Source organism: Streptomyces sp. NPDC002309, from assembly GCF_053593375.1.
Map to the genome: position 1 here is coordinate 1 of NZ_JBSFCI010000039.1, position 57671 is coordinate 57671.

The 57671-nt window shown below is 71.0% G+C and carries 46 protein-coding genes and 1 pseudogene (1 of these 47 running past the window's edge); 15 read left to right on the forward strand and 32 right to left on the reverse strand.

All coding sequences use genetic code 11. The features are described from left to right. From ACWCPM_RS27715 to dxr, 3 genes are all read right to left on the reverse strand, one after another. Positions 1–273 (reverse strand): flavodoxin-dependent (E)-4-hydroxy-3-methylbut-2-enyl-diphosphate synthase (locus ACWCPM_RS27715; RefSeq protein WP_450978978.1); only part of this gene is annotated, 273 nt, incomplete at its 3' end. Between the two features lie 192 nt (positions 274–465). Next, entirely contained in the window at positions 466–1758 is a 1293-nt protein-coding gene (locus tag ACWCPM_RS27720; RefSeq protein ID WP_450979028.1) for a M50 family metallopeptidase, read from the reverse strand. Positions 1759–1766: 8 nt separating this feature from the next. After that, positions 1767–3047 carry a 1-deoxy-D-xylulose-5-phosphate reductoisomerase gene (gene dxr / locus ACWCPM_RS27725; RefSeq protein WP_450978979.1) on the reverse strand — a complete coding sequence of 427 codons (1281 nt, stop codon included), beginning with the start codon at positions 3045–3047 and terminating at the stop codon, positions 1767–1769. A gap of 202 nt (positions 3048–3249) precedes the next feature. Between dxr and ACWCPM_RS27730 the strand changes: the two genes are divergently transcribed. After that, complete coding sequence (locus ACWCPM_RS27730; RefSeq protein WP_450978980.1) at positions 3250–3705, forward strand: lamin tail domain-containing protein; 456 nt, start codon at positions 3250–3252, stop codon at positions 3703–3705. A 48-nt stretch (positions 3706–3753) separates the two neighbouring features. On the opposite strand, the gene ACWCPM_RS27735 is transcribed toward ACWCPM_RS27730, so the two are convergent. The 3 genes from ACWCPM_RS27735 to ACWCPM_RS27745 all read right to left on the reverse strand — a co-directional run bounded on the left by ACWCPM_RS27735 (position 3754) and on the right by ACWCPM_RS27745 (position 8526). After that, positions 3754–5688 carry an acyl-CoA dehydrogenase family protein gene (locus ACWCPM_RS27735; protein WP_450978981.1) on the reverse strand — a complete coding sequence of 645 codons (1935 nt, stop codon included), beginning with the start codon at positions 5686–5688 and terminating at the stop codon, positions 3754–3756. 248 nt (positions 5689–5936) lie between these two features. Then, positions 5937–6599 carry a response regulator transcription factor gene (locus ACWCPM_RS27740; protein WP_450978982.1) on the reverse strand — a complete coding sequence of 221 codons (663 nt, stop codon included), beginning with the start codon at positions 6597–6599 and terminating at the stop codon, positions 5937–5939. A gap of 145 nt (positions 6600–6744) precedes the next feature. Then, complete coding sequence (locus tag ACWCPM_RS27745) at positions 6745–8526, reverse strand: sensor histidine kinase (protein ID WP_450978983.1); 1782 nt, start codon at positions 8524–8526, stop codon at positions 6745–6747. A 227-nt stretch (positions 8527–8753) separates the two neighbouring features. Here ACWCPM_RS27745 and ACWCPM_RS27750 point away from each other — a divergent pair, with 227 nt between their 5' ends. Further along, on the forward strand, positions 8754–9293 hold the full coding sequence (locus ACWCPM_RS27750) for a hypothetical protein (protein WP_450979029.1): 540 nt from the start codon (positions 8754–8756) through the stop codon (positions 9291–9293). A gap of 16 nt (positions 9294–9309) precedes the next feature. On the opposite strand, the gene ACWCPM_RS27755 is transcribed toward ACWCPM_RS27750, so the two are convergent. The 4 genes and pseudogenes from ACWCPM_RS27755 to ACWCPM_RS27770 form a co-directional block, all read right to left on the reverse strand. Further along, a complete protein-coding gene (locus ACWCPM_RS27755; protein ID WP_450978984.1) occupies positions 9310–11526 on the reverse strand; it encodes a xanthine dehydrogenase family protein molybdopterin-binding subunit in 2217 nt (738 codons plus the stop codon). After that, a complete protein-coding gene (locus ACWCPM_RS27760; RefSeq protein WP_450978985.1) occupies positions 11523–12512 on the reverse strand; it encodes an FAD binding domain-containing protein in 990 nt (329 codons plus the stop codon). Before ACWCPM_RS27760 ends, ACWCPM_RS27755 begins: the two co-directional genes overlap by 4 nt. Next, positions 12499–13029, reverse strand: coding sequence for a (2Fe-2S)-binding protein (locus ACWCPM_RS27765; protein WP_450978986.1), 531 nt, complete (start codon positions 13027–13029; stop codon positions 12499–12501). The genes ACWCPM_RS27760 and ACWCPM_RS27765 overlap by 14 nt, the downstream gene beginning before the upstream one ends. Positions 13030–13167: 138 nt before the next feature. After that, positions 13168–14219: pseudogene (locus ACWCPM_RS27770) on the reverse strand (PucR family transcriptional regulator). Positions 14220–14730: 511 nt separating this feature from the next. Here ACWCPM_RS27770 and ACWCPM_RS27775 point away from each other — a divergent pair. After that, positions 14731–15087, forward strand: coding sequence for a DUF805 domain-containing protein (locus ACWCPM_RS27775; protein ID WP_450978987.1), 357 nt, complete (start codon positions 14731–14733; stop codon positions 15085–15087). A 331-nt stretch (positions 15088–15418) separates the two neighbouring features. Here the strand turns inward: ACWCPM_RS27775 and ACWCPM_RS27780 are convergent, their stop codons facing one another. From ACWCPM_RS27780 to ACWCPM_RS27790, 3 genes are all read right to left on the reverse strand, one after another. Further along, positions 15419–16864: an aldehyde dehydrogenase family protein gene (locus ACWCPM_RS27780; protein WP_450978988.1), complete on the reverse strand. Its 1446-nt coding sequence runs from the start codon at positions 16862–16864 to the stop codon at positions 15419–15421. Between the two features lie 317 nt (positions 16865–17181). Then, positions 17182–18750 (reverse strand): PucR family transcriptional regulator, encoded by a 1569-nt coding sequence (locus ACWCPM_RS27785; RefSeq protein WP_450978989.1) that lies wholly within the window; start codon positions 18748–18750, stop codon positions 17182–17184. A 129-nt stretch (positions 18751–18879) separates the two neighbouring features. Then, complete coding sequence (locus tag ACWCPM_RS27790; RefSeq protein WP_450978990.1) at positions 18880–21282, reverse strand: ATP/GTP-binding protein; 2403 nt, start codon at positions 21280–21282, stop codon at positions 18880–18882. Positions 21283–21565: 283 nt separating this feature from the next. Between ACWCPM_RS27790 and gabT the strand changes: the two genes are divergently transcribed. Together gabT and ACWCPM_RS27800 are read left to right on the forward strand one after the other, a co-directional pair. Continuing rightward, positions 21566–22900: a 4-aminobutyrate--2-oxoglutarate transaminase gene (gene gabT, locus ACWCPM_RS27795; RefSeq protein ID WP_450978991.1), complete on the forward strand. Its 1335-nt coding sequence runs from the start codon at positions 21566–21568 to the stop codon at positions 22898–22900. A 403-nt stretch (positions 22901–23303) separates the two neighbouring features. Beyond that, positions 23304–23987, forward strand: a complete 684-nt coding sequence (locus ACWCPM_RS27800; protein ID WP_450979030.1) for a phosphatase PAP2 family protein — start codon at positions 23304–23306, stop codon at positions 23985–23987. Here ACWCPM_RS27800 and ACWCPM_RS27805 read toward each other — a convergent pair. The 8 genes from ACWCPM_RS27805 to ACWCPM_RS27840 all read right to left on the reverse strand — a co-directional run bounded on the left by ACWCPM_RS27805 (position 23926) and on the right by ACWCPM_RS27840 (position 33594). Next, positions 23926–25722: a chitinase gene (locus tag ACWCPM_RS27805; protein WP_450978992.1), complete on the reverse strand. Its 1797-nt coding sequence runs from the start codon at positions 25720–25722 to the stop codon at positions 23926–23928. The genes ACWCPM_RS27800 and ACWCPM_RS27805 overlap by 62 nt on opposite strands. 86 nt (positions 25723–25808) lie before the next feature. After that, positions 25809–26267, reverse strand: coding sequence for a hypothetical protein (locus tag ACWCPM_RS27810; protein ID WP_450978993.1), 459 nt, complete (start codon positions 26265–26267; stop codon positions 25809–25811). Positions 26268–26380: 113 nt separating this feature from the next. Beyond that, the gene (locus ACWCPM_RS27815) at positions 26381–27811 is read right to left on the reverse strand and encodes an NAD(P)/FAD-dependent oxidoreductase (RefSeq protein ID WP_450978994.1); all 1431 of its coding nucleotides are present in this window, start codon (positions 27809–27811) and stop codon (positions 26381–26383) included. A 65-nt stretch (positions 27812–27876) separates the two neighbouring features. Next, on the reverse strand, positions 27877–28677 hold the full coding sequence (locus tag ACWCPM_RS27820) for an ABC transporter permease (RefSeq protein ID WP_450978995.1): 801 nt from the start codon (positions 28675–28677) through the stop codon (positions 27877–27879). Beyond that, positions 28678–29604, reverse strand: coding sequence for an ABC transporter permease (locus ACWCPM_RS27825; RefSeq protein ID WP_450978996.1), 927 nt, complete (start codon positions 29602–29604; stop codon positions 28678–28680). Beyond that, positions 29604–30752, reverse strand: a complete 1149-nt coding sequence (locus ACWCPM_RS27830) for an ABC transporter ATP-binding protein (RefSeq protein ID WP_450978997.1) — start codon at positions 30750–30752, stop codon at positions 29604–29606. The genes ACWCPM_RS27825 and ACWCPM_RS27830 overlap by 1 nt, the downstream gene beginning before the upstream one ends. An 8-nt stretch (positions 30753–30760) precedes the next feature. Further along, a complete protein-coding gene (locus tag ACWCPM_RS27835) occupies positions 30761–32005 on the reverse strand; it encodes a polyamine ABC transporter substrate-binding protein (protein WP_450978998.1) in 1245 nt (414 codons plus the stop codon). 53 nt (positions 32006–32058) lie between these two features. Then, positions 32059–33594 carry a gamma-aminobutyraldehyde dehydrogenase gene (locus tag ACWCPM_RS27840; RefSeq protein ID WP_450978999.1) on the reverse strand — a complete coding sequence of 512 codons (1536 nt, stop codon included), beginning with the start codon at positions 33592–33594 and terminating at the stop codon, positions 32059–32061. 211 nt (positions 33595–33805) lie between these two features. Between ACWCPM_RS27840 and ACWCPM_RS27845 the strand changes: the two genes are divergently transcribed. Then, positions 33806–34420, forward strand: a complete 615-nt coding sequence (locus tag ACWCPM_RS27845; protein ID WP_450979000.1) for an NADAR family protein — start codon at positions 33806–33808, stop codon at positions 34418–34420. 51 nt (positions 34421–34471) lie between these two features. Here the strand turns inward: ACWCPM_RS27845 and ACWCPM_RS27850 are convergent, their stop codons facing one another. Next, positions 34472–35389: a DUF4190 domain-containing protein gene (locus ACWCPM_RS27850; protein ID WP_450979001.1), complete on the reverse strand. Its 918-nt coding sequence runs from the start codon at positions 35387–35389 to the stop codon at positions 34472–34474. Between the two features lie 371 nt (positions 35390–35760). On the opposite strand from ACWCPM_RS27850, the gene ACWCPM_RS27855 reads away from it, so the two are divergent. The 3 genes from ACWCPM_RS27855 to ACWCPM_RS27865 all read left to right on the forward strand — a co-directional run bounded on the left by ACWCPM_RS27855 (position 35761) and on the right by ACWCPM_RS27865 (position 38400). Beyond that, positions 35761–36906, forward strand: a complete 1146-nt coding sequence (locus ACWCPM_RS27855; RefSeq protein ID WP_450979031.1) for an adenosine deaminase — start codon at positions 35761–35763, stop codon at positions 36904–36906. 23 nt (positions 36907–36929) lie between these two features. Then, complete coding sequence (locus ACWCPM_RS27860) at positions 36930–37634, forward strand: glycerophosphodiester phosphodiesterase (protein ID WP_450979002.1); 705 nt, start codon at positions 36930–36932, stop codon at positions 37632–37634. A 235-nt stretch (positions 37635–37869) separates the two neighbouring features. Further along, the gene (locus ACWCPM_RS27865; protein ID WP_450979003.1) at positions 37870–38400 is read left to right on the forward strand and encodes a hypothetical protein; all 531 of its coding nucleotides are present in this window, start codon (positions 37870–37872) and stop codon (positions 38398–38400) included. 77 nt (positions 38401–38477) lie between these two features. On the opposite strand, the gene ACWCPM_RS27870 is transcribed toward ACWCPM_RS27865, so the two are convergent. The 5 genes from ACWCPM_RS27870 to ACWCPM_RS27890 all read right to left on the reverse strand — a co-directional run bounded on the left by ACWCPM_RS27870 (position 38478) and on the right by ACWCPM_RS27890 (position 46184). Then, the gene (locus ACWCPM_RS27870; RefSeq protein WP_450979004.1) at positions 38478–39419 is read right to left on the reverse strand and encodes a patatin-like phospholipase family protein; all 942 of its coding nucleotides are present in this window, start codon (positions 39417–39419) and stop codon (positions 38478–38480) included. After that, positions 39362–40084 carry a fatty acid desaturase gene (locus ACWCPM_RS27875; RefSeq protein ID WP_450979005.1) on the reverse strand — a complete coding sequence of 241 codons (723 nt, stop codon included), beginning with the start codon at positions 40082–40084 and terminating at the stop codon, positions 39362–39364. Before ACWCPM_RS27875 ends, ACWCPM_RS27870 begins: the two co-directional genes overlap by 58 nt. Positions 40085–40120: 36 nt before the next feature. After that, positions 40121–41116: a UbiA family prenyltransferase gene (locus ACWCPM_RS27880; RefSeq protein ID WP_450979006.1), complete on the reverse strand. Its 996-nt coding sequence runs from the start codon at positions 41114–41116 to the stop codon at positions 40121–40123. A gap of 34 nt (positions 41117–41150) precedes the next feature. Beyond that, positions 41151–44195, reverse strand: a complete 3045-nt coding sequence (locus tag ACWCPM_RS27885) for a hypothetical protein (protein ID WP_450979007.1) — start codon at positions 44193–44195, stop codon at positions 41151–41153. A 549-nt stretch (positions 44196–44744) separates the two neighbouring features. After that, positions 44745–46184 carry a gamma-aminobutyraldehyde dehydrogenase gene (locus ACWCPM_RS27890; protein WP_450979008.1) on the reverse strand — a complete coding sequence of 480 codons (1440 nt, stop codon included), beginning with the start codon at positions 46182–46184 and terminating at the stop codon, positions 44745–44747. A gap of 165 nt (positions 46185–46349) precedes the next feature. Between ACWCPM_RS27890 and ACWCPM_RS27895 the strand changes: the two genes are divergently transcribed. The 6 genes from ACWCPM_RS27895 (at position 46350) to ACWCPM_RS27920 (ending at position 52265) form a co-directional block, all read left to right on the forward strand. After that, positions 46350–46898 carry an Lrp/AsnC family transcriptional regulator gene (locus ACWCPM_RS27895; RefSeq protein WP_450979009.1) on the forward strand — a complete coding sequence of 183 codons (549 nt, stop codon included), beginning with the start codon at positions 46350–46352 and terminating at the stop codon, positions 46896–46898. Next, complete coding sequence (locus ACWCPM_RS27900) at positions 46883–48265, forward strand: aspartate aminotransferase family protein (protein ID WP_450979010.1); 1383 nt, start codon at positions 46883–46885, stop codon at positions 48263–48265. Before ACWCPM_RS27895 ends, ACWCPM_RS27900 begins: the two co-directional genes overlap by 16 nt. A 227-nt stretch (positions 48266–48492) precedes the next feature. Continuing rightward, the gene (locus ACWCPM_RS27905; RefSeq protein ID WP_450979011.1) at positions 48493–49233 is read left to right on the forward strand and encodes an ABC transporter ATP-binding protein; all 741 of its coding nucleotides are present in this window, start codon (positions 48493–48495) and stop codon (positions 49231–49233) included. Then, complete coding sequence (locus ACWCPM_RS27910) at positions 49215–50645, forward strand: hypothetical protein (RefSeq protein WP_450979012.1); 1431 nt, start codon at positions 49215–49217, stop codon at positions 50643–50645. Before ACWCPM_RS27905 ends, ACWCPM_RS27910 begins: the two co-directional genes overlap by 19 nt. Positions 50646–50767: 122 nt before the next feature. After that, positions 50768–51175: a VOC family protein gene (locus ACWCPM_RS27915; RefSeq protein ID WP_450979013.1), complete on the forward strand. Its 408-nt coding sequence runs from the start codon at positions 50768–50770 to the stop codon at positions 51173–51175. Positions 51176–51569: 394 nt separating this feature from the next. Continuing rightward, positions 51570–52265 carry an LAETG motif-containing sortase-dependent surface protein gene (locus ACWCPM_RS27920; RefSeq protein WP_450979014.1) on the forward strand — a complete coding sequence of 232 codons (696 nt, stop codon included), beginning with the start codon at positions 51570–51572 and terminating at the stop codon, positions 52263–52265. Between the two features lie 148 nt (positions 52266–52413). Here ACWCPM_RS27920 and ACWCPM_RS27925 read toward each other — a convergent pair whose 3' ends face one another. The 5 genes from ACWCPM_RS27925 to rlmN all read right to left on the reverse strand — a co-directional run. Beyond that, on the reverse strand, positions 52414–53250 hold the full coding sequence (locus ACWCPM_RS27925; protein WP_450979015.1) for a maleylpyruvate isomerase N-terminal domain-containing protein: 837 nt from the start codon (positions 53248–53250) through the stop codon (positions 52414–52416). A gap of 15 nt (positions 53251–53265) precedes the next feature. After that, entirely contained in the window at positions 53266–54297 is a 1032-nt protein-coding gene (locus ACWCPM_RS27930; protein ID WP_450979016.1) for an ABC transporter ATP-binding protein, read from the reverse strand. Further along, entirely contained in the window at positions 54297–55988 is a 1692-nt protein-coding gene (locus ACWCPM_RS27935) for an ABC transporter permease (protein WP_450979017.1), read from the reverse strand. The genes ACWCPM_RS27930 and ACWCPM_RS27935 overlap by 1 nt, the downstream gene beginning before the upstream one ends. Continuing rightward, complete coding sequence (locus ACWCPM_RS27940; RefSeq protein WP_450979018.1) at positions 55964–57043, reverse strand: thiamine ABC transporter substrate-binding protein; 1080 nt, start codon at positions 57041–57043, stop codon at positions 55964–55966. Before ACWCPM_RS27940 ends, ACWCPM_RS27935 begins: the two co-directional genes overlap by 25 nt. Positions 57044–57250: 207 nt before the next feature. Beyond that, a protein-coding gene (rlmN, locus tag ACWCPM_RS27945) for a 23S rRNA (adenine(2503)-C(2))-methyltransferase RlmN (protein WP_450979019.1) crosses the window boundary here: on the reverse strand, positions 57251–57671 show its 3' end. The gene runs 686 nt beyond the window's last position; only the last 421 of its 1107 coding nucleotides appear in the window; the start codon falls outside the window, past its right edge; the stop codon is at positions 57251–57253.

Consider the following 57671-nt stretch of genomic DNA (forward strand, 5'->3'; position numbering starts at 1 on the left):
CGGGATCTGCGACTTGCGGGCGATCGTCGACAACGCGTCCGCGTCGTCCTGCGTCGGACACGCCACCCGCACGATCTGGCAGCCCGACGCCGTCAGCTCCGCGATCTGCTGCAGCGTCGCCCCGATGTCCGACGTACGCGTCGTCGTCATCGACTGGACGGAGACCGGGGCGTCCCCGCCGACCGGCACCGTGCCGACCTGGATCTGCCGGCTCTTGCGGCGTTCGGCGAGCTTGGTCGGTACGGACGGCATGCCGAGAGAAATCGCAGTCATCTGCTGTGCAACCCCAAGTCGTGGATCAAGATCCGGTCCCGTCAGCAGCGGGCTCCAGGCTTCGAGATTACGGCACGCCTTCGGGCCTCAGCACATCCCGCCCGGCTAAACCCACTCAATGGAAGGCGGCCCGGCACACACCGTGCCGGGCCGCCACCAACTCCGTGCGACCGGGAGATTCTCACCGGGTGACTAGGAGATTCTCACCGGGTTCACCACGTCGGCGATGAGCACCAGGATCGTGAAGCAGATGAAGATCCCGGCCACCACGTAGGCGACGGGCATCAGCTTCGCCACGTCGAACGGCCCCGGGTCGGGGCGGCGCAGCACCCTCGCCAGGTTCCGCCGCAGCGACTCCCACAGCGCGCCCGCGATGTGCCCGCCGTCGAGCGGCAGCAGCGGAAGCATGTTGAACAGGAACAGGGAGAGGTTGAACCCGGCCACCAGCATCAGGGCCATGGCCAGCTGCTGGGTGGGCGGGATGTCGAGGGTGAAGATCTCACCGCCGACGCGGGCCGCGCCGACCACGCCCATCGGGGAGTCCGGTTCCCGCTCGGCGCCGTCGAAGGCGGCGTTCCACAGGGCCGGGATCTTGCTGGGCAGCGCGGCGAGGGAGTCGACGGCCTCGCCGATCCGGTCTCCCATCCAGACCAGGGACTCGTCGAAGTCCTGCCGGACGACGCCGGTGGCGGCGCTGAAGCCGAGGAATCCGGCGCTGACGTACTCGCCCTGGACGATCTGGCCGTGGGAGTCCTTCTTGGCGACCTGGTTGGTGGCGATCGTGGCCGTCAGGGTGACTTCCTGGCCCTTGCGCTCGACGACGATCGGCACCTCGTTGCCGGGGCTGGCGCGGATCAGGTCGGAGAGCTCGTTCCACTCGTCGGTGCGGACGCCGCCGAAGGCGACGATCTTGTCGCCCGCCTTCAGCCCGGCCGCGGCGGCCGGGGAGGGCTTGTCGGCCGGGGTGCACTTGTCGCGGTTCTCGCTCTGCGCGATCACGCACTGGGAGACCGAGCTGACGCTGGTGGTCTGCTGCGAGATGCCGAAGCCCATCAGCACGACGAGGAAGAGCGCGACCGCCATGACGAGGTTCATGAACGGGCCCGCGAACATCACGATCACGCGCTTCCACGGCTTGCGCGTGTAGAACATGCGGGACTCGTCGCCGGGGCGCAGTTCCTCGAAGGCGGCCGAACGGGCGTCCTCGATCATGCCGCGCCAGGGCGAGGTGGAGCGGGCCTCCAGCCGGCCGTCCGGGCCGGGCGGGAACATGCCGATCATGCGGATGTACCCGCCGAACGGGATGGCCTTCACGCCGTACTCGGTCTCGCCCTTGGTGCGGGAGAAGAGCGTCGGGCCGAAGCCGACCATGTACTGCGGGACACGGATGCCGAAGAGCTTCGCCGTGGACAGATGCCCCAGCTCGTGCCACGCGATCGAGATCAGCAGGCCGACCGCGAACACGACTATGCCGAGGATCATCATCAAGGTCGTCATGCACGCGCCTCCGCGGTGACTGTCTGTGCCGTCATTCCGGTCTGTGCGGTCAGTTCACGGGCCCGGGCGCGGGCCCAGGTCTCCGCTTCGAGGACGTCCGGCACGGTGAGCGAGGTTCCCGTGCCCGGGGTGCCGTGCTCGTGCACGACCCGGGTGACGGTCTCCATGATTCCGTTGAAGGGCAGCGCCCCCCGCAGGAAGGCGTCCACGCACTCCTCGTTGGCGGCATTGAACACCGCCGGGGCGGTGCCCGCGAGCTCTCCGACATGCCGGGCGAGGTCGACGGAGGGGAAGGCGTCCGTGTCGAGCGGGAAGAACTCCCAGGTCGACGCCGTGCTCCAGTCGAAGGCGGGTGCCGCGTCGGGGACGCGCTCGGGCCAGCCCAGGCCGATGGCGATGGGCCCGCGCATGTCGGGGGGCGTCGCCTGGGCGATCGTGGATCCGTCCGTGAACTCGACCATCGAGTGGACATACGACTGCGGATGCACGACCACCTCAATGCGTTCGAAGGGAATGTCGTACAGCAGATGCGCCTCGATGACTTCGAGGCCCTTGTTGACGAGGGTCGCGGAGTTGATCGTGATCACCGGTCCCATGGCCCAGGTGGGGTGGGCCAGGGCGTCCTCGACGGTGACATGCGCCAGCTCCGCCTTGGTGCGGCCGCGGAAGGGACCACCGGAGGCGGTGACGACGAGCTTGCGCACGTCCGCGCGGGTGCCCGCGGCGAGCGACTGGAAGAGCGCCGCGTGCTCGGAGTCGACCGGGATGATCTGGCCCGGCTCGGCGAGCGCCTTGACCAGCGGGCCGCCCACGATGAGCGACTCCTTGTTGGCGAGCGCGAGGGTGCGGCCCGCCTCCAGGGCGGCGAGGGTCGGGGCGAGGCCGATGGAGCCGGTGATGCCGTTCAGCACGGTGTGGCAGTCGGACCCGGCGGTCTCGGTAGCCGCGTCCGGTCCGGCGAGGATCTCGGGGAGCGGCTCTCCCGGACCGTAGTGCGAGGCCAGCGCCTCTCGCAGCGCGGGCACGACGTCCTCGCGGGCCACGGCGACGGTCCGCACCCGGAGCCGGTACGCCTGCTCGGCGAGGAGGGCGACGCGGCCGCCGTTGGCGGACAGGCCGGTCACCCGGAACCGGTCCGGGTTGCGCAGGACGAGGTCGATGGCCTGGGTGCCGATCGACCCGGTGGAGCCGAGGATCACGACGTCCTTGGGGCCGTCGCCCGTCACCGGGTCGTAGACGAGGTGCGGGTCCGCGAGAGGGGCTGGGCTGTCGCTCATGCCCCCATTGTTGCCGCACGGGACGCCCGGCCGGAGCACGGTGCCCCTCACGCGGGTGCCGGAGGGGCGCGTGGTGTCCGTTCCCGGCGGTTCGGGCCCGGTTTCCCCGTCTGTGAAGTTGTCGTGAAGATCATGTGATAACACTTCACTTCTGGCCGGGAGATCCACCGGCCGACGGACGACATCCTGGGGGGATATCTCCATGCGCATACGCGCTGCCTTCACCCTGCCCGCGCTCGCGGGTGCCCTCGCGCTCACCGGTACCGTTCTCAGCACCCCGGCCCAGGCGGCCGGCGGTGTGGTCCTGCGGCACGTCTGGTTCGACAGCCCGGGCTCGGACACCGGCTCCAACTCCAGCCTCAACGGCGAGTGGGTGGAGATCAAGAACACCAGCCGCTCGGCGATCTCGCTGAAGGGCTGGGTGCTCAAGGACAAGGTGAACCACAAGTACGTCTTCCCGAACGTGAAGATCGGGGCCGGCAAGACCCTGAAGGTGCGCACCGGCAGCGGCAACGACACCGCGGCGAACAAGTACCAGGACCGCGGCGCGTACGTCTGGAACAACACCAGCGACACGGCGACGCTGACCAAGGCCAACGGCTCCAAGGTCGACACCTGCTCCTGGACGACCCGGGATCCTAGCGACAAGTGGTGCTGACGCGCCGCGGCGGGTGCGGGAACCGACCCGCACCCGCCGCGCGCCGCCTCACCTGATGGGCCGGTGCAGGTTCTCCTTCTGCGACGGGCCGGGCGTCGCGTCCGCGATCCAGGGGCCGTCGCCCGAGGGGTCGACGACGCCCTGCTCCAGCCACTCGTAGCCGCCGGCCAGGACGTTCTCGACCACCTTGCGGTCGAGGTCGTCGGTGTTGGTCCACAGCCGGCCGAAGAGCTCGTCGACGCGGATGCGGGACTGGCGGCAGAAGGCGTCGGCGAGCTGGTACGCCTCACGGCCGTGCTCGCCCCGGCTGCGCAGGAGTTCGGCCCGGACGCACGCCGCGCTCATCGCGAACAGCTCGGCGCCGATGTCCACGACCCGGCCCAGGAAGCCCTGTTTGGTCTCCATCCGGCCCTGCCAGCGGGACATCGCGTAGAAGGTGGACCGGGCCAGTTTGCGGGAGGTGCGCTCGACGTAGCGCAGGTGCGTCGAGAGGTCGATGCCGTGCTTGAACTCCCCGTACGACGCCGGGAGCTGGCCCGCTCCCGCGACCAGTTTCGGCAGCCACTTGGCGTAGAAGACGCCCGCCTGCGCGCCCGCCTTCGCCTTGTCCTGGAGGGACTTGTCGGGGTCGATCAGGTCACCGGCGACCGAGAGGTGGGCGTCGACCGCCTCGCGGGCGATCAGCAGGTGCATGATCTCCGTCGATCCCTCGAAGATGCGGTTGATCCTCAGGTCCCGCAGCATCTGCTCGGCGGGCACCGCGCGCTCGCCGCGCGCCCGTAGCGACTCGGCGGTCTCGAAGCCGCGGCCGCCCCGGATCTGGACCAGTTCGTCGGCCATCAGGCAGGCCATCTCCGAGCCGTAGAGCTTGGCGAGGGCGGCCTCGATGCGGATGTCGTTGCGGTCCTCGTCGGCCATCTGGGACGACAGGTCCACCACGGCCTCCAGGGCGAAGGTGGTGGCCGCGATGAACGCGATCTTCGAGCCGACCGCCTCGTGCCGCGCGACCGGCTTGCCCCACTGCTCACGGGCGGCCGACCACTCCCGGGCGATCTTCAGGCACCACTTCCCGGCGCCGACGCACATCGCGGGCAGCGACAGCCGGCCCGTGTTCAGCGTGGTGAGCGCGATCTTCAGGCCCGCGCCCTCGGGGCCGATCCGGTTGGCGGCCGGTACGCGGACCCGGTGGAAGCGGGTGACTCCGTTCTCCAGTCCGCGCAGGCCCATGAAGGTGTTGCGGTTCTCCACGGTGATGCCCTCGGAGGCGGCCTCCACGACGAACGCCGTGATACCGCCCTTGTGCCCCTCGGACTTCGGCACGCGGGCCATCACCACCAGCAGATCGGCGACGACGCCGTTGGTCGTCCAGAGCTTCACGCCGTCGAGGACGTAGTCGTCGCCGTCCGGGACCGCGGTGGTGGCGAGGCGGGCCGGGTCGGAGCCGACGTCCGGCTCGGTCAGCAGGAAGGCGGAGATGTCGGTGCGGGCGCAGCGGGGCAGGAAGACGTCCTTCTGCTCCTGGGTGCCGAAGATCTTCAGCGGCTGGGGCACGCCGATCGACTGGTGCGCGCTCAGCAGCGCGCCGACGGCCGGGTTGGCGGAGCCGACCAGGGCGAGGGCCTTGTTGTAGTACACCTGCGTCAGGCCCAGGCCGCCGTACTTCGTGTCGATCTTCATGCCGAGGGCGCCGAGCTCCTTGAGCCCGTCGATGACGTCGTCGGGAATCCGCGCGTCGCGCTCGATGGTGGCGGAGTCGATCTTCGTCTCGCAGAAGTCGCGAAGCTTGGTGAGGAACTCCTCGCCGCGCTGCGCGTCCTCGTCGGGCGGCAGCGGGTGGGGGTGGATGAGGTCGAGGCGGAAGCGCCCGAGGAACAGTTCCTTGGCGAAGCTGGGCTTGCGCCAATCCTGTTCCCGGGCCGCCTCGGCCACCTGACGGGCCTCACGTTCGGTGACGGTGGGTCGGGGGGTGGGAGCTGCGGACATGACGCTCACCTCGCCGTGAAGAGGGATCAAGGTCCGTATCGGTTACCGACGGGTGCTACCCGTTCGTATGTACCCGATCCCGGACGGGGCCACCACCCCGCGCGCAACGCTTCGTCCCGATGCCGGCGGAGTCAGGGGCCTGTCGACGTGCCCCGGCCCTGGTGGTCCTCGCCTCCGGGGACCACCGCGGGCGCCGCCGGCGCGCTTGCGCCGGTCGGGTGTACGGGTGATGGGCCGGGGTGCCCGGGTCAGCCGGCGCCCGGACGGAGACCCGCGTCGCGGGCGAGGAGGGCCGCCTGGACGCGGTTGTCGCAGTCGAGCTTGGTCAGGATGCGGCTGACGTACGTCTTCACCGTGGCCTCGCTCATATGCAGCCGGGCGCCCGCGTCGGCGTTGGACAGGCCCTCGCCGAGCAGGGCCAGCACGTCGCGCTCCCGAGCGGTCAGGCCGGCCAGCCGGCGCCGGGCCTCCTCACCACGGGCGGCGGCACCCGGGGACGCCAGGGTGTCCACCACGTGGCGGGTGGCCGCCGGTGAGAGGTAGGCGTCGCCGGCGGCCGCCGCGCGGACCGCGTGGATCAGCTCCTGCGGCGCGGAGTCCTTCAGCAGGAAGCCCGCGCCGCCGTGACCGAGCGCGCGCAGCACGTTGTCGCGCTCGCCGAAGGTGGTCAGGATCAGCACCCGTACGTCCGGCGCGACCCGGCCCAGCTCCGCCAGTGCCGTCAGCCCGTCCATCACCGGCATCTGGATGTCCAGCAGCGCCACGTCGACCGCGGTGCCCCGGGCGGTCTCCACCGCCGCGCGCCCGTCACCCGCCTCGGCGACGACGTCGATGTCGTCGGCCGAGGTGAGGATCATCCTGATGCCGGCCCGTATGAGCGGCTCGTCGTCGGCGACGAGGACCCGGATCACGCGGCCTCCTGCGCGGTGTCGGTCGGAAAGCGGATGGCGGAGCCCCGCCATCATGCCGTGCTCCGACCGGCCTTGCCGTGCTCCGGCCGCACTTGCCGTGCCTCGGACCGCGACGGCCGCGGCGGCCTCAGCGGTCCCCCGGTGTCTACTCGGACGCGAACCTCGCCTTGTCCACCAGTGCGCCGTCGCGGAAGCAGAACCGGTACACCTTCTCGACGTCCTCGGACCAGAAGTGACGGCACGTCGCCCCCACGGGCGGCGGCGGGCCCTCGCTCTCCATCCCGGCGGTCAGCACCGAGTCCCCCTCGGGCAGCTTGTCCCGCACGGCCGCCTCGGAGTCGCCGAGCCGCACGGACTCGTAGACGCTTCTCGGGATCGTGGCGCTCTCCACGTCGTCCATCAGGGCGACGACTCCCCAGACCCCCAGGGCGACGATGCCCGCGACGACGACGAAGGCGGTGACGGCGCAGCCGATGGCCACGTTCTTCTTTCTGCTCATGATGGCGGCGAACTCCCCTTGCGGATCGGACCGGTCGATGACCGCTCCACCGTCGCCCGCCGCGCCCGGCCCTCGCTGCCCCCGGAAGTCGTCCTCCGTGTCGACGGAAGTCGCCTCCCTCCGGGCCGCGGCGGGATCGGTCTCCGGGCTGCCGTAGGGCAGCACGCCCGCCACCCGGAAGCCGCCGTCGGCCGTGGGGCCCGTGTGGACCATGCCCCCGACGAGCCGGGCCCGTTCCCGCAGGCCCGCCAGGCCCTGGCCGCCGCTCACCGCGTGCGGGGCGGCCGAAGTACCGCCCGGGACGGGCCCGTTGGCCACCTCCACCAGCAGGCTGTCCGGCTCGTAGCGCAGCGCCACGGTGATCGGGGCGCCCGGCGCGTGCTTGTGGGCGTTGGTCAGGCCCTCCTGGGCTATCCGGTAGGCCGCGTGGTCGGCGGCCGGCGCCAGCGGCCGGACGTCACCGGAGCGGCGCAGTTCGACGGCGGCCCCCGCGGCGCGGGACGACTCGACCAGGCCGTCGACGGCGCCCACCACGCGCCCGGCCGGGCGCCCCACGTCCGGGTCGGCTGCGGCGTCCGGCGGTCCCCCGGCGCCCTGGGCGCCGTACGCCCCGTCCTCCTCCTCACCCGGTTCGCGCTCGTCCCGGTCCTCGTGCAGGATGCCCACGGCCTCGCGCAGCTCCCGCATCGCCGCCACGGACGCCTCCCGCAGGATCCGCACCCCCTCCCGCTGCCGGTCGTTCAGGTCGGTGGCGACCTCCAGCGCTCCGGCGTGCACGGAGATCAGGGCGAGTTGGTGGCCGAGGCTGTCGTGCATGTCCTGGGCGATGCGATGGCGTTCCAGCAGCCGGGCCTGCCGTGCCACCATCCGCTGCTCACGCACGAGTTGGGCGTTGTGGCGGCGCAGGGCGTCGAGCAGGGCGTGGCGCTGCGCCCGGTAGCGTGCCGCCAGCCCCGGCACGATCGCCAGCGTCAGGAACATCACCGCGCTCAACGCGCCCGTGGTGGACAGGGACAGCGCGGAGTCGGCGTCGATCTCGTTGCGGGCGGTGAGCGCCACATGCAGCACGAACGCGACGGCGTACGCGGCGAGGGCGCGCCCGGGCTTCATGATGCGGCTGCCCGCCGACCAGCTCGCGTAGACCAACAACGGTGTCGCCGCGACCAGTTCGCCGGCCATGGCGGCCGACACGACCAGCACCGTCGCGGGCAGGGAGCGCCGGACGAGCGACAGCGCCGCGACCACCGCGGCCACGGCGAAGGCCCGGAGCCCGAGCCCGGTCTCCGCGGCGCCGAACAGCCCCGCGAGCCCGGCGAGGACGACGGTGAGCACGCTCTCCCCGGCGATCCGCCCGCCGCTCCAGGGGGACGCGGCGGCGAGCCGGGACCGCAGGGGCCGTGCGGCGAGGGCGATGTCTGCTGCTTCCACGGGCAGACGATAGGCAGCGGCCGCGGGCGCGCGCATCATCCCTTCGTCGCGGCCGGGCGCGACTTCGGAGGACTGACGCGGCCCGCGGGAGGCGGTGAGGATGGCACGGCCGGCCGGAGGACGGGACGACGGCCTGACGGCGGACCCGGAGAGGGAGCGGAACAGTGGACGACACGGCGCGAACACGGACTCACGAGCGTTTCACCGTGCGGCAGAAGGTGACCCTCATGGTCAACCGGTACGTCGTGACGGAGACGGGACCGGACGGCTCCGAGGGCAGGGTGGTCGCCTTCGCCGAGCAGAAGCGGATGACGCTCAAGGAGCGGATGACGTTCTACGCCGACGAGTCGAAGGACCGCGTCCTGTTCACCGCCGAGGCCCGTCAGGTCCTCGACGTCGGCGCCGTCTACGACGTGCGGGACGGGGCGGGCGCGACCGTGGGTTCGTTCCGCAAGAAGTTCGCCGCCTCGTTGCTGCGCTCCACCTGGGACCTGGAGATGCCGGGCTCGCTCGACGCGACCGGACGCGAACGCAGCCGGTTCGTGGCGGTGCTGCGCCGCGTCTGGGGGGTACTGCCGCTCGACTTCGTGCCGTTCGCGTGGCCGTACCACTTCGACTTCACCTCGGGCGGCGGTGAGCCGGTGATGTCGGTCGAGAGGAAGTTCGGCCTGCGCGACCGCTACGTCCTCGACATCGCCTCCCCCGGCCTCGACGCCCGCCTGGCCATCGCGCAGGCGGTGGCCCTGGACGCGCTCCAGTCCCGGTGACGGGGGACGCCCGTCCTCAGAGCATCAGCTGGTCGATGGTGAGCGGAAGGGACCGCAGCCGACGGCCGGTGGCGTGGTGGATCGCGTTGCCGATGGCCGCCGCCAGACCGACCAGGCCGACCTCGCCGACCCCCTTGGTGCCCGCCGACGAGGCGCGGTCGGGTTCGCCGCAGAAGATGACGTCGATCTCGGGGATGTCGGCGTTGACCGGCATCAGGTAGTCGCCGAAGGTGGCGTTGGCGATGCGCCCCGTGCCGGCGTCGGTCGCGGTCTCCTCGAACATGCCCTGGCTGATGCCTCCGACGGTGCCGCCGATGATCTGGCTCCTCGCGGTCTTCTCGTTGAGGATGCGCCCTCCGTCGATGGCCGTGACGACGCGTGCCACCCGCAGCAGGCCCAGCTGGGGGTCGACGCGCACCTCGACGAACTTGGCGCCGAAGGCCCCGGCGGGGGCCATGCCGATCTCCTCGGCCACCGGTGGGGTGTAACGGCCGTCCGCGCTGAGCTCCTCCAGGCCGTGCCGGGCGAGGATGTCGACGAAGGCCTCGCCCCGGTCCGGGGCGTCGACGCGGTACAGCCGTCCTCCGCCGACCGCGACATCCGCGGCGGCGGCACCGCGCAGCGGGGACGCCTCGTCGTCGTGCACCACGTCGAGGAACTCCTGGACGAGTCCGGAGCAGGCGATCTTGACCGCGCCGGACAGCGCACCGGTCAGCCCGGACCCGCCCGCCATGGGCGCGTAGGGCATGTCGGAGTCGCCGAGGTCGAAGCGGACCTTGCCGATCTCCAGTCCGAGCAGTTCGGCCGCCAGCTGTGTCATGACCGTGTAGGTGCCGGTGCCGAGGTCGGTGGCGGCGCTGCGCACATAGGCCGAGCCGTCGCGGCGCAGCGACGCCCGTGCCTGGCAGGGGCACTGGAAGAAGGGGAAGGCCCCGGCCGCCAGCCCGTACCCGACGAGCCACCGGCCGTCCCGCATCGAGCCGATCTCCGGCCTGCGCAGCGACCAGCCGAAGCGTTCCGCGCCCAGGGTGAGGCACTCGCGCAGCGCGTTGCTCGACCAGGGCAGTCCCAGGACGGGGTTGATCTCGGCGAAGTTGCGCAGCCGGAACGCCAGCGGGTCCATGCCGATGGCGTGGGCGGCCTCGTCGATGGCGGACTCCAGGGCCCAGCTGCCCTGCGCCTCGGCAGGCGCTCGCATGGAACCGGGGCACGGGATGTTCAGCCTGGCCTGCCGGTCCCGCGTGCGGGCGTTGGGGCAGGCGTAGGCGACCGCCGAGCCGAAGGACACCGGTTCCCAGTCCTCGTCCTCCATGGTCACCGACGAGATGCTGTGGTGCTCGACCGCGGTGAGGGCGCCGGAGCGGGTGACGCCGATCTTGATCTGCTGCACGCTGTCGGGGCGGTGCCCCACGGAGCTGAACATCTGGGGCCGGGTCAGGACCAGCTTCACCGGGTGCCTGACCTCGCGGGCGGCCAGCACGGCCAGGATGGTGTGGGACCACACACGCAGGCCGGCGCCGAAGCCGCCGCCGATGAAGGGGACGAGGACCCGGATTCCGCTCTCCGGGATCCCGAAGATCTGCGCGATGGACGTGCGCACGTTGTGCGGCCACTGCGTGGAGTCGTGGATGGTGACCGAGTCGCCGTGCCAGGCGGCGACGGTGGCCATCAGACCGAGCGGGTTGTTGGTGTTGTCCGGAGTGGTGTACCGCCCCTCGATCACCACGTCGGCCTCGGCGAAACCGGCCTCGACGTCGCCGCGTTCGTGGTCCAGGCCCCACGGGTCGTCCACGATCTGCGCCCGGGGGTCCTCCGTGTCGAGCAGCGGCTGGGCGGCGGCGTCGTACTCGACACGCACGAGGGACGCCGCGTACCGGGCCTGCTCCGGGGTGTCGGCCACGACGACCGCGACATGCTGGCCGTGGTGCAGGATCCGGTCGTCCTGCATCGGAGTCGGCACGGACGGCCCGAGCAGGGTCATCGGCCCGCGCTCCAGGTGCGGCGCGGTCAGGTGGGTGATGACCGTGAGGACACCCGGGGCGGACTGCGCCTCGGAGGCGTCGATGGCGCGGATGCGTCCGGCGGCGACGGTGCTGCCGACCAGGGCCGCGTGCACCATGCCGGGATAGCTGAAGTCGTTGGGGTAGTTCGCCGCCCCGGTGACCTTCAGCGGCGCGTCGACGCGGTCGATGCCTTCGCCGATCATCGGCGGGCGCGTTTCGACGGTGGTCATGAGGGTGCTCCCACGACAGTCTCGAGGGTGCGCACCAGGGTGCGCTTGGCGAGTTCCACCTTGAACGCGGTGCCCGGCAGGGTCCGGGCGCCTTCGAGGGCCGCCTCCGCCGCCGCCCGGAAGGTGTCGTCGTCGGCCGCCGCTCCCCGCAGCACCGCTTCGGCGCACCAGGCCCGCCAGGGGATCGTGCCGACGCCGCCGAGGGCGATCCGGGCCTCGCGGACGGTGTTGCCGTCCATCTCCAGGGCGACGGCCGCCGAGGTCAGGGCGAACTCGTAGGACACACGGTCACGCACCTTGATGTAGTGCGACCTGGTTCCCCGCGGCAGCAGCGGGATCTCCACCTCGGTGATCAACTCACCGTGGTGCAGGACGTTCTCGATGTCGGGCGTCGTGCCGGGCGGCAGGTAGAACTGCGTCAGCGGAATGGGCCGGGGGCCGTCCTGGCCCTGGACGTGGACGATCACGTCGAGCGCCACGAAGGGGACCGCGACGTCCGACGCGTGCAGCGCGATGCAGTGCTCGCTCGTGCCCAGGATGGCGTGCATGCGCTGGATGCCGGTGATCGCCGCGCAGCCCGACCCGGGGTCGCGCTTGTTGCAGGCGCCCACGGTGGGGTCGCGGAAGTAGCGGCACCGGGCGCGCTGGAGAAGGTTGCCGCCGATGGTGGCCATGTTCCGCAGCTGGGTGGAGGCGCCGAGCAGCAGTGCCTCCCGCACGAACGGCAGCCGTTCCCGGAGCACGGCGTCCGCCGCTAGCTCCTCCATCGTCGTGAGGGCTCCGACGTGCACCGACGCCTCGGTGTGCATGATGCCCCGGAGCGGCAGCCTGGTGATGTCCACCAGCCGGTCGGGGTGCAGGACACCGTCCTTCATCAGATCCAGCTGTGTGGTGCCGCCGGCGAGGAAGGACGTCCGCGGATCAGCGGTCACCGCCGCCACCGCCTGGTCGGACTCGGTGGCCCGGACGTACTCAAAGGGACGCATCGTCACCCTCCGCCACGACTTCGCGAATGGCGGCGCAGATATTCGGATAGGCGCCGCATCGGCAGATGTTCCCGCTCATGAATTCGCGGATGTCCTCGTCCGTCCCCGCGCGGCCCTCGGCCCGCAGACACACCGCGGACATGATCTGCCCGGGCGTGCAGTATCCGCACTGGAACGCGTCGTGCCGCGCGAACGCCGACTGCATCGGATGCGGCTGACCGTCGTCCCCGAGTCCCTCGATCGTGGTGATCTCACGGCCGTCGTACTGGGCCGCCAGCGCGAGACACGACACGATGCGCTTTCCGTCCACGAGGACGGTGCAGGCACCACAGGCCCCCTGGTCACACCCCTTCTTGGCACCCGTGAGACCGAGATGGTCACGCAGGGCGTCGAGAAGCGTCACACGTGAGTCGAATCGCAGCTGATAGGAGTCGCCGTTGACATTCAGGATGACGTCCACGCCCGGGAGTTCCGGCGTCGCTTCGCTGGGGCGCGTCGTGATGTCGACATGCTTCATAGCGCCTCGATCCGCTCGATCCTGCGCAGGGCGATATGACGGGGCGCCTTCTGGTGCAAAGCGCCATTAGACGATGCTAGAACCGGCCCCGGCGGCTCGCCATTCAGGGAACGGGGTCCGTCGTCGGCGGCGATCGTCTCAGAGCGCTGTGGCGGGCCAGTCGAGAGCCGGGCCCCGATGACCGCGGTCTGGAGCATGTAGCGGTGGGCGGAGTCGGCCGGGTGGGCGCCCATGAGCTTGTGGACGCTTTCGAGCCGGTAGGTCAGGGCGCGCACGCTGAGGGACAGACGGCGGGCGGTCTCGGCGGCGACGCAGCCGGGGTCGAAGTGGGCGGTGAGGTGTCGAGTGTCGAGAGGGGGTGGGCGCCGCCGCGTGCCGCCGTCAGAGGGCCGGGAGTGTGGGCGACCAGGTCGGCCATGGCCTGTCGGTCAGGGGCAGGACGGGGTGGACGAGGAGGTCGGCGCTGCGCAGGACGACGGGCGCTTCCAGGTCCAGGCGCTCGGCGAGTTCGAGGGCGTTGAGGGCTTCCTCGTAGGAATGGACGCCCCTCGCCGGGGCCGGGCTGGGGCCGCCCGATGGCGACCCTGCCGCCGTCCGTGGCGGCATGGGCCTGCTTGGCGGAGAACGTGAGGACCTCGTCCTGGTACCCCGGTGCGATGCACAGCAGTCGGCCGTCCTTGGTGGTGAGCAGGATGCTGCGCTCACCGAAGCGGGCGATGAGGGCCCGTTCCACCTGCCGGGGTACCGGGTCGCCCTCGTCGTAGGGGACCGAACCATAGGCGACGGCGACCGCGTGCGCGTGGGACAGTCGCAGGCCGAAGCGCTCGGCGAGTCGGCCCAGGTCGCTGCGGCCGTAGAGGAGATCGTCGATGAACTCCCGGCGGACCGCCGCCTCCTGGCGCACCGCCGGACGCCGAGCACGCTCGTAGCCCTCCGCGAAGGCGTCGATCACCTGCTGCACCGCGGCGAGGGCACGGTCGGCTGTGCCCGAGGCTCCAGGCGGCGCGCCCCGCCGTCACATGTGCGCTGACCAGGCCGCGCAGACCGTGCCCGGCCTCCACGGCGTGCTCGCCCGGGGCGCGCCTCGAAGCGATCTCGTCGCGTGTGAGACGTCGTCCGGTGGCCGATACCTCCGCCAGGATCTGGGCATAGCCGCTCAGATACCGCTCGTGTCCTTGCCTGCCCGTCACCTGGTCCGCCGCTTCCCTGACGCACCGGTGCGGACTTCGCTGGCCCACCGGGCAGGCGGAACCTACTCGACGCTGCCGGGAACCGGCGATGGCAGGAGCCTCCGCGCCGCGGGCCCTGTCCACCACTCCCGACTGTTGGCCCGGACGGGCACTGTGCGGAGTCGCGACCAGGTATCAGGGCGGGGACGCAGACTACGGACAGAGGTCGTTGCGGACTCGAATCGGCTTAGGAGTGGCAACAGATTGCACACACTTCGACCACTGCCGAGGGGGCCGTGAGGCCTCCGGGGGACGTACACCGTGACCGTGACGCCTCGACAGACTGCAATCTTGGAATGAGTTATCCGGAAATTGCGGCCGTTCTCTGCTGCGGCTCGCCTTGCGGAGCCACCTTTTCGGAGTCCGATCCGGGCTCACATATCGCGTTGACGGGTCCCCATCAGCTACGTACGGTTTGCGTCTGGTCGAGGCCGAGCGGTAAGGCCCAACTCACCATCCCTGGGGGGATCCCATGAACTGGTTCATCACTGCCCTCAAGAAGTACGCGGTGTTCAGCGGGCGCGCGCGCCGCAAGGAATACTGGATGTTCTTCCTGTTCTACATGATCCTCGCCGTCGCGGCGGCGATCATCGACGTGCTCATCAACATGCAGATCGTCAGCCTCGTGCTGGCGCTCGGGCTCTTCCTGCCCTCCTTGAGCATCACGATCCGACGCCTGCACGACACCGACCGTTCGGGCTGGTGGATCCTCATCGGCCTCATCCCGCTCGTCGGCGGGATCGTCCTGCTGGTCTTCGCCTGCACCGACGGCAAGCCCGGCGACAACAAGTACGGCCCGAACCCCAAGGACGTGCCGGCCCACGCCTGACGTACGCACGCCCAGCGCAAAGCCGCCCGGTACATCGGGCGGCTTTGGCGTTTCGGACAACCGGCCGTTCGAGGGCACGGCACACATCGCCGTCAAAGACCGCCCCTTCCGGAGGCGAAGCCCGATGCGAGGAAGGCTGAGGCGACCGTGCTCGAAGGATGGTCGCCCAGGCAGTCTCACACCAACGGCAAAAGCAGCGCGGACAAAGGCGAATGAAGGGGACTCGTCAGGTCGAGGCTTTCACATCGACGACATGGATGTGCGAGCGACGACGCACGACGACGGCCGGAGCCCCCGCACAATCGGGCTCCGGCCGTCGGTTCGGGGAGGGTCAGAGCGCCAGGCCGGTGAGGACCAGGACGCGCTCGTAGGTGTAGTCGTCCATCGCGGAGCGCACGCCCTCGCGGCCCACGCCGGACTGCTTTGCACCGCCGTACGGCATCTGGTCGGCGCGGTAGGACGGGACGTCGCCGATGACGACACCGCCGACCTCCAGGGCGCGGTGGGCGCGGAAGGCGGCCTGGAGGTCGTGGGTGAAGACGCCCGCCTGGAGGCCGTACTTGGAGTCGTTGACGCAGGCCAGGGCCTCCTCCTCGCTGTCCACCTTCCGCACCGTCAGGACCGGTCCGAAGACCTCCTCGCGGGCGAGGGTGGCGTCGGCAGGCACATCGGTGAGGACGGTCGGCGCGTAGGAGGCGCCGTCGCGCTTGCCGCCGGTGAGCAGCTTGGCGCCCGCCCCGACCGCCTCGTCGACCCAGGACTCGACGCGCCGGGCGGCGTCCTCGCTGACCAGCGGGCCGACGTCCGTCCCGGCGTCCGCCGGGTCGCCGCTCACCTGGGCCGCGACGGCGGCGACGATGCGCGGCAGGAGACGGTCGTACACGGCCGCGTCGGCGATCACGCGCTGCACCGAGATGCAGGACTGGCCGCCCTGGCCGTTGGAGAACATCGCGATGCGGTGCGCGGCCCAGTCGAGGTCCTCGTCCGAGGCCCAGTCGGCGAGGACGACGGCCGCGCCGTTGCCGCCCAGCTCCAGGGTGCAGTGCTTGCGCGGGACCGAGTCCATGATCGCGTAGCCGACCTTCTCGGAACCGGTGAAGGAGATGACCGGGAGGCGCTCGTCCTGGACGAGGGCGGGCATGGCCTCGTTGGGCACCGTGAGGATGCTCCAGGAGCCAGCCGGCAGCTCGGTCTCGGCGAGCAGGTCACCGATGATCAGGCCGGAGAGCGGGGTGGCCGGCGCCGGCTTGAGGATGATCGGGGCGCCGGCGGCGATGGCCGGGGCGATCTTGTGGGCGCACAGGTTCAGCGGGAAGTTGAACGGGGCGATACCGAGGACGACACCCTTCGGGAAGCGCCGGGTCAGGGCGAGGCGGCCCTGGCCGCCGGGGTCGGTGTCGAGGCGCTGCGCCTCCCCGCCGTTGAAGCGGCGGGCCTCCTCGGCGGCGAACCGGAACACGGACGCGGCACGGCCCACCTCGCCGCGCGCCCACTTGATCGGCTTGCCGTTCTCGGCGGAGATCAGCTGGGCGATCTCCTCCGTGCGCTCGACCAGGCGCCTGCTGACGTGGTCGAGGGCGGCGGCCCGGACGTGCGCCGGGGTGGCGGCGAACTCGTCCCGCACGGCGTACGCGGCGGCCACGGCCTCCTCGACCTGCGCGGCGGTGGGCACGCTGACCTGGCCGACGAGCCGGCCGTCCCACGGGGAGGTGACGTCGAAGCTGTCCTGGCCGGTGGCCGGGCGGCCGGCGAGCCAGAAGGCGTGGGTGGCGGTCATATGAGTCCCGGCCCTTCCGCGTTGAGGTGTGCGAGGTGTGCGAGGTGTGCGAGGTGTGCGAGGTGTTCGGAGTTCCGCGCTCCGGGTCAACGGTAGGTGTGAGGCGCGAGGGCCGCGGTTGTCCGATCCGTAGCAGTGGCGGACCGGGGCACGCCGGATTGGACTGCCTCAGCACCGACAGGCCGGGTACGCCCGATCGAACCGCCACAGCACCGAGGGCACGGAGACACCCCATCGGACCGCCGTCCTGGGGTCGCCCTGGGGTCGCACAGGGCCTGCCCCGCATCGACGACGCCGATGCGGGGCTCCCGCCGACGTCACTCCGCCGACGTCGCCTTCAGCGCCAGCCACAGCTCCATCCGCACGTCCGGGTCGTCCAGCGACCGGCCGAGGATCTCCTCCACCCGCCGCATCCGGTAACGCAGGGTGTGCCGGTGGACGCCGAGGTCGGCGGCGGCGGCGTCCCACTGGCCGTGCCGGGACAGCCAGGCGCGCAGGGAGGCGACCAGGTCCCCGCGCCCGGTGGCGTCGTGCTCGTGCAGCGCGCGCAGCAGCCCGTCCGCGAAGGCCCGCACCGCGTCGTCGGCGAGGAGCGGCACGACCGACCCCGCCGCGAGCTGCTCGTGCTCGACCAGCACCCGGCCCCGTCGCCTGGCCACCGAGAGCGCCTGCTCGGCCTGCTTGTAGGCGGCGGCCGCCGCGACGGGGCCGGCCGGCGCGGAGAGGCCGACGACGAGATCGCCCTCCTCGCCCGCCGAGGGCTCCTGGCCCGCCCGCGCGGCCTCCCGTCCGGCCGCGTACTCGACGCACGCCCCGACGACGGCGCCCCCGTCCGCGGCCAGCACCACCAGCCGCTCCCCGTCGCCCTCGGGCACGGCCAGCACCGACTCCCCGGACCGGGCGGCGGCGGCCTCGACCGCCTCGGCGATGCCCGCGTGCCCCGAGGCGCAATCGGCGAGGACGATCCGGTACGGCGCGTCGAGGAGGCCGCCGTAGAGGTCACCGGCGACGGCGCGGGCGTGGTCGGGCTGACCGGCGAGGAGCATCCGCAGCACGGCCGCCCCGATCCGCTGCTCGGCGGCCTGCAGCGAGCGGGAGCGCTCGGTGGTCAGCGTGAGCAGGGCGATCGCGGAGTGGAGGGCGTAGCGCTCGGCGGTGCCGGGGGCGGCGGCGGTGCCGACGGCGAGGGCCGCGCGGGGGCGGCGGCCGGTGCCGATGGTGTGCAGCTCGACGCGGTCCTCGTGCTCGGGTCCGCCGACGACCGAGCTGGCGGGTGCGGCACGCTCCCGCAACCGCTCCACGTCCGCCGTGAGCCGGGCGGCCCGGCGGCCGGCCCAGTCCGGCACGGCGGCGACGACGGCACCGGTGGCGTCGTAGAGCGCCGCCCATCCATCGAGCTGCGCGGCGAGCACGGCGAGCAGTCCCTCGGGGCCCTCGTTCTGCGCCTGCCGGGTCAGCTCCCGCTGGGCGGCGAACCCCGCCGTCACCGCCCGGTACTGGTCGGCGGCGATGGCCGCCGACACGGCCTTGGTGATGGCGAGGAACGGGGTGCGGCGGGGCACCTCCAGCAGGGGCAGGCCCTCCTCCTCGGCCGCGTCGACGAGCGCCTTGGGGGTCTCGTCGTAGTTCACGCCGACGGCGAAGCCGAGACCGACGACCCCCGCACCGGCCAGTCGCTTCACGTAGCGGCGCATGGCCTGCGGGTCCTCGGCGTCCAGCTTGAGCGCGGTGATCAGCAGCAGCTCCCCGCCCTCCATGTAGGGCACGGGGTCGGCGAGCTCGCTGACGTGTGCCCAGCGCACGGGCACGTCGAGACGGCCCTCGCCCGCCCGCACGGTGAGCTTGAGCGCGGAGTGGTGGGCCAGGGAGGCGAGCGTGGGGGGCATGGTGCCTTCAGGTCGGGGGGTTTGCGCGGGTGCACGGAGATCGGCTGATCGTTGTGATCTTTTGGCCGCCACGTATGAACGACCTGTGTCGATTCTGCCTTACCGTACGGACCCGGCACCCCGGATTCCTCAGCCGCGCAGATCCACCAGCAGCGGCGGCGCGTGCTCCCCCTCGACGTTCGTCAGCGACAGCACGGCGTGCCCGGGCGGCACCGCGTGCGCCAGCTCGGACGCCGACCAGCGCTCCCGCTCGACCTGCCGGACGGTGACCGAGTCCGTGGTCACCGCCCTGCCCGTCACCAGCTTGCGCAACGCGTGCAAAGCCCGGGTCATCGGCTGGTCGGCGAAGACCGTGTGCTTGGCGACCTCCGTGGTCTCGACCCACTCGGCGCCCCATGCCTGGGCGAACCGGCTGCCGTCCCAGGTGGTGACGCCGCAGAAGGCCATGTGGCAGCCCACGGCACCGTAGAGGGGGCCGTGCAGCGCCTCGGGGACGTCGGCGACGGTACGCAGGGCGAGCAGCACTCCCGCGTTCTGCCCGCGCAGCCCCTGGACGCGGCGCACCGACCGGGCGGTGATCGCGCCGGTCGCGTCGTCGAGGATCAGACAGGCGAAGTGGGCGCGGTGGCCCTCCCGGACGACGGAGGTGAACTGGGCGAGGACCAGCCGGGTGATCAGCCGGCCGGCCTCCTCGTGCCCGCGCTCGGGCAGGTCGATCCGGACCCGCAGGGGGTGGTGGGCGACCGCGCGCAGCGAGAACGGGCGGCTCGGGCCGCCCCCGCCGAAGAAGTCGGCGAACACGGGCCGGTTCAGCAGCCCGAGCCGGTCGGCCAGGACCCGGCCCGCGTCGCCGGGCGCGCCGGTCTGGCGGACCCGTGCGTCGAATTCGCGGATCATGACATCGTTCCCGCTCGCCGCGAGTGCCTCCCGGAGCGCAGCCGACGCCGCACCCTCGCCTTCGAGCAGCTCCCGTAGTTCCGGCAGGGCGGGGAAGCGGCCGTGCACCGCGCGGTACGGGCCGAGCACCTGTGCGAGCGCGGTGGCGGCGCTCTGGGCGCCGACCGTGTCGAGGTCGCCGACCAGCGCCTCGGCGAGCACGGCGGCTGCTTCGTCCGGATCGTCGGACTCGGCGTACGGGTCGAGGTCGTGCACGGAGGAGGGGTCGCCGATCCGTACGATCACGTCGTAGGAGTCGTCCGCGCCGAGCGGGCGCCCGGCGGCGGAGACGGCGACGACGGCGCACCGGTTGGTGAGCGCCTGCAAGGCGAGTGCTTCCGTCACCCGTTCCACGAGACCGGAGGTCTTGCCGGACCCCGCGGGGCCGACGGCGAGCAACGAGGTGCCGAGCGCGTCGAGGGCGAGTGCGGCCTCGGCCTCGGCGTACGGCCGCGGGACCCCTCGGGTCGCCGCCCAGCGGCCGATGCGTACCTGTCCGGCGAGCAGGTCGTGCCGGGCGACGCGGCGGGGCAGGTCCCGGGCACCGGAGGGATGCGTCCAGGCGGCGCCCCCCTGGCGCAGCACGGTGTCGCGGAAGGCGTCCAGGTCGGCCCCGCGCCGCGCGAGGGCGAAGGCCTGCTCGACGCGGACGCAGTCGACGTCGTTCATTCGCCCGCCGGCGACCTCGGCGGTGAGCAGTTCCGCGGCCTCGTGCTGACCGGCGTCACGCAGGTCGGGCCACCGGGACCGGGGGCGGTCCGGCACGGGGGCGTCGGTGGTCCCGGTGGCGCCGGCCCGGCGGGCGGCCATCCGGTCCCGTGCGTACGCCCGCCAGGCACCGAGCCGGGCGAAGGGCAACAGGACGAGCACGGTGACCACCGCGTACAGCGCGTCGATGAAGAACGGCGAGGCCATCAGCTCGTAACTGCCGGAGATCAGCACGGTCAGCGAGAGCAGCGGGGCGACGACCGGCACCGGGGACCAGCCGACACCCGGAAAGGCGTCGGGGAACACCAGGGCGAGCGCGACGAGGGCGAGCAGGAGGGCGAGCAGCGCGCGGGCCGACTGCGACCTGCCGCCCACGTAGTGCCGGACGATCGCGCGCCAGCTCCCGAGCTTGGCCGTCGCGACGACCAGCAGGGCGAAGAGGATGCCGCTGTAGACCACCAGGGCCTCCGCGCCCGGTTTCTGCACCGCCCGGTCATCGAAGGCCTTGGGCGCGGCAAGGGTGCCGCCCCACCACCAGTCGCCCGGCGTGAACAGGCGCAGCGGAAGGTACTGGTACGGAAAGATCCCCCGCTGCAGCAGCGACCACACCGCGATGGCCAGCACCAGGGGGATCAGCATGCCCGCGAGCGTCACCGGAGCGAGCCTGCCGGTGGTGTCCGTCCTGGGCGGACGGTAGCCGTAGCGCCAGATGCCCGGCCCGGCGGCCGGGCGGGCCGCGTCGAGCCAGCCGACGACGGTGGACGCCGGCCGGGGAAGCTGCTGGGGCACGGGGGGCACGCCCGGTGCCCGGCTCGGTGGGGGCGGCATCGTGGGCGGCACGCGGTCGGCATGCGCTCCCCGCGCGTCCAGGTTCCCGTCGCTGTCCATCGCCCTTGCCCCCTGACCGGCCGCTCCGTCCACCATCAGCGAGTCAATCTAACGCCCTCGCAAGGGGAGTTCGGTGATCGCGCGCCGGGGTTCCTTCGGCGGTTTCCCGCCCCGTCATGTCCACCACGGACAAGCCGTCTCGGCGACACCGCCCACATGGAGCATGCCTCCACCCCATTCCCGGCCCTAGCCTGCGAAGAAACAAGGCAAGCGTCCGAAATCCCCACCCGGAACCTCCGGCTCTTCCGGAGCGGCCGGTATGCACGATCATCAGGGAGCCCTCATGACCGCAATCCCGCAGGAGCGCCGCGTCGTCACCGCCATCCCCGGCCCGAAGTCGCAGGAGCTGCAGGCCCGTCGTACCGCAGTGGTCGCCCAGGGCGTGGGCTCCGTACTGCCGGTCTTCACCGCGCGCGCGGGCGGCGGGATCATCGAGGACGTCGACGGCAACCGGCTGATCGACTTCGGTTCCGGCATCGCCGTGACGTCGGTCGGCGCGTCCGCCGAGGCCGTCGTACGCCGTGCGAGCGCCCAGCTCGCCGACTTCACCCACACCTGTTTCATGGTCACGCCGTACGAGGGTTACGTCGAGGTCGCGGAGGCGCTGGCCGAGCTGACGCCGGGCGACCACGCCAAGAAGTCCGCGCTGTTCAACTCCGGCGCCGAGGCGGTCGAGAACGCCGTCAAGATCGCCCGTGCGTACACCAAGCGCCAGGCCGTCGTCGTCTTCGACCACGGCTACCACGGCCGCACCAACCTCACGATGGCGCTGACCTCCAAGAACATGCCGTACAAGCACGGCTTCGGCCCGTTCGCGCCGGAGGTCTACCGCGTGCCGGTGGCCTACGGCTACCGCTGGCCGACCGGGCCGGAGAACGCCGGCCCGGAGGCCGCCAAGCAGGCCATCGACCAGATCAGCAAGCAGGTCGGCGCGGACAACGTCGCCGCGATCATCATCGAGCCGGTGCTCGGCGAGGGCGGCTTCATCGAGCCCGCCAAGGGCTTCCTGCCCGAGATCGTCAAGTTCGCGAACGACAACGGCATCGTCTTCGTGGCCGACGAGATCCAGTCCGGCTTCTGCCGCACCGGCCAGTGGTTCGCCTGCGAGGACGAGGGCATCGTCCCCGACCTGATCACGACCGCCAAGGGCATCGCGGGCGGTCTTCCGCTCGCCGCCGTGACCGGTCGCGCCGAGATCATGGACGCCGCGCACTCCGGCGGCCTGGGCGGCACGTACGGCGGCAACCCGGTCGCCTGCGCCGGCGCGCTCGGCTCGATCGAGACGATGAAGGAGCTGGACCTCAACGCCAAGGCGAAGAACATCGAGGCGATCATGAAGGCCCGCCTCGCCGCCATGGCCGAGAAGTTCGACGTCATCGGCGACATCCGGGGCCGCGGCGCCATGATCGCCATCGAGCTCGTCAAGGACCGCGCCACCAAGGAGCCCGCCGCGGAGGCCACCGCGGCACTCGCCAAGGCCTGCCACGCCGAGGGTCTGGTGGTCCTTACCTGTGGCACCTACGGCAACGTGCTGCGCTTCCTGCCGCCGCTGGTGATCGGCGAGGACCTGCTGAACGAGGGCCTCGACATCATCGAGCAGGCGTTCGCGCGCATCTGAGCACGGGGGCGTTCATCCAGCGCCCCACGGCAGGCCGTGTGAAGAACGTGTGCGAGGTGGATGGCGGGAAGGGAATCCGTCTGTCGCACCCGCTGAGCCTGTCGTAGGTTCTTCTCAGTTGAGAGATACACCCCCACCCGAGGGAAACCGCGGGTGACAGGGCGAGGCCTCCCCAGCTTCGACCTGGTCGTGCCCTCGCGCACACCCCGGAGCCCTCGGCTCCGGATCTCCTCACCGATCGGACGGTCGCCCGCCCCAAACCCCCCGGGGCGTGCGGCGTTCCGGTCCGGACGGCCGCCTGGGAGCGGTACGCCCCTGAAGGGCCGGCGCACACCCCCCCCTTGCGCCGGCCCTTCAGCGTGTGGCCGTCGAGCGTGTCCGGCGTCACCAGTGGTCCAGACCTGTGGTCGGCCCCGCCGACCCACCTGCGAAGCTTGTGCCCGTGCTTCCTCTGCTGCTCGCCCTGCCGGCCGTCCTCTTCGCGCTGATCACCTGGCAGGTCGTCGCCGACGGCCCGCTGGTCCGGCTGGACGAGCGGCTCAGCGGCGCGCTCGTCCGGCCGGACCGGCTCTCCGAGTTCCTCGCCGATCTCGGAAACGTCCAGGTGGCCGTCCCCGTCCTCGTCCTGGTCGCGGCGTACACCGCGCGGCGGGCCCGGCGGGCCGGGGCGGACCGCTGGTGGCTGCCGGGCACGGCCGCCGTCGTGCTGCTGGCCCTGGTGCCCGCCCTGGTGGTCCCCCTGAAGGAACTCACCGACCGTCCCGGCACGCCGGTGGTCCCGCCGGCCACCGGCTACTACCCGTCCGGCCACACCGCGACCGCCGCGATCGCCTACGGCTGCGCGGCCCTGCTCCTCCTCCCCCTGCTGCGCTCCACGGTCGCGCGCCGCGCGCTGCTCGGCGGCTGCGCGGCCGTGGTGCTCGGCGTCTCCTGCGGTCTGGTCCGCCGCGGCTACCACTGGCCACTCGACGTCGTGGCCAGCTGGTGCCTCTGCGCCGTGCTGCTCGTGGGTTACGTCGGACTGCTCAGCCGAAGTAGCCGTCGAACGTCCGCTGGAACTCCCAGTTCGAGAAGCGGTCCCAGTTGATCGACCACGTCATCAGGCCGCGCAGCGTCGGCCAGGTGCCGTGCGTGGCGTACGAGCCGCAGCCGACCCTCTTGGTCAGGCAGTCGAGGGTCTTGACGACCTCGGCGGGCGGGACGTGACCGTTGCCCGCGTTCACGGACGCGGGCATGCCGATCGCGATCTGGTCCGGGCGCAGCGGCGCGAAGACGTTGTTCTGGTCGCCGGCGACGGGGAAGCCGGTGAGCAGCATGTCGGTCATGGCGATGTGGAAGTCGGCGCCGCCCATGGAGTGGTACTGGTTGTCCAGGCCCATGATCGGACCGGAGTTGTAGTCCTGGACGTGCAGCAGGGTGAGGTCGTCGCGCATCGCGTGGATCACCGGGAGGTACGCGCCGGCCCTCGGGTCCTGCCCGCCCCACCTGCCGGTGCCGTAGTACTGGTAGCCGAGCTGGACGAAGAAGGTCTCCGGCGCCATGGTCAGCACGAAGTCGTCGCCGTACCTGGCCTTCAGGGACTTCAGCGCCGAGATCAGGTTCACGATCACCGGTGTCTTCGGGTTCTTGAAGTCGGTGTCGTCGGCGTCCAGGGACAGCGAGTGGCCCTCGAAGTCGATGTCCAGGCCGTCGAGTCCGTACTCGTCGATGATCCTCGACACGGACGAGACGAACATGTCCCGGGCGGCCGTGGTGGTGAGCCGCACCTGGCCGTTCTGGCCGCCGATCGAGATCAGCACCTTCTTGCCGGCCGCCTGCTTGGCCCGGATCGCCGCCTTGAACTCGGCGTCGCTCTCGACGTTCGGGCACTCGGCCACGGGGCAGCGGTCGAAGCGGATGTCCCCGGAGGTGACCGAGGTCGGCTCGCCGAAGGCCAGGTCGATGACGTCCCAGCTGTCGGGGACGTCGGCGAGGCGGGTGTAGCCGGAGCCGTTGGCGAAACTGGCGTGCAGATAGCCGACCAGGGCGTGCGGCGGCAGGCCCGGCGTGCCGCCACCGCCCTGTCCGGTCGTCGCGGTCACGGTCGCCGACCTCGCGGACTCGCCCGCGTCGTTGAGCGCGGCGACCTGGAAGGCGTACGCCGTCGACGGCGTGAGTCCCGACACCGTCGCCGAGGTCCCCGTGACCGTCTGGACCTTGGCCCCGTCGCGGTACACGGCGTAACCGGTCGCGCCGGACGCCGCCGTCCACGACAGCGAGACGCTGGTGGAGGTGACGCTGCCGGTCCTCAGACCCGTCGGCGGGGCGGGCGGCTGCCCGGGGTCCACGGCCGGTCCGACGAGGGTGATGTCGTCGGCGTGATAGGCGCCGGTGCCGTACCAGCCGTGCGTGTAGAGGGTGACGCGGGTGGTGGTCGGGCCCGTACGGAAGGTGGTGGTCAGCTTCTGCCAGTCAGGGGCGGACTGGGTCCAGGTGGAGACGTCGGTGGTGCCGGTGCCGGAGGCCCCGAGGTAGACGTAGGAGCCGCGGACGTGACCGCTGAGGGTGTACGAGGAGTCGGGGCGCACGGTCACCGTCTGCGCGCACCGGGCGTTGTCGCTGCCGGCCGGGGTCGCCTTCAGCGCGGAGGCGCCGCTGCGCACGGGTGAGCCGACGATCGTCCCGGATCCGGCGGAGCAGGTCCAGCCGTCGAGGCCGGACTCGAAGCCGCCGTTTCTGGCGAGGTCCGCGTCGGCCGCACGGGCGGCCGACGAGAGCGCCGTGACGCCGGACAGCGTCAGCGCCGCGGCGGCGAGCAGGGCGAGGGGTCGGAAGCGGTCCACAAGTGCCTCCAGGCAGGGGGGAATTGGAGGGTGGAGCGCCCACAATTTGGTCCAGACCAATTGCTCTTGTCAAGGGTTCCCGTCGGCTATGCCTCCCTCTCCCTCTCGATGGCCAGGCCCGCCGCCGCCTCGTGCATCGCCAGTTCCAGCAGGGCCGGGTCCGTCAGGGTGCCCGAGCCGTCCGGGGGGAACAGCCAGCGCACCCCGCCGGTCGCACGGCCCGGGTACGGGACGACGATCCAGGTGCCGGCCCCGGCGGTGCGGATGCCCGTGCCGATCCATCGCGACGCCGTGCCGGGCGGCACGAAGAACCCCATCCGGGCGTCGCCGAAGTCGACCAGCACCGGGCCGGGCTGGTCGAGGATGCGGGTGAGGACGTCGAGCGTGGGATAGCCGAGCTCGCCCGGCAGGATCAGCACGTCCCAGGCCCGGCCCGCGGGCAGCAGCGCGACCCCCAGGGGGCTGCGCTCCCATTCCCACCGGCAGGCCTCGGGGTCCGGTGCCACGGATGCGAGCCACTCGACCGCCGTCTTCGCCCCAGTCATGAGAAGACCTCCCTCGTTACGCGTCGACGCTGGTCGCGTCACGGGAGAGAGGGAGGTCTGGCCCAGGCATTACGCGGGTTCCGGCACCCCGTTCGAGTGAACCGGATCACACCTCAGCTGTCGAAGCCGAGCCCCGCCCGGTCCATGGCGCGCAGCCACAGATTGCGCCGGCCGCCATGGGCGTCCGCCCTGGCCAGCGACCACTTGGTGAGCGCGATGCCGGCCCACGCGAACGGCTCCGGCGGAAAGGGCAGCGGCTTCCTGCGCACCATCTCCAGCTCCGTGCGCTCGGTCCGCTCCCCCGCCAGCAGGTCCAGCATCACGTCGGCGCCGAAGCGGGTCGCGCCCACGCCGAGGCCCGTGTAGCCCGCCGCGTAGGCGACCTTGCCGTCGTGCGCCGTGCCGAAGAACGCCGAGAAGCGCGAGCAGGTGTCGATCGCGCCGCCCCACGCGTGGGTGAAGCGGACGCCCTCCAGCTGGGGGAAGCAGGTGAAGAAGTGCCGGGCGAGCCTGGCGTAGGTCTCCGGGCGGTCGTCGTACTCGGCGCGCACCCGGCCGCCATAGGGGTAGACCGCGTCGTAACCGCCCCACAGGACGCGGTTGTCGGCGGACAGCCGGAAGTAGTGGAACTGGTTGGCGCTGTCGCCGAGGCCCTGCCGGTTCTTCCAGCCGATCACGCCGAGCTGCCCGGCGGTGAGCGGCTCGGTCATCAGGGCGTAGTCGTAGACCGGCACGGTGTACGGGCGGACCCGCTTGACGAGGCTCGGGAAGATGTTCGTGCCGAGGGCGACCTTGCGGGCGCGTACCCGGCCGTAGGGGGTGCGTACGGCCATTCCGGCGCCGTACGGCCTCAGGGTGAGCGCGGGGGTGTGCTCGAAGACGCGCACGCCGAGGTCGAGGCAGGCGCGCTTGAGGCCCCAGACGAGCCGGGCGGGGTTGAGCATGGCGACGCCGCGGCGGTCCCACAGCCCGGCCCGGAACGTCGGCGAGTCCACCTGGGCCCGTACCGCCTCGGCGTCCAGGAACTCCACGCCGTCCGCGAGGCCCGCGCGCTCCGTCTTCTCGTACCACTGGCGCAGTTCGCGCGCCTGATGAGGCTCGGTGGCGACGTCGAGCTCGCCGGTGCGCTCGAAGTCGCAGTCGATGGCGTACCGGGCGACCGCCTCCTCGATGCCGTCGAGGTTGCGGTCACCCAGCTCCTGGAGCTTGTGGATCTCACCGGGCCAGCGGGTCAGTCCGTTGGGCAGGCCGTGGGTGAGGGAGGCGGCGCAGAAGCCGCCGTTGCGGCCCGAGGCGGCCCAGCCCACCTCGCGGCCCTCCAGCAGGACGACGTCCCGTCCGGGGTCGCGCTCCTTGGCGTTCAGCGCGGTCCACAGGCCGCTGTAGCCGCCGCCGACGACCAGGAGGTCGCAGGTCTCGGCGCCGGTCAGCGCGGGTTCGGGGCGGGGCCTGCCGGGGTCGTCCAGCCAGTACGCGACCGGCTGGGCTTCGGAAAGGGACTTCGTCCAGTTGTCGTTGCCACGGCTCATGGCGCTCGGGGCCATGATTCCAACTCCCTACAAGTAAGTTCCTGAGAATTCTTTTCTGAGAACGCGTTCCTGATAGTGCGTCAGGCCTTCTGGCGCTTTCGGCGGCTGCCGAGGGCCATGGAGGCCAGTACGAACAGTACGGCGATGACGAACATGGCCGTACCGATGACATTGATCTGAACGGGCGTTCCGCGCTGGGCCGAGCCCCAGACGAACATGGGGAAGGTGACGGTCGAGCCCGCGTTGAAATTGGTGATGATGAAGTCGTCGAAGGAGAGGGCGAAGGCCAGCAGCGCGCCCGCGGCGATTCCGGGGGCCGCGATCGGCAGCGTGACCCGGACGAAGGTCTGGAAGGGGCCGGCGTACAGATCGCGCGCGGCCTCCTCCAGCTTCGGGTCCATCGACATCACGCGCGCCTTGACGGCCGTCACGACGAAGCTGAGGCAGAACATGATGTGCGCGATCAGGATCGTCCAGAAGCCCAGCTGGACGCCCATGTTGAGGAAGAGCGTCAGCAGCGAGGCCGCCATGACCACCTCGGGCATGGCCATCGGCAGGAAGATCAGCGAGTTGATGGCCCCCCGCGCGCGGAAGCGGTACCGGACGAGGGCGAAGGCGATCATCGCGCCGAGCAGCGTGGCGCCGAGGGTCGCCCACAGCGCGATCTGGAGGCTGAGGGAGAGCGAGCCGCACAGGTCGGCGACCCCGCACGGGTCCCGCCAGGCGGCCGTGGAGAACTCCTGCCACTCGTAGTTGAAACGGCCCTTCGGCTTGTTGAAGGAGAAGACCGTCACGACGACGTTGGGCAGCAGCAGGAATCCGAGCGTGAACAGCCCGGCGATGACCACGAGATGGCGCTTGAGCCAGTTGACGAGGGCCATTTAGACCAGGTCCTCCGTCCCCGACTTGCGGATGTAGAGAGTCACCATGACGAGAATCGCGAACATCAGGAGGAAGGAGAGGGCGGCGGCCGTCGGATAGTCCAGGACGCGCAGGAACTGCGACTGGATGACGTTTCCGATCATGCGGGTGTCGGTCGAGCCGAGCAGATCGGCGTTCACATAGTCACCGGCGGCCGGGATGAAGGTCAGCAGCGTGCCGGAGACGACACCCGGCATCGACAGCGGGAACGTCACCTTCCGGAAGGTCGTGGACGGCTTGGCGTAGAGGTCGTTCGCCGCCTCGTGCAGCCGGCTGTCGATGCGCTCCAGCGAGGTGTACAGCGGCAGGATCATGAACGGCAGGAAGTTGTACGTCAGACCGCACACCACCGCCAGCGGGGTGGCCAGCACCCGGTCCCCGGCGGTCAGGCCGAGCCAGCTGGTGACGTCCAGGACGTGCAGGGTGTTCAGGGCGCCGACGACCGGGCCGCCGTCCGCGAGGATGGTCTTCCAGGCGAGGGTGCGGATCAGGAAGCTGGTGAAGAACGGCGCGATCACCAGGATCATGATCAGGTTGCGCCAGCGGCCCGCGCGGAACGCGATGAGGTACGCCAGCGGGTAGCCCAGCAGCAGGCACAGGACCGTCGCGGAACCGGCGTAGAGCACCGAGCGCAGGAACTGCGGCCAGTACTCGGTCAGGGCGTTCCAGTAGGTCGCGAAGTGCCAGGTGACCTCGTAGCCCTCCTCCAGGGAGCCCGTCTGCACCGACGTGGAGGCCTGGTAGACCATGGGCAGCGCGAAGAAGACGAGCAACCACAGGATGCCGGGCAGCAGCAGCCAGTACGGGGTGAGCCGGCCGCGCCGGCGGGCCGGCTTCTTCACCGGTACGGGCGCGAGCGGAGGTGGCGCCTCGGTGAGCGTGGACATCAGGCGGCCTCTTCCTCGGTGCCCGCGTCGATGTCCTGGGTCGCGTCCAGTCCGAAGGTGTGCGCCGGGCTCCAGTGCAGGACGACGTCCGCACCTGGCGTGAGCCGGCCGTCGCGCTCGACGTTCTGCACATAGACGGCGAACTCGGGGCAGACGGCGCTGTCGATGACGTACTGCGTGGAGACGCCGATGAAGCCGGCGTCGGCGATCTTGCCGGTGATCCGGTTGCGGCCGGCCGGGATCTCCCCGGCGTCGTCCGCGGGGACGAGGGAGATCTTCTCGGGACGCACGCCGACCAGCACCTTGCCGCCGGTCTGTGTGGAGGCCGTACATCGCCCGACCGGAAGCGTGAGCTTGCCGCCGCCCGCCTTGACGACGATCTCGTCGCCCGACTTGCTGTCGACCTCGGCCTCGATCAGGTTGGAGGTGCCGAGGAAGTTGGCGACGAAGGTGGTGCGCGGATTCTCGTACAGCTCTGCGGGGGCGCCGAGTTGCTCGACCCGGCCCGCGTTCATCACGGCGACGGAGTCGGCCATGGTCATGGCCTCCTCCTGGTCGTGCGTGACGTGGATGAAGGTGATGCCGACCTCGGTCTGGATGCGCTTGAGCTCCAACTGCATCTGGCGTCGCAGCTTGAGGTCGAGGGCGCCGAGCGGCTCGTCGAGGAGCAGCACCTCGGGGTGGTTGATCAGGGCGCGGGCGACGGCGACGCGCTGCTGCTGGCCGCCGGAGAGCTGGTGCGGCTTCTTGCGGGCCTGCTCCCCGAGCTGGACCAGGTCGAGCATCTCGTCGACCTGCTTCTTCACCGACTTGATGCCGCGCCGGCGCAGGCCGAAGGCGACGTTCTCGTAGATGTCGAGGTGCGGGAAGAGCGCGTACGACTGAAACACCGTGTTCACCGGCCGCTTGTACGGCGGCAGCGCGGTCACGTCCCGGTCGCCGAGCGAGACGGTGCCGCCCGACGGCTCCTCGAGTCCCGCGATCATCCGCAGGGTGGTGGTCTTGCCGCAGCCCGAGGCGCCGAGCAGGGCGAAGAAGGAGCCCTGCGGGACGGTCAGGTCCAGCGGATGCACGGCGGTGAAGGAGCCGTAGTTCTTGCTGATTCCGGAGAGGCGGACGTCGCCGCCGCTGTCCTTCGTCGTCGTCATCGTCGTCGTCACGCCCCTGTGAGCTTCGCGAACTTCTCTTCGTAGGCCGTCTCTTCCTTCGAGCTCAGGGAGCGGAAGGCGCGAGACTTCGCGGCCATTTCCTTGTCGGGAATGATCAGCGGGTTGTTCGCCGCGTCCGGGTCGATCTCGGCGAGTTCCGCCTTCACCCCGTCGACCGGGCACACGTAGTTGATGTACGCGGCGAGCTGTGCGGCCGGTCCGGGCTCGTAGTAGAAGTCGATGAGCCGCTCGGCGTTGGTCTTGTGGCGGGCCTTGTTGGGCACCAACAGGTTGTCCGTCGACGTCATGTAGCCGCTGTCGGGTATGACGAAGTCGACGTCCGGACTGTCCGCCTTGAGCTGGACGACGTCGCCGGCCCAGGCGATGCAGGCCGCGAAGTCGCCCTTGCTGAGGTCCGAGGTGTAGTCGTTGCCGGTGAACCGGCGGATCTGGCCCCGGTCGACGGCCTTCTGCATCCGGGCGATCGCCGCGTCGAAGTCGTCGTCGCTGAATCTGCCCGGGTCCTTGCCCATGTCCAGCAGGGTCATGCCGACGCTGTCGCGCATCTCGGACAGGAAGCCGACGCGGCCCTTGAGCTTGGGGTTGTCGAGCAGGTCGGAGACGGACCGCACCTCGACGCCGTCCAGCGCCTTCTTGTTGTAGGCGATGACGGTGGAGATGCCGGTCCAGGGGTAGGAGTACGCCCGTCCCGGGTCCCAGTCGGGGCTGCGGAACTGCTGGGAGAGGTTGGCGTACGCGGTGGGCAGGTGGGAGGCGTCCAGTTTCTGCACCCAGCCGAAGCGGATGAGGCGCGCGGCGAGCCAGTCGGTCACGCAGATCAGGTCGCGGCCGGTGGGCTGACCGGCCGCCAACTGCGGCTTGATCTTGCCGAAGAACTCGACGTTGTCGTTGATGTCCTCGGTGTACTTGACGGTGACGCCGGTGCGCTTCTTGAACTCGTCGAGGGTCGGATGGTTCTTGCCGCCCTCGTCGACGTCCATGTACTCGGTCCAGTTGGAGAAGCTGACGGTCTTCTCCTTCGCCGAGTGGTCCTCGGAGGACACTCCGGCGTTCTGCGCCGCGGGCGGGATACCGCAGGCGCTCAGCGCTCCCGTTCCGCCGGCCGCGAGCGCGCCGCCGGCGGAGGCGCGCAGCAGCGAACGGCGGGTGAGGGAGGCCCTGCCGCTGCGGAGGCCGCGCCGCATGGCGGCCACCTGGGCCGCGGACGGGCGGTCGGGCTCGTACTGCTCCATGCGCGTGGTGCCCTTTCGGGAGGGGCGGCCGCGGTGCGGGCGGCCCGTCGTGGTTATCGGTCCCCGAAGATCGTGCGGTGCCAGTCCTTGCGAACGGCCGCCGTATTATCGAACATAACGTGCTTGAGCTGGGTGTACTCGTCGAACGAGTAGATGGACATGTCCTTGCCGAACCCGGATTGCTTGTATCCGCCGTGCGGCATCTCGCTGATGATCGGAATGTGGTCGTTCACCCACACACATCCCGCCTTGATCTCACGGGTGGCGCGGTTCGCACGGTAGACGTCACGGCTCCAGGCGGACGCCGCGAGACCGTACGGCGTGTCGTTGGCGAGCCGGATCCCCTCCTCGTCGGTGTCGAAGGGCAGGACGACGAGGACGGGCCCGAAGATCTCGGACTGGACGATCTCGCTGTCCTGCGGCGCGTCCACGACGAGCGTGGGCCGGTAGTAGGCGCCCTCCGCGAGCTCACCCCGGGGCGCCTCGCCACCGGTGACCACGCGCGCGTAGGCACGCGCCCGGTCGACGAAACCGGCGACGCGGTCCCGTTGGGCGTGCGAGATCAGCGGCCCGAGATCGGTGCCCTCGGCGAACGGGTCGCCGAGCCGGACGCTCTCCATGAGGGCGGCGGTCCGCTCCACGAACGCCTCGTAGAGGGGCCGCTGCACATACGCGCGCGTCGCGGCCGTGCAGTCCTGGCCGGTGTTGATCAGCGCGCCCGCGACCGCGCCGTTGGCGGCGGCCTCCAGATCCGCGTCGTCGAAGACCAGGAAGGGCGCCTTGCCGCCCAGCTCCAGGTGGAGCCGCTTGACGGTGGCGGTGGCGATCTCGGCGACGCGCCTGCCGACGGCGGTGGAGCCGGTGAAGGACGTCATCACCACGTCCGGGTGGCCCACAAGGTGCTCCCCGGCCTCCTTGCCGGTACCGGTGACGATGTTGATCACGCCGTCCGGGATCCCGGCCTCGGCGGCGGCCCGCGCGAACATCAGCGAGGTCAGGGGCGTCAGTTCGGCGGGCTTGAGGACGATCGTGTTGCCCGCGGCGATCGCCGGCAGGATCTTCCACGCGGCCATCTGGAGCGGGTAGTTCCACGGCGCGATCGAGCCGACCACGCCGAGGGGCTCGCGTCGGACGTACGAGGTGTGGTCGCCGGAGTACTCCCCGGCCGACCGGCCTTGGAGGTGCCGGGCGGCGCCCGCGAAGAACGCGGTGTTGTCGACCGTGCCCGGCACGTCGAACTCGCGGGACAGCTTGAGGGGTTTGCCGCACTGCAGTGACTCGGCGCGGGCGAAGTCCTCGGCGCGCTCGGCCAGTACGGCGGCGAAGCGGTGCAGGGCGTCGGAGCGCTCGCCGGGGGTGGCGCCGGCCCACGCCGGGAACGCCTCGCGGGCGGCGGCGACGGCGGCGTCCACGTCGTCCGGGCCCGCCAGTTCGTAGGTGAGGACCTCTTCGCCGGTGGCCGGGTCGACGAGCGTGTGCCGGCGTCCCGAGGTGCCCTTCGCCAGGCGGCCCGCGACGTACTGGGCGCCGTCCGCGAACCGGTCCTGGGCGGGGAATCGTTCCGGGGTGCCGTTGCCCGGGTTGTGCATGTCGCTCTCCTCCGCCGTCGCCCCCGCTGTCCCTCAGAGCGGGTGGTGTAGCTCCAGCTCGAATGAGTGCCGATCCTGACAGAGGGGTGGTCGTCCAACAAGTGATTCCGTTGTTGCCTTTTGGTTAAGCGACGGAATCTGTCGACCAGATGACGAGTCGGCGCCGAAAAGGAGGGACGGAGTGTCAGTGGTGCCTGCCAGACTCCCCTGCATGGAGAGCATCAGGGGAGTGATCGATTCCCGGGACGCGCTGGTCAGGGAGGTCCGTGCGGGTGTCCACCTCAAGTATCTGCACTTCTGGGGACACCGGCCGCGCGCGGACGGACGGGTCGGCGCGAGCTGTCTGAGTCAGTGGTGGCCGTCGCCGTTCACGGTGGACGGAGTGGAGTACGCGACGGCGGAGCACTGGATGATGGCCGGCAAGGCGCGGCTCTTCGAGGACGCGGAGGGGGAGCGCCGGGTGCTGGCGGCGGGGCATCCCGCCGAGGCGAAGAAGGCGGGGCGGCTGGTGCGCGGCTTCGACGGCGAGGTCTGGGAGCGCGAGCGGTTCGGGATCGTCGCCGAGGGCAGTTTCCACAAGTTCGCCGCCCACGCCGACCTGCGGGAGTTCCTGCTGGCCACCGGTGACAGAGTCCTGGTGGAGGCGAGCCCGATGGACCGGATCTGGGGAATCGGCCTGGCGGCGGACGACGAGGCCGCGAACGACCCGGAGCGCTGGCGAGGACTGAATCTGCTGGGGTTCGCGCTGATGGTGGCGCGGGAGAGATTGCGTGCGGGGGCGGCGGCCCCGGGCGGTCCCGAGGGTTCCCGCCCCGACGCCTTCTGAACGAGGCGGACACGAGAGGACGCCAGGGGCGACCCGCCCCCCTCGGCGCTGTCAGCCGAACGTCCCTCCGATGACCAGGACGCCCATCACGACCGCCAGGACCATGCCCGCGACACCGCAGATGATGCCCGCCAGGGCCATACCGGGGTTGGTGGCCTCGCCGCGGCTCGCCTTGGCGCGGCCGACGGCGCCGAAGATCACGGCCAGGAGGCCCAGGACGATCGCCACGGGCCAGAGGCAGAAGATGACGACCCCGACGATGCCGACGACCAGGCTGGCGGTGCCCATCCCGTTGCTGGGTTCGGCCGCGCCGCCGGGCCAGCCGTAGTAGCCGGGGGCGCCGTGCGTGTGGTGGCCGCCGTAGACCTGCTGCGGGGGCGCGGGATAGCCGTAGCCGGCCGCCGGATAGCCGTACGGGACATGGCCGGGGCCGTCGGGGGCGATCGGCGGGGGCGGGATGTCCTGGGGACCCGCCACCGGCGCGGCGAAAGGATTACCGGCCACCGGGTTCGGCAGCGGGAAGGACGCGGGCTGCCCGACCGGCGCCGCCCACGGCGAGGACGCGTCCGGAGCCGGGAAGGACGTAACGGTCTGCTGGTCGTGCACGGAGGAAGGGCCCGGAGCGCCGAGGCCGTCCGAGGACACGACGGTCTCGCCGGGTCCCGCCGGGGTGCGGTGTGCCGGAGGCGCCCAGGGGTCGGACACGGGACCGCTCGGCTCCGCCGCGGCCCCCTTGTCCAGCGGGATCGGCGCCTCGTCCTGGCCGACCTCGGGAATCGCGCCCGCGTCCAGCGAGACGTGCGCCGCCTCGGAAGCCGCGTCCTGGGGCCACTGCGGCGGCGTCCACGCACCACCAGGGGCAGGGGCACCACCCGGCACGGCGACACCAGGCGTCGCACCGCTCGCCCCCGCGGTACCGTGCCCGGCGTTGTTCTCCGGCGCGGCCGGCGGCTGCGTGTCGTCGGTCATGCGCGGAACCCCCCTCTGTCGAACGTGCCGTCATGCTACGACCCGGCGGCGACCGCCCAGGGGCCGCCCTCCCGCTCCACGACCCGGCGGTGACCGCCTGGCGACCACCCTCCCGCCCCACAACCCGGCGACCACCCTCTCGCCCCACGACCCGACAGCCACCACCTGGGAGCCGCCCTCCTGCCCCAAGGCCCGCAGGACCGCCCGGGAGTCACCTCCCGCCCCACGACCCGACAGCCACCACCCGGGAACCACCCTCCCGCCCCAAGGCCCGACAGCCACCACCCGGCAGCCACCCTCCCGCTCCCGGAAACCCCTTCCGTTCCGTCGCGAGCCGCGGCCTACGATGCTTCCGTACCGCCGATCAGCCGATCACCCGCGTCCCGCCGCCGCGCGCGGCCCGGACGCCGTTCCGGGGAGGAACCTTGACCGACCGCACCACCGCGCCCGTGCCCGCCGGACCCACCGGGTCCGCCGTCTCCGGCGCCCGAGACCTGCACGCCTTCATCGCCGGACTGCCCAAGGCCGAACTGCACGTGCACCACGTCGGCTCCGCCTCCCCCCGGATCGTCGCCGAGCTCGCCGCCCGCCACCCCGACTCCAAGGTGCCCACGGACCCCGAGGCCCTGGTCGACTACTTCACCTTCACCGACTTCGCCCACTTCATCGAGGTGTACCTGTCGGTCGTCGACCTGATCCGCACCCCGGAGGACGTCCGGCTGCTGACCTACGAGGTGGCCCGGGACATGGCCCGCCAGCAGGTGCGGTACGCCGAACTGACGATCACCCCCTTCTCCTCCACCCGGCGCGGGATCGACGAGAAGGCGTTCATGGACGCGATAGAGGACGCCCGCAAGGCGGCCGAGGCGGAGTTCGGGACCGTGCTGCGCTGGTGCTTCGACATCCCCGGCGAGGCCGGTCTGGAAGCGGCCGAGGAGACCGCGCGGCTGGCGACCGACGACAAGCTGCGCCCCGAGGGCCTGGTCTCCTTCGGCCTCGGCGGACCCGAGATCGGCGTGCCGCGGCCGCAGTTCGAGCCGCACTTCGACCGGGCCATCGCCGCCGGGCTGCACTCCGTGCCGCACGCCGGTGAGACGACCGGCCCGGAGACGGTGTGGGACGCGCTGACCCATCTGCGCGCCGAGCGCATCGGTCACGGCACCAGTTCCGCGCGGGACCCGAAGCTGCTGGCGCACCTCGCCGAGCACCGGATCGCGCTGGAGGTGTGCCCGACCTCCAACATCGCCACCCGTGCCGTGCGCACCCTCGACGAGCATCCCCTCGCGGAGTTCACGCGGGCGGGCGTGCTGGTCACCATCAACTCGGACGACCCGCCGATGTTCGGCACCGACCTCAACAACGAGTACGCCGTCGCCGCCCGCCTCCTCGACCTCGACGAGCGCGGTCTGGCGGACCTCGCGGCGAACGCCGTGGAGGCGTCGTTCCTGGACGAGGCCGGCAAGGGCCGCCTCAGGGTCGAGATCGACACGTACACCTCGGCGTGGCTCGCGCGCTGAGCCGAGCCGACCACAATGGCTCCATGCCGAACGTGACCGCCGTGGCCCACCGCGGTGCCCCCTACCACTTCCGCGAGAACACGATCGACTCCCTGCGTTCCGCGCTCCGACTGGGCGCGGACGCGGTGGAGGTCGACGTGCGGCTGACCCGGGACGGTGTGCCGGTGCTGCTGCACGACGCGACGCTGAAGCGGTTGTGGGAGCACGACCGACCGCTGCTGTCGCTCTCCGCGGACCAGGTGCGGGGGCTGACCTCGGGCCGGGTGCCGACCCTAGCTCAGGCGCTCGCGGCGACCGAGGGACACCGGGTGATGCTCGACCTGCCGGGCGCGCCCGACGTCCGGGCGGCCCGCCGGGTCGTGGACGTCGTACGGGACTGCGGGGCGGCCGAGCGCGTGTACTACTGCGCGGGCGCCACCGCGATGCTCGCGGTCCGGGCCGCCGACCCGGACGCCGAGATCGCCCTCACCTGGACGACCCTCGCCCCGCCGCGCCCGGCGCTGCTGGACGCGGTGCGCCCGCGCTGGCTCAACTACCGCTTCGGCCTGGTGGGCCGCGACCTGTCGGCCCGGATCCACAAGGACGGCTACCTGCTGTCCGTGTGGACGCCGGACACCCGCCGCACCATGCGCCGCCTGCTGGCCCTGGGCGTCGACTCGATCACCACCAACCGCCTCGAAACCCTGTGCGCCCTGCGCACGGCGCGGCCTGCCGCGGCCCTGCGCTGACCGCTCGTACCGCGCACGCGACCGGCGGGCCGCTCGCCGGGGCCGCGGCTCGGCGGGAGATCCGTGACCGCCCGGGGACCGAAGCGCGGAAAGGGTGAGGGAAGCGCCCGCCGACGCCCCGGGACGGGTCGGCCAATTCTACTGACAGACATTCAGGTCGCCCGATAGCATGCCAAATCGTTGGAGCGCCTCTCCGCACCGAGAGTTTGGAAGAGCGTTGGCTGAACCACTGACGATGGCATCGATCGGCGCGGTCGCCCTGAGCGAGGGCATCCGCTTCCTCTACGGTCAGGCCACGGAACTGCTGCGGCGACTGCGCGCCCGGCGCGAGGGCCGGACCGTCGAGGGCGAGATCCTGGTGGACGGCGGGGACGCGCTGGACGGGCCGATCGGGCTGGTGCGGATCGACTACGCACGGGCGGCGGAACAGAACGAGGCGATCCGCGACCTGAGCCGTTCGCTCGGGGAGTACGCGGAGGGCATCGAATCCGTCGATCCGGCGAACACGGACCTGGTGCACTCGGCGCACGCTCTGCGGCAGCTGCTGGAAACGGTCTACGGACGACGCATCACGCTGCGCGGTGAGAGCCGCGAGCGGTCCGGCGCGACCGTCGACGTCGAGATCACCGCCGGCCAGGTCGACGGCTATGTGGCGGCCGTACGGGCGAAGCGTGTCGGGAACGCCGAGGTCAGCGCGCGCGTTCGCGTCGACACCGTCAACTCCGGTGCGGAGACGGTCGGTCTGGAGGTCGACGACCTCGGTTGACGGGGAGCGACCCGGCCCGCCCGACGGGATCCGTGATGCCTCGGGGCGCTGCCGGCGGCGAGCGGCGACGACAAGGCTCAGCCACCGCGGTCGGGCCGCGCCTCCCGCACGTCGCGTGAGAACACCCGGAACACGGCGTCCGCACCGCTGAGGGACGCCTCGGCCAGCATCGCCGCCGATGTGGTGAGGGGTCCTACACCGCAGTCGGTGCGAGGCCGGATGCTCAGCACGGGCGTCCGCGCGGCCTGGTCCGTCCTCTCGCCGACGACGCCTGCGCGACGTGATCGCAGCACCAGCACATGGGTCGCGCCTTCACGGACGGCCCTGGGCAGTGCTATGCGCTCACCGATCGAGCCGTCGATCCAGCGGGCTCGGCGGAACACCACGGGACGGCCCGCCAGGAGCGGTACGCACGCCGACGCCCTGAGCGCGGTCTTCCACTCGGCGGGCGTACGCAGCCCGGAGAACGTCGCCGGCCGTCCCGAGGCCAGGGAAGTGGCGACGAGTCGTACCGAGATGTCGCCGTCACAGACCTCGCCGAAGTCCAGCGGACGTCTACGGGTCAGCACCTCATCCGTCAGGTAGCGCAGGCTCATCAAGGGGCCGGAGCCGGTACGCACCCGCCGGTAGCTGATGAACTGCGCGCCGGAAAGGAACTCCGGATAGATCGACGAGGCTCCCCGCGCGCCCCTGGCCGCGAAGACCAGGGCGGAGAAGGCCCCGGCAGAAGTCCCGTAGACGACGTCGAAACTGTCCCGCAGCCCCAGCTGGTCCAGCGCGTCCACCATGCCGGCGGTGTACGCGCCACGCATCCCTCCTCCCTCCACCACCAGGGCGACTCGGTAAGGGTCCCTGCGTGACGGAGGTCTGCTCCGGCCCCGCCGTCTGCGGAGGATGACGTCCAGGACGTCGTGGCCCCCGCCGACCAGGTCTGCCGTGGGCTCTCCCGCCGGCACGGGAGTCACCGCAGGCGGCGCACTTCGGCGAGCCCGCAGCGCCGAAGCAGGGAGATCAGCCACCAGCCGGGGTCGAGTTCCCCTCTCCTGGCGGCCAGCCGCGCGCTGGCCGGGGACGCGTGATGGTTCGCATGGAGTGACTCGCCGGCGGTCAGGAGAGCGAAGGACCGCAGGTTGCGGCCGATGTGCCCGGAGATCTCGGGCCCCGGCAGATGGCCGAGGCCGTTGACGATCCCCACACCCGCGAGTATCTGGGCGAAGGCGAGCAGGTAGATCCAGAGCGTGTGAACGGGACCGGCCCATGACGCGAAGACGACCAGGGTCAGCGCGATGCCGCCGTACCGTCGGCCGAACGGCATGCGGTCGACGAAGTCGCGCGGAACGTCCTTGGTCAGACGGTCCACCAGAGCGCGGTCCGCACACGCGACCCGGTTCAGCTTCGATCCGCGGAAGGTGACCGCCCAGAGCCCTTCGAAAAGGGGACTGTGCGGATCTCCCTCGGTGTCGGCATGCCGGTGGTGAAGCCGGTGAGCGGCGACCCACTCCCTGGGGTTGCTGCCGAGAAGCAGCCAGATGCTCAGGCGGAACAGGAACCTGACCGCCGGGTGGAGCGTGACCGAGTGGTGCGCCAGACAGCGGTGCAGGTAGACCGACTGGCCGTAGATGACGATCTGACTGAGGATCACCGACAGGACGATGTCCGTCGTGGACGGCAGCCAGCCGTTCACCGGTCTTCACCCCTGTTCCCGCTGGACGGAATCCGGTCATCCATGGGCGAGCCTCCGATATCCCGCACTCATGCGGTGCTTCAGGCGTCTCGCGGTCAGCGGGAGGAGCACCAGCAGGAAGACGGCCACCGCGGCGAGGCCGCCCGCCCTTCCGCCGGCACACAGGGCGACGGTTCCGAATCCCGTCAGCAGTTGGACTCCTGCGAAGACGTACCGACGCCGCATGTCCGAACGGGAGTTGAGTGACAGGAAGAGCGAAGCGAACGAGGCGAGGGCGAAGCCCGCGGCGACGATCGCCGTCGGCCAGGAGAGAGCGCCCTTCACGAAGTGCACCAGGAACGGGCCCAGCGTGATCGCCGACAGAAGGATCTGCAGTGCCCAGGCGTAGAGGACGAGCCCACGGGGGATGTGGGGCGCGTCCGTCCCGGATGGCCTGGCTCCGAACAGGATGGGGGTGGTGCGCGCCCCGTAGGCGTGGTCACTGCTCAGGTCACGCAATCCGGCGTGGACCCCGTTGATGAACGTGATGAAGACGACGACCGAGACCGCCAGCAGAGCGGATGTGGAGGTCGGCTCCCCGGCGACCAGCGCTCCGTAGTAGGCGAAACCGGCCGCGCCGACACCTTGCAGGAAGTCCATGAGCGGCGGTACGGCTGTCCGCTTGCCCGCGACGTTGTAGGCGGCCGTGGCGGCGAATCCGATGAAGAGGGCGAGCAGACGGTAGGGGTCGAACCCCAGGAGGAGCGGGTCCGCGAGAAGTCCGAGCACCACGGCCGCCACCACGACGACCAGTGCCGTACGCGGGCTGATCAGCCCACTGACCAGGGGACGACCGGCCTTTCGGGGATCTCCTCGGTCCACCTCGATGTCCGCCAGGTCGTTGACGACCGAGAGGACGACATGAAAGGGCAACGACATGCAGAGCGCGAAGGCGATTCTCTGCGGGCTGGTGTCGGCAGCCGTCATGGCCCCCAGGATCGGAAGGGCCAGGCTCCATCCGAAAAGGGGAATCCGGAGGAAGCTGCCCAGCATTCTGATGGTAGCGATGAGATCGACCCCCTGGTGTTCACTCCTCCGCGGTCCACGCCCCCGGATGGAAGTCGTAGTCCCGCGCCAACTGAAGCAGGATCCGCGTATATCTCTTGGCGAACTGCTTCACGGAATACGATTCGTTCAGGCAGCGCAAGGCCGGCTTGGTCAGCCGTTCACGCATGATGGGATTGTGCGCGGCCTGGTAGATGGCGGAGTTGAAGAAGCCGACCTGGTCGATGATGCGGCGCGTGTTCACCACGTTGACCTTCGACCGCACATTCATCCGGAGGTGCCCGCGGCCCGTTTCTTCGAGAAAGAGGTCGACGGCCTGCGGGTGCAGCACGTTGAGGATCGCGAGGGAGTCGACGATCTTGGATCCGACCGCCCCGCCCACAGTGCTCGGAACCAGTTGGAACGCCGAAAGGGACTGGTCCGGGTAATAGATGCCGACGACACCGAGTGCCTCCACCAGGGCCACCGCGAACTCGGAGTCGTCGTCCGCCAGCGCATCACGCAACGCCGTCTCGACCTCGGTCATCGGCGCCCCGACCTTGCCGCAGGCCAGCCCCAGTGGCAGCAGGAAGAGGTTGAGCGAGCGCATCGCGCCGGCGTCACGGCTGACGATGGTGGCCCGGTCGTTCCTCAGCAGGTACTCGGTCTGCCATGCGACGAAGGGGCGCCAGTCGCTGTCCGTCGGTGCGAGCACCCCGAACGCGATCAGATGCCACAGCCGTGCCCTCGGCGGGAGCCTCGTGTACCGCTCGGCGAGGAACTCCTCCAGGTCGTGCAGGGAGCGGCTGCAGTGCGACGACAGGACGATGGCCCCGATGACCCGCAGGAAGGCGATGTCCGAGCCGAGCAGTTCGGCCAGCAGGTCGTACTCCTGGCGCAGATCGCTGTGCGGGTCGAGCAGGTCGACGGCACGGCCGAGGAGTTCGCGCGGTTTCTGACCACCGTGGAAGTAGACACTCGGCGACTGCATGGCGTCGACCATGACCGCCTCGCCCAGCCGTTGCGAGATGGTGTTCGCCGCGACCGAGGTCACCACGGCCCCGATGAGGCGGTGGTTGAACTTCCGGACATGGAGCTTGCGCGTCAGCAGTTCCCACCACAGTCCGTCGGCCCATTGGATGAGCCGGCCGTCATGCACCAGGTTGATGTACAGGATGATGGTCACGTCCGCCAGGAACGCCAGCCTTCGGCGTGCGTCCCGGGGTGCCTGTATCCGTACCTCCCGTGCGATCTTCTCGGTGAACCGCATGACGATCTCGTGTTCACCCTGGAGCCATTTCAGGTAGGCCATGTAAGCCACCATCCGGGGAAGCTCCGAATGGTCGGCCAGGGCCATCTCCCGGAAAAGCTCCTCTGCCGCGAACCCCAGCTGGTACGCGGCGTTGAGTGCGATCTGCCGGGTCTCGTCCCGGGACAGCAGCCGGAGGATCTCACCCTTCCGCAATTCAGGACTCATGCGCGACAGGGCGTTGGCGGCGAGTCCGTGAAGTTGCGGCTCGGATGCCATGGCGAACGCTTCGATGAGCCTGGCCGTGGCCGCACCGCTGTTGCTCTCCAGAGCGTGCTCCAATGCCGCGGTCGCGGTCTGGAGCATGGCGTCGAGTGAACCTGTCGCGGTCTGCGCACGGCGGTATCCGGGGTCGACGGCCAGACCGTAGAGATCGTCGGGTTCCAGCAGCCCGACCCCGATACCGCTCCTCATGTGCTCTGCGAGGTAGTCGAGTCCGTAGCGGTCGATCTCCTGCCAGGATTCCTGGGACTCACCGGACCCCTGCGCGTACCGGCCGACATAGGATCTGGCGATTTTCGCGTGTATCTCACGGGCCGGCGCGTGGTACCGATTCGGTGTGCGGTCCGAAAGCAGGTTGACGCCGACGAACTCAGCCATCGAACTGTGGAAGAAGCGTACATCAGAGTTCTCGTGACCGAAGTCGATGAGCTGTTGCAGTTCGTCGATCCTGGTGCTCACGGTCTGGATGGGCCAGTCGAGAATCTGCGCGACCCGGTCCACGGCGATGGGTGCCAGCACGACGGACAACAGTTCAAGAAGTGGCAGATAGTTCTGAAGGACGGCGTCACCCCGGCCGTACTCGCCTGAGTCCGGGATCAACTGGTCGAGATACGAGCTGTAGAGCTGGGAGAGACCTTCGGGTATGCGGGGTGGGTTGTCGATGTTCCCGGACTTGATCTCGTCGAGCAGGTGGCGCGCGTACTGGAAGTTCACACCGGCGGCCCGGGCGATCAGTTCCGGCTGCCATGTGTGATCGGCCGTCGCCGGCTCTCGCGCCAGTCGGCGCTCCACGAAGGAGAGGACGTCCTGCCGGCTCTGCGGCTCCATCCCGGGGTCCGCGAGGTCGAGCACAGCCGTCTGGTTCGGAAAGAGGTCGCGAATTCTTCGATCCGTCTTCGTGGAGATGAGAACTTTGACGTTTCCCGGCAGGTCGGACATGCTGGCGATCAGATGGGGAATCGACGTCCCGCCGCCCGTCAGCGCCTCGTCGAGACCGTCGACCAGGATCGCGAAATTCACGTCGGGCGCTTCTCGGGCCAGCAACTCCAGCGGCATCTTGATGGATTCGCTGAAGCCGTCCATGATCGATCTTCCGGTGATCCACAGATGGTCGGTGTGCACTCCGACGACCCTGCCGAGATTGCTGCCGACATTGATGTCGACCCGGGTCAACGGCGGTGAGGTGGTGCGGAGTACCGCATGGGCGTAGGCGGGGGTGCTCGACGCGAGATCGGTCGCCAGGCGCCTTACGTAGGACCGCGGATCGATGCTCGCGCCCTGAAGCCGGCGGCTGCAGAACTGGAAGGAATTCCACCGCTTCCGTATCCGGCGCAGCAGTTCACCGGCGGTCCCTTCCGGAACCGGTCCCGCCCCGCTGAGCCATGCGCACAGGGCGGTTTTCCCGACACCTGGAGGTCCGGTGACGAGCAGGAACTTCTGACTCGTCGGATCGTCGAGCCACTTCGCGATCCTGGGAAGGAGCCACTCACGCCCGGTGAAGTCACGAGCGATGAACTCGATGTCCGCCGACAGGCCCGCCGCTCCCCCGTGGTTCATTTCCCCCCGGTTCTCCCCTTGATCATCCATAACCGGACCGGGGCCATCCGGGACTCGATGACGGCGGCGCGTGAATTGACCTTCCGCTGGAGTGCCGTATCTCCTGACCGATCTGTATCCCAGCCGTCAGTGTGCCAGCCGAAGATGGTGACCGCACAAGAAACACGTGAGTTCCCGCACCGCCGTCGGCTCCGGAAAGCAAGGCGGCACGTCGGCGAAAGCCCCTGCGGAAGGACCGGGCGTCCGCCGCCCTTTCGACCGCGTGCGCCTGCCCGGCCCTGACGGACCGCCCGCAGCCCGCGACGCGGCGGCTCCCGACACGGCGGCAGAGTCCCGTCACCGTTCGGACGGCTCCCCGGTGAGAACGGCTCCTCAGTCAGAACCGCTTCCCGGTGAGAACCGCTTCCCGGTGAGAACGGCGCCCCGGCGGGACGGGGCCGTCATCGGCCACCGGACGGGTCCGCCCGGACGCACAGTGGCCCTGGACGGATCATGCTCTGTCCAGGGCCACATCTCACGCCGTCCGCGCTCGGAGCGGACGACGGGCGACTACACGTCCAGGGACGTCATCACGTGCTTGATCCGCGTGTAGTCGTCGAAGCCGTACGCCGACAGGTCCTTGCCGTAGCCGGACTTCTTGAAGCCGCCGTGCGGCATCTCGGCGACCAGCGGGATGTGCGTGTTGATCCACACACAGCCGAAGTCGAGCTTCTTCGACATGCGCATCGCACGGCCGTGGTCCTTGGTCCAGACCGACGAGGCGAGGGCGTACTCGATGTCGTTGGCGTACGCGACGGCCTGGTCCTCGTCACGGAAGGACTGGACGGTGATGACCGGGCCGAAGACCTCGTTCTGCACGATCTCGTCGTCCTGCTTCAGGCCGGAGACGACGGTCGGGGCCCAGAAGTAGCCCTTGTCGCCGACCCGGTGGCCGCCGGTCTCCACCTTGGCGTGCGCGGGCAGCCGCTCGATGAAGCCGGCGACCTGCTTGAGCTGGTTCGGGTTGTTCAACGGGCCGTAGAGCACGTCCTCGTCGTCCGGCTCACCGGTCTTGGTCTCGGCCGCGGCCTTGGCGAGGGCCTGTACGAACTCGTCGTGGATCGACTCGTGCACCAGCACCCGGGTGGCCGCGGTGCAGTCCTGTCCGGCGTTGAAGAAGCCCGCCACGGAGATGTCCTCGACGGCCTTGGCGATGTCGGTGTCCTCGAAGACGACGACCGGCGCCTTGCCGCCCAGCTCCAGGTGGACCCTCTTGACGTCCTTGGCGGCGGACTCGGCCACCGACATGCCGGCGCGCACCGAGCCGGTGATGGAGGCCATCGCCGGGGTGGGGTGCTCGACCATCATGCGGCCCGTGTCACGGTCACCGCAGATGACGTTGAAGACGCCCTTGGGGAGGATCTCCCCGAGGATCTCCGCGATGAGCACGGTGGAGGCGGGCGTGGTGTCGGACGGCTTCAGCACGACGGTGTTGCCCGCCGCGATCGCCGGGGCGAACTTCCACACGGCCATCATCATCGGGTAGTTCCACGGCGCGACCTGCGCGCAGACGCCGACCGGCTCACGGCGGACGATGGAGGTCAGCCCCTCCATGTACTCGCCGGCGGAGCGGCCCTCCAGCATCCGGGCCGCACCCGCGAAGAAGCGGATCTGGTCGACCATCGGCGGGATCTCCTCGGAGCGGGTCAGCCCGGTCGGCTTGCCCGTGTTCTCCACCTCGGCCGCGATCAGCTCCTCGGCGCGCGTCTCGAACGCGTCCGCGATCTTCAGGAGGGCCTTCTGCCGTTCGGCCGGGGTCGCGTCACGCCAGGCCGGGAACGCGGCCTCGGCGGCCGCCATCGCGGCGTCGACGTCGGCCTGCCCGGACAGCGGCGCGGTGGCGTACGCCTCGCCCGTCACCGGGTTCACCACCTCGGTGGTCCGTCCGTCGGCGGCGTCCCGGAACTCTCCGTCGATGTAGTTGCGCAGACGACGCAGCTCGGTGCTCACTGCCGGCCCTCCAAGTTCGGGTGTCCCATCACTGAGTCACCCACCCTAATCGGTAGCCCCACGGTTTCAACACCCCCCGAGGCGCCAGATCTGCGATATCCGCAGTATTCGAACGCGTACACAACGAATTTCATCGATGCGGCCTTGCGAAACTGTCGAGACGTCGTGCACAGTGAGGCCGTGGCCAGTCGAAGCGCAGACCAGAGGAACTCGCGGGATCTCCGCGAGTCCTTCCGTGAGTCCTCCCGCGAGTCGCGGAACGGCACCCCCCAGCTGGACGCCGTGTCCCTCGCGATCATCGAGCAGCTCCAGGAGGACGGCCGCCGGCCGTACGCCGCCATCGGCAAGGCCGTCGGCCTGTCCGAGGCGGCCGTGCGCCAGCGCGTCCAGAAGCTGCTCGACCAGGGCGTGATGCAGATCGTCGCCGTCACGGACCCGCTGACCGTGGGTTTCCGCCGGCAGGCGATGGTCGGGGTCAACGTCGAGGGCGACCCGGAGAACGTGGCCGATGCGCTGACCGCCATGTCGGAAGTCGAGTACGTGGTGATGACCGCGGGCTCGTTCGACATCCTCGCCGAGATCGTCTGCGAGGACGACGACCACCTGCTGGACGTCATCAACAAACGCATCCGGGCCCTGCCCGGCGTGCGCTCCACCGAGAGCTTCGTCTACCTCAAGCTCAAGAAGCAGACCTACATGTGGGGAACCCGATAACCGTGAGTACCAAGGACCTCAGCAAATCCGCGTACGACCACCTGTGGATGCACTTCACCCGGATGTCCTCGTACGAGAACTCGCCCGTGCCGACCATCGTGCGCGGTGAGGGCACCTACATCTACGACGACAAGGGCAAGCGCTACCTCGACGGTCTGGCGGGTCTGTTCGTGGTCCAGGCCGGTCACGGCCGGGTCGAGCTCGCCGAGACCGCGTTCAAGCAGGCCCAGGAGCTGGCGTTCTTCCCGGTCTGGTCCTACGCCCACCCCAAGGCCGTCGAGCTGGCCGAGCGCCTCGCCCACCATGCCCCGGGCGATCTGAACAAGGTCTTCTTCACCACCGGCGGCGGCGAGGCCGTCGAGACCGCCTGGAAGCTCGCCAAGCAGTACTTCAAGCTGCAGGGCAAGCCGACCAAGTACAAGGTCATCTCCCGCGCGGTCGCCTACCACGGCACCCCGCAGGGCGCGCTGTCCATCACCGGCCTGCCCGCCCTGAAGGCCCCCTTCGAGCCGCTCGTCCCGGGCGCGCACAAGGTGCCGAACACCAACATCTATCGCGCCCCGATCCACGGCGACGACCCCGAGGCGTTCGGCCGCTGGGCCGCCGACCAGATCGAGCAGCAGATCCTGTTCGAGGGCCCGGAGACGGTCGCCGCCGTCTTCCTGGAGCCGGTGCAGAACGCCGGTGGCTGCTTCCCGCCGCCCCCCGGCTACTTCCAGCGGGTGCGCGAGATCTGCGACCAGTACGACGTACTGCTCGTCTCGGACGAGGTCATCTGCGCCTTCGGCCGCCTGGGCACGATGTTCGCCTGCGACAAGTTCGACTACGTCCCGGACATGATCACCTGCGCGAAGGGCATGACCTCGGGCTACTCCCCGATCGGCGCGTGCATCGTCTCCGACCGGCTCGCCGAGCCCTTCTACAAGGGCGACAACACCTTCCTGCACGGCTACACCTTCGGCGGCCACCCCGTCTCCGCGGCCGTCGGCCTCGCCAACCTCGACCTCTTCGAGCGCGAGAACCTCAACCAGCACGTGCTCGACAACGAGGGCGCGTTCCTGTCCACCCTCCAGAAGCTGCACGACCTGCCGATCGTCGGCGACGTCCGCGGCAACGGCTTCTTCTACGGCATCGAGCTGGTGAAGGACAAGGCGACCAAGGAGTCCTTCGACGAGGAGGAGACCGAGCGCGTCCTGTACGGCTTCCTGTCCAAGGCCCTGTTCGACAACGGCCTGTACTGCCGTGCCGACGACCGCGGCGACCCGGTCGTCCAGCTCGCCCCGCCGCTGATCTCCGACCAGGAGACGTTCGACGAGATCGAGCAGATCCTGCGCGCGACGCTGACGGAGGCGTGGACGAAGCTGTGACCGGCTGACGCGGTGATCCTCCGCGATCTCCCCGAGCTTCCCTCGGGAAGATCGGCGACGGCCCCGGCGCCGTCCGTTCGAGTGAGAACGGCGGCCCGGGGCCGTGTGCTGTCCGGGAGCCCGGTGGCCGCTGCCTAGCGTGCCCAGTGACCGATCGGCCCAGCCCTCGTTCCCCCGCACGGGGGACCTGGCACGGCACAAACGGATCCGAACTGAGGTGTACGCCCATGGTGGCTCCGCCGGACAACGACGTCCTCTGGGCACGCGCCCTGCACTTCCAGCACCCCGACGGCACCCCGGCGCTCAGCGGCGTCTCGCTGGCCGTCCGGGAGGCGGAGATCCTCGCCGTCGCCGGCCCGCGCGGCAGCGGCAAGAGCACGCTCCTGGCCTGCCTGTCCGGCCTGCTGCGCCCCAAGGGGGGCGAGGTCTGGTTCAACAGTCTGCCCGTGCACACCATGGGGCCCGTCGCCCGCGAGCGGCTGCGCCGCGACCGGTTCGGCTGGATCGACCCCGCCCCCGTCCTCGTACCGGAGCTCAACGTCTGGGAGAACGCCGCGCTCCCGCTCATGCTGCGCGGCACCAGCAGGCGGCGCGCCAAGACGGTCGCCCGGGAGTGGCTGGACCGCCTCGACGTCGGTGACTGCGCCCGTAAGCGCCCGCACGCGCTGCGCCAGGCGGAGCGGCAGCGGGTGTGCATCGCCCGCGCGCTGGCCCCCGCGCCGACGGTCCTGTTCGCCGACGAGCCCACCGCGCCGCTGCACCACGCCGACCGCGGGCATGTCCTGCGCACGCTGACCACGGCGGCCCGCTCGCACGGCATCACGGTGGTCCTCGCCACCCACGATCCGACGACCGCGGCCCTCGCCGATCGCACGGTCTCCCTGCGGGACGGGCGGTGCGTCACCAACCTGCAGCTGCCGCCGGTCGCCGAGTCGGAAGGCCGGGCCGCGTGCTCGCTCTCCGTCTGACCCGCAGCGCCCGTCCGGCCGTCCAGCTGCGACGGCTCCTCGTCGCGGCGGCATCGGCCGGTACGGGCCTCCTCCTGCTGTGCACCCTCGGCTACGCGCTGGGCCACCCGGACGATCCCCCCGCCGCCGTGCTCCGCCTGGCCTGGTGCACGGTGCCGCTGGCCGCCACGGTCCAGTTCGCCGTCGCCGTCGCCCGGACCGACCCGGGCACCCGCCCCCGTCCGGGCCTGTCGGCGATCGGGCTGGGCCCGGCCCGTCTGATGAGCATCGCGGCGACGACCACGGCGCTGTCCACGGCCCTGGGCTCGATGCTGGCCCTGCTCGTCTTCCTGCATCTGCGCGGCACCATCACGGGCATGCCCTTCGACGGCGCCGGAGCCCAGTTCCTGGCGGCGGACCGGTCCCTGCCGGTGGCGGGCGCCCTGACCCTGCTGTCCCTGGTCCCGGCCGCCGCGTCGTTGTCGGTGGCCCTGGTCCTGCGCCCGCGCGAGGCCGGCCCGGCCCGGTCGGACGGCGCGCGGAAGGCCTTCGGCCGCTTCGGGGCGTACGGGACCGGGGCGATGCGGGAGACGTTCGGGGCGTACGGCCGTTTCGGCGCGCGTCTGCGGCGCGAGGCCGGCGAACGGCGGGCGGACGGCCCCCAGACGGGCACCGCCGGTGCCGCCGCGACGGTGACGGCCGGGCGATCGCCCTCGCACGCGGCCGCGGCGGCGCCCCTGCCACGTGACGGCGACGCCCCGCAGGCCGCCGACACCGAGGCCGCCCTCCTGGCCCGGACGCCCGGCACCCGCGATGCCCAGGACGGGCGTCCCCACCCCACCGCGGCCCTCCCGTGGGGCATCTCCACCCTCGCCGCCGGTCTCGCCGTGGAGGCCTACGCCGCCCACACCACCGCCACCACCGACATGCCGGGAGGGTTCACGAGCGGACCCGTGGGCGTCCTGCTCGGGTGGCTCCTCACCGCCGTCGGACTCGCCCTGGCCGGCCCGGGCCTCACCCACATCTGCGGTCACCTGCTCCAGAGCGTCCGCCCCGGCGCCCTGCGCCTGCTCGCCGGCCGGGTCCTGATGGAGGAGTCCGCCCGCATCGGCCGTCCCCTGGGCATCGTCTGCGCGGTCGCGTCCGCCGCCTACGCCATGGCCGCCCTGCAGAACCCGGACGGTCCCACCTTCGGCCCGCTCACCACCCTCGGCGCGCTCCTCGTCGCCGGGTGCACCGTGGCCACTCTGCTGACGGCCGCCGTGGAGGCCAAGCACGCCCGCGCCGGCACCACGGCCGCCCTGCTCCGCCTGGGCGCCCCCACGACCATGCTCCGGGCCGCCGCCACTCTCCGGGCCGCCGCCCTGGTCGCCCTGTTCGCCCCGCTGACCCTGGTCGTCGCCGCTCTGGCGGCGCAGCCGCTGACCCGCTGAAGGGCGCGCTCCGCGAGGTCGATAGAGAGTCCGTGCGAAGAGATCTCCGACCGGCGATGAGTTCCGCGCGCCCCCGGGGTCTATTCCACCGAACGGCACGACACCGACGGGAGAGACCACAGATGTACCAGCAGATGATCTTCGTCAACCTGCCCGTGAGCGACATCGACGCCTCGAAGAAGTTCTTCACGCGGCTCGGATACTCGATCAACGAGCGGTTCAGCGACGCGTCGACCGCCTCGGTCGTGATCAGCGACACGATCGTGGCCATGCTGCTCGCCAAGGAGAAGTACGCCGGGTTCACGAAGAAGGAGATCGTGGACGCGACGAGGTCCAGCGAGGTGCTGCTGTGCCTGAGCGCGGAGAGCCGCGAGAAGGTCGACGAACTGGTGGACGGCGCGATCGCGGCAGGCGGCTCCGCCAGCGGTGAGACCCAGGACCACGGCTTCATGTACGGCCGCGCCTTCGACGACCTGGACGGGCACACCTGGGAGGTCATGTGGATGGACCCGGCGGCCGTCGAGGGCTGAGCCACCCGCACGCCGAGCAGGGGCGGGTGCACCCGGCACCACCCGCCCAGGGCGGGTCGGCCCGATTCCGCGTGGTGCGGTGCCCCTCGCCCTGACGGGGCGTCGGACGCGCCGCGCCATGCCGACGGAACGCGCCCCTGACCCCCTCCCGGTCCCTTCATGGACCCACCCCCCGGCGGTGGTCGACCGGATCGAGGAAGGCCCCGGCCACGCTGAAACGTCCGGTCGGTTAATAAGAGGGCAAAGGCAACCGCCGGTACCCTCCTGCGGATTGACACTCCTTATGGCGCGCTTATAAACCTGTGAGCCTCGTGGGGGTGGTGGGCCCGGCCGGTGCCGACGCCTCATCTCCCCCTCAGCCCCCCGCAATTTGCGCATCCCATGAAGGACAAACGTGTCCATAAATCGCCGTAACGCACGTCGTTCCGTGCGCGCCCTCGGTGTCACCGCCGCCTCCGCCGCGCTCGTGCTCGGCGTCGCGGGCAACGCGCTCGCCTGCCACATCAGCGAGTTCTCCGCCGCGGCGGAGTGCGAGGGCACCAAGGGTGTCATCACGGTGACCGACAAGGACCCGTCCGGCACCCCGGCGACCGTGTCGGTCTACCTGGAGAACAAGGGTGCCGACGAGCGGCTCGTCGGTTCCCAGGAGGTCAAGGGCTCGCGCGAGGGCGTCACGATCACCTTCGCCGAGGACTGGAAGCCGAACGCGACATACCGCGTCCACGTCAAGGCCGGCAAGCAGGTCGACGCGGACATCGAGCCGAACCTGGTCACCCCGGCCACGGCCTGCACCACCGACGACACCCCGAAGCCGACCCCGTCGGAGTCGGCGCCGGAGCCCTCGGACGCCCCCTCGACCCCGGTCGAGTCCGACTCCCCGGCCCCGACGCCGTCCGAGGACGACAGCACCGCGCCCGCGGACGCCCCGGGCAACGCCCCGTCCCCCGCGGTCGGTGACTCCAACCTCGCCGAGACCGGGGCCGGCTCCGGCACGGGGATGATCGTCGGCATCGCGGCGGCCCTGGTCGTCGTAGGTGGCGGCGCCGTCTTCCTCGGCATGCGTCGCCGTGGGGCGAACAGCGACAGCTGATCCCTCGCGCACGGGGTCAACGACGGTGGCCCGTCCCTGCCCAGGGGCGGGCCATCCGCCGTACGGGCCACCGACGTACGCCGGGTGCCGGGCGCCGCACGCCGGGCGCCGCACGCCGGGCGCCGGGACGCGCACCGCGCGCGGCCCCTCAGCCGAACGTCGCCCGCTCCAGCCAGAACTCCAGCAACTCCCGCTCCCCCAGCACCTCCACCTCCGCGCCGTCCAGCGGCAGCCGCCTGTAGAACGCGAGCAGCACCGAGGTGAGCGGTCCGCGCAGCGCCACCGTCGCCTTCTCGTGCCCGCGCCGCCAGACCATCCCCTCCTCGGTCAGCTCCACGATCCTCCCCCACCCCTCGGCCAGAAGGACCGCCGTCCCGCTTCGCCCGGCGTCCGGCTCCGGTCCGGCGTCGGTCGCGTGCAGGTGGATGCTCCTCCCCGTCCCGCGCAGCTCCTGCGCCGGGTCGTCCGGCATCGTCCGCTGCACGAACCGCACGATCTCCAGCCACTCGTCGATCGCATCCACCGCCACCTCGGGCGCCACCTCGTAGGGCAGCCGGGCGGCCAGTGCCGCGTCGGCCCGGTGGACGGTGATCTCATGGGTCATCCGGCGCGCCCAGAAACCGGCGTCGCACTCCCCGGCCCACCCCCACACCGCGGCGTCCGGGCCCGCCTCGCGCAACGCGGCCACGACCGACTCGCCGCTCTCCGCCAGCCAGGCGTCCAGTGCCGCCGCGTCCCCGGTGGCGGCGGGCCCCTCACCACCCGGCACCCGGTCCTCCGGGATCTCCACCTCGGAGCGGGTGCGCACGAGCAGCTCCACCCACCGCAGAGCCTGGCCCATGTGCCGCACGAGGTCCTCCAGGGACCAGTCGGGGCAGGTCGGCACGGTGGCCGCCAGATCGGCCCCGGACGTCACGACCGACCTCAACAAAGCCACCTGATGGGCGATTTCGTCGCAGTACCGATCATGGGCGAGTCGCGTCATGCCCGCACCCTACGATCACCCGGATCGGCCGAGCACCACGATTTCCGACGCGTCGAACTCGACGCCCACGCTCTCCCCGACCTCGGGCGCGTCCCGCAGCGCGCACGCCGCCTCCAGCCGGGGGGCGCCGTCCACCGGTCGCAGATGCACGGCGACATGGGTGCCCTTGAACGTCCGCGCCGCCACCGTGCACCGCAGCCCGGCGTCCGGGGCGCCGAGGCGCACACCGGAGGGCCGCACGAGCACGGTCCGTACTCCCTGCTCCGCACCCTCCGGCACCGGCAGCTTCCCCCACACCGTGTCGGCGGCATGCGCGCCCACCGTCGCCTCGGTCACGTTCTCGAAGCCCAGGAAGCGTGCCACGAACTCGTCCGCGGGCCGCTGCCACACCTGGAGCGGCGTACCGGACTGGGCGATCCGCCCGTCCCGCATGACCACCACCCGGTCGGCCAGCGCGAAGGCCTCCCCCTGGTCGTGGGTCACCGCCAGCACGGTCGTGCCCAACCGGTCGAACAACTCGCGCAGTTCCACGACGAGGCGTTCCCGCAGCGACCGGTCCAGCTGGCCGAGCGGCTCGTCGAGCATCAGCAGCCGGGGCCGGGGCGCCAGCGCGCGGGCCAGTGCCACCCGCTGCTGCTCACCGCCCGACAACGCGGCGACCGCCCGGCGCGCGGCGCCCGGCAGCCCGACCAGCTCCAGCAACTCGCCCACCCGCGCCCGCTGCTGCTCCTTCGGCGTCCCGCGCGTCCGCAGCCCGAAGGCCACGTTGCCGCCCACGTCCCGCTGCGGGAAGAGCTGATGGTCCTGGAACATCAGCCCGACGCCCCGCTGATGCGCGGGCACCCCGGACTGGTCGCGCCCGTCGAGCACCACCCGCCCGGAGTCCAGGGGTTGCAGCCCGGCGACGGCCCGCAGCAAGGTCGACTTGCCGCTGCCGCTGGGCCCGAGCACACACACGACCTCGTGCTCGGCCACGTCCAGATCGACACCGTCGAGCACGGGCCGCCCGCCGAAGCGCACGGTCGCGTGCTCCAGACCGAGCAGCATCAGAACTCCCCCGTCCGGTCGGTCCGCAGCCGTTCCAGCACCAGCAGCGCCACCGCGCACACCACCATCAGAATCGTCGAAAGGGCCATCGCCTGGCCGTAGTTGAGATCGCCGGGCCGCCCCAGCAGCCGCGCCACGGCGACCGGCAGGGTCGGGTTGTCCGGGCGCGCGATGAACACGGTCGCCCCGAACTCGCCCAGCGACACCGCGAAGGCGAATCCGGCCGCGACCAGCAGCGCCCGCCGCACCATCGGCAGGTCCACCTCGCGCCAGGCCCGCCACGGCGAGGCCCCGAGCACCGCAGCCGCCTCCCGCAGCCGTACGTCCACCGCCCGCAGCACCGGCAGCATGGTCCGCACGACGAACGGCACCCCGACCAGCGCCTGCGCCAGCGGCACCAGGATCCACGAGGCCCGCAGATTCAGCGGCGGCTCGTCGAGCGCGATCAGGAACCCGAAACCGACCGTCACCGCGGACACGCCCAGCGGCAGCATCAGCAACGCGTCGAACCCGCGAACGAACCGCCCCGCGTCGCGCCGGGTCAGCGCGACCGCGGCGAGCCCGCCGACCAGCACCGCGATCGCGGTGGCGACGACCGCGTACGACAGTGAGTTGCCGATCGCGTCGATCGGCGGGACGAGGAAGGTGCCGCCGTCCTCGCTGGTCAGCGCACGGTAGTAGCCGAAGCCGGGCGCATCGAGAGATCGCTGCACCAGCACCGTCAGCGGCAGCAGGATCAGCAGGGCGACGACGGCCAGGACACCGGCGAGCAGAGCCCACTGCCCGGCCCCGCGCGGCCGGCGCGCGGTCACGGACGCGTCCACCAGCCGCAGGGCGGTCTCCCGCCGCCGCACGGTCCAGGCGTGCACGGCGAGCACCGCGCCCACCGCCGCGAACTGGACCATCGTCAGCACAGCGGCGGTGGCGAGGTCGAAGACCTCCGTGGTCTGCCGGTAGATCTCCACTTCGAGGGTGGAGAAGGTGGGTCCGCCGAGGATCTGCACCACACCGAAGGAGGTGAAGGTGAACAGGAAGACCATCAGCGCGGCGGCGGCCACCGCCGGTCCGAGCGCGGGCAGGGTGACGCTGCGCCACGCGCTCAGCCGTGAGGCGCCGAGCATCCGCGCGGCCTCCTCCTGGCGTGGGTCGAGCTGCGCCCAGAGCCCGCCGACCGTCCGCACGACGACCGCGTAGTTGAAGAAGACGTGCGCGAGCAGGATCGCCCACACGGTGGTGTCCAGCCGTACGCCCCAGAGGTCGTCCAGCAGCCCGCCGCGCCCGACCAGCGCCAGGAACGCCGTACCGACCACGACCGTCGGCAGCACGAACGGCACCGTGACGACCGCCCGCAGCACCTGCCTGCCGGGGAAGTCGAGGCGGGCGAACACATACGCGCCCGGCAGCGCGATCAGCAGCGTGAGCGCGGTCGAGGCGAGCGCCTGCCAGGTGGTGAACCACAGGACGTGCCGGATGTCCGACTGGGTGAGCACCTCGGCGAACCACCCGAACTGCCAGGCCCCGTCGGCCTTCAGCCCGCGGCCGACGATCGCGGCGACCGGGTAGGCGAAGAAGACCGCGAAGAACGCGACGGGCAGGGCCAGCAGCGCGAGCCGAGCCGCGCTCCCGCGGGCGTTGCGGGTGATGCGGGCGTTGCGGGCGTTGCGGGCTACTTCAGTACGAGCGATGTCCACGACTTGACCCACTCGTCACGGTTTTCGGCGATCTTCGCCGGGTCCATGGTCTGGGGATCGTCGGCCTGCGGGCCGAACTCCACGAACTCCTGCGGCACCTGGGCGCCCTCACGCACCGGGTAGACGAACATGTTCAGCGGCATGTCGTCCTGGAACTCCTTGGTGAGCAGGAAGTCGAGGAGCGCCTTGCCGCCCTCGGGGTTCTTCGCGTTGCTCAGCAGCCCGGCGTACTCGACCTGCCGGAAGCAGGTGCCCATGGCCACGCCTGTCGGGGCGGTCGTCGGCTTCGGGTCGGCGAAGACGACCTCGGCGGGCGGGGAGGAGGCGTACGACACGACCAGCGGCCGGTCGCCGCCCGCCTTCCTGCCGCCCGCGGAGCCGGAGAACTCCTCGTTGTAGGCCTGCTCCCAGCTGTCGACGACCTTCACGCCGTTGGCCTTGAGCTTCTTCCAGTAGCCCGCCCAAGCGTCGTCGCCGTACTTCGCGGCCGTGCCGAGCAGGAAGCCGAGGCCGGGTGAGGAGGTGGAGGCGTTCTCCGTGACCAGGAGGTTCTTGTACGCGGGCTCGGCGAGGTCGTCGAGGGTCTGCGGCGGGTCCAGCTCGCGCTCGCTGAACCAGGCCTTGTCGTAGTTGACGCAGATGTCGCCGGTGTCGACGGGCGTGACACGGTGCTTGTCCAGGTCGGCCAGGTACTCGGGCAGGACCAGGTCGGTGCCCTTCGCCCGGTACGGCTGGAAGAGACCGTTGTCGAGCGCGCGGGACAGCAGGGTGTTGTCGACGCCGAAGAGGACGTCGCCCTGCGGGTTGTCCTTGGTCAGGACGGCCTTGTTGACGGCCTGACCTGCGTCTCCGTCCTTGAGGACCCTGACCTGGTAGCCGGACTGCTTCTCGAAGGCGGCTATCACGCTCTTGGACACGGCCCACGAGTCGTGACTGACGAGCGTGACCGTCTTGGAGTCCGCGCCCTCGCCACCGGACCCCGAGGACCCGCACGCGGACAGCGTGACCAGGCCCAGCCCGATGACGACCGCGGTGAACTTCTTGGTGGTGCTCACTGACTTTCCTCCTGGCTGACCAGGAAGAGACGCGGCCCTGCCCGGGACCTGGAAGGGGTTTCCCGGGCAGGGCGCAACAGCTTGAGTGACGACCGATCTCCCTACCCAGAATGACCTGGGCGAGGTTCAGAGGGTCTGCGGACTGTCCCGCACTCTCAGCGCTGTGGCGCTCCCCTGCCGGAATATGAAGATGTGTACCGCGTCAGACTACCGCTCGGTGGCGGCGAGCTGACCACACGCCCCGTCGATCTCCTGGCCACGGGTGTCCCGGACCGTCACCGGCACACCATGGGCGGCGATGGCCTCGACGAAGGCCTTCTCGTCCTCGGGCCGGGACGCCGTCCACTTGGAGCCCGGAGTCGGGTTCAGCGGGATGAGGTTGACGTGCACGGGCTTGCCCTTGAGCAGCCGGCCGAGCCGGTCACCACGCCATGCCTGGTCGTTGATGTCCCTGATCAGCGCGTACTCGATGGACAGCCGCCGCCCGGACTTCTGCACATAGTCGAACCCGGCATCGAGCACCTCGCGCACCTTCCAGCGGGTGTTCACGGGGACGAGGGTGTCGCGCAGCTCGTCGTCCGGGGCGTGCAGCGAGATCGCCAGCCGGCACTTGAAGCCCTCGTCGGCG

What these genes read in the sequence shown, in the direction of transcription:
- ACWCPM_RS27720 (WP_450979028.1), bottom strand. Translation starts at nt 1,758, where the DNA reads ATGATGATCCTCGGCATAGTCGTGTTCGCGGTCGGCCTGCTGATCTCG.
- dxr (WP_450978979.1), bottom strand. Translation starts at nt 3,047, where the DNA reads ATGAGCGACAGCCCAGCCCCTCTCGCGGACCCGCACCTCGTCTACGAC.
- ACWCPM_RS27730 (WP_450978980.1), top strand. Translation starts at nt 3,250, where the DNA reads ATGCGCATACGCGCTGCCTTCACCCTGCCCGCGCTCGCGGGTGCCCTC.
- ACWCPM_RS27735 (WP_450978981.1), bottom strand. Translation starts at nt 5,688, where the DNA reads ATGTCCGCAGCTCCCACCCCCCGACCCACCGTCACCGAACGTGAGGCC.
- ACWCPM_RS27750 (WP_450979029.1), top strand. Translation starts at nt 8,754, where the DNA reads ATGGTCAACCGGTACGTCGTGACGGAGACGGGACCGGACGGCTCCGAG.
- ACWCPM_RS27755 (WP_450978984.1), bottom strand. Translation starts at nt 11,526, where the DNA reads ATGACCACCGTCGAAACGCGCCCGCCGATGATCGGCGAAGGCATCGAC.
- ACWCPM_RS27760 (WP_450978985.1), bottom strand. Translation starts at nt 12,512, where the DNA reads ATGCGTCCCTTTGAGTACGTCCGGGCCACCGAGTCCGACCAGGCGGTG.
- ACWCPM_RS27765 (WP_450978986.1), bottom strand. Translation starts at nt 13,029, where the DNA reads ATGAAGCATGTCGACATCACGACGCGCCCCAGCGAAGCGACGCCGGAA.
- ACWCPM_RS27775 (WP_450978987.1), top strand. Translation starts at nt 14,731, where the DNA reads ATGAACTGGTTCATCACTGCCCTCAAGAAGTACGCGGTGTTCAGCGGG.
- ACWCPM_RS27780 (WP_450978988.1), bottom strand. Translation starts at nt 16,864, where the DNA reads ATGACCGCCACCCACGCCTTCTGGCTCGCCGGCCGCCCGGCCACCGGC.
- ACWCPM_RS27785 (WP_450978989.1), bottom strand. Translation starts at nt 18,750, where the DNA reads ATGCCCCCCACGCTCGCCTCCCTGGCCCACCACTCCGCGCTCAAGCTC.
- ACWCPM_RS27790 (WP_450978990.1), bottom strand. Translation starts at nt 21,282, where the DNA reads ATGGACAGCGACGGGAACCTGGACGCGCGGGGAGCGCATGCCGACCGC.
- gabT (WP_450978991.1), top strand. Translation starts at nt 21,566, where the DNA reads ATGACCGCAATCCCGCAGGAGCGCCGCGTCGTCACCGCCATCCCCGGC.
- ACWCPM_RS27810 (WP_450978993.1), bottom strand. Translation starts at nt 26,267, where the DNA reads ATGACTGGGGCGAAGACGGCGGTCGAGTGGCTCGCATCCGTGGCACCG.
- ACWCPM_RS27815 (WP_450978994.1), bottom strand. Translation starts at nt 27,811, where the DNA reads ATGGCCCCGAGCGCCATGAGCCGTGGCAACGACAACTGGACGAAGTCC.
- ACWCPM_RS27820 (WP_450978995.1), bottom strand. Translation starts at nt 28,677, where the DNA reads ATGGCCCTCGTCAACTGGCTCAAGCGCCATCTCGTGGTCATCGCCGGG.
- ACWCPM_RS27825 (WP_450978996.1), bottom strand. Translation starts at nt 29,604, where the DNA reads ATGTCCACGCTCACCGAGGCGCCACCTCCGCTCGCGCCCGTACCGGTG.
- ACWCPM_RS27830 (WP_450978997.1), bottom strand. Translation starts at nt 30,752, where the DNA reads ATGACGACGACGAAGGACAGCGGCGGCGACGTCCGCCTCTCCGGAATC.
- ACWCPM_RS27835 (WP_450978998.1), bottom strand. Translation starts at nt 32,005, where the DNA reads ATGGAGCAGTACGAGCCCGACCGCCCGTCCGCGGCCCAGGTGGCCGCC.
- ACWCPM_RS27840 (WP_450978999.1), bottom strand. Translation starts at nt 33,594, where the DNA reads ATGCACAACCCGGGCAACGGCACCCCGGAACGATTCCCCGCCCAGGAC.
- ACWCPM_RS27845 (WP_450979000.1), top strand. Translation starts at nt 33,806, where the DNA reads ATGGAGAGCATCAGGGGAGTGATCGATTCCCGGGACGCGCTGGTCAGG.
- ACWCPM_RS27850 (WP_450979001.1), bottom strand. Translation starts at nt 35,389, where the DNA reads ATGACCGACGACACGCAGCCGCCGGCCGCGCCGGAGAACAACGCCGGG.
- ACWCPM_RS27860 (WP_450979002.1), top strand. Translation starts at nt 36,930, where the DNA reads ATGCCGAACGTGACCGCCGTGGCCCACCGCGGTGCCCCCTACCACTTC.
- ACWCPM_RS27865 (WP_450979003.1), top strand. Translation starts at nt 37,870, where the DNA reads ATGGCATCGATCGGCGCGGTCGCCCTGAGCGAGGGCATCCGCTTCCTC.
- ACWCPM_RS27880 (WP_450979006.1), bottom strand. Translation starts at nt 41,116, where the DNA reads ATGCTGGGCAGCTTCCTCCGGATTCCCCTTTTCGGATGGAGCCTGGCC.
- ACWCPM_RS27885 (WP_450979007.1), bottom strand. Translation starts at nt 44,195, where the DNA reads ATGAACCACGGGGGAGCGGCGGGCCTGTCGGCGGACATCGAGTTCATC.
- ACWCPM_RS27905 (WP_450979011.1), top strand. Translation starts at nt 48,493, where the DNA reads ATGGTGGCTCCGCCGGACAACGACGTCCTCTGGGCACGCGCCCTGCAC.
- ACWCPM_RS27915 (WP_450979013.1), top strand. Translation starts at nt 50,768, where the DNA reads ATGTACCAGCAGATGATCTTCGTCAACCTGCCCGTGAGCGACATCGAC.
- ACWCPM_RS27925 (WP_450979015.1), bottom strand. Translation starts at nt 53,250, where the DNA reads ATGACGCGACTCGCCCATGATCGGTACTGCGACGAAATCGCCCATCAG.
- ACWCPM_RS27930 (WP_450979016.1), bottom strand. Translation starts at nt 54,297, where the DNA reads ATGCTGCTCGGTCTGGAGCACGCGACCGTGCGCTTCGGCGGGCGGCCC.